The organism is Pseudoalteromonas sp. BSi20495, assembly GCF_000241185.1.
Taxonomy (GTDB): Bacteria; Pseudomonadota; Gammaproteobacteria; order Enterobacterales; family Alteromonadaceae; genus Pseudoalteromonas; species Pseudoalteromonas fuliginea.
This window is the reverse complement of the sequence record NZ_BADY01000135.1, coordinates 1-50,916: the sequence shown is the minus strand read 5'-3', so window position 1 is coordinate 50,916 and position 50,916 is coordinate 1. Positions and strand designations below refer to the sequence as shown.

The 50,916-nt window shown below is 43.3% G+C and carries 10 protein-coding genes and 1 pseudogene; 1 reads left to right on the top strand and 10 read right to left on the bottom strand.

Annotated features, from left to right (window positions below; genetic code table 11):
• Window positions 1–230 precede the first annotated feature (230 nt).
• Window positions 231–403: pseudogene (locus tag P20495_RS21700) on the top strand (transposase); the annotation flags it as partial.
• A 482-nt stretch (window positions 404–885) separates the two neighbouring features.
• Here P20495_RS21700 and P20495_RS04615 read toward each other — a convergent pair.
• The 10 genes from P20495_RS04615 to P20495_RS20905 form a co-directional block, all read right to left on the bottom strand.
• Entirely contained in the window at window positions 886–2,469 is a 1,584-nt protein-coding gene (locus P20495_RS04615) for an MBL fold metallo-hydrolase (protein WP_008138118.1), read from the bottom strand.
• Between the two features lie 119 nt (window positions 2,470–2,588).
• Entirely contained in the window at window positions 2,589–14,768 is a 12,180-nt protein-coding gene (locus P20495_RS04620) for a non-ribosomal peptide synthetase (RefSeq protein ID WP_008138116.1), read from the bottom strand.
• Between the two features lie 2 nt (window positions 14,769–14,770).
• Entirely contained in the window at window positions 14,771–42,448 is a 27,678-nt protein-coding gene (locus tag P20495_RS04625) for a non-ribosomal peptide synthase/polyketide synthase (RefSeq protein ID WP_008138114.1), read from the bottom strand.
• Window positions 42,449–42,540: 92 nt separating this feature from the next.
• Complete coding sequence (locus P20495_RS04630) at window positions 42,541–44,232, bottom strand: cyclic peptide export ABC transporter (protein WP_008138112.1); 1,692 nt, start codon at window positions 44,230–44,232, stop codon at window positions 42,541–42,543.
• Window positions 44,233–44,244: 12 nt separating this feature from the next.
• Window positions 44,245–46,713 (bottom strand): penicillin acylase family protein, encoded by a 2,469-nt coding sequence (locus tag P20495_RS04635; RefSeq protein WP_008138110.1) that lies wholly within the window; start codon window positions 46,711–46,713, stop codon window positions 44,245–44,247.
• A gap of 170 nt (window positions 46,714–46,883) precedes the next feature.
• Entirely contained in the window at window positions 46,884–47,798 is a 915-nt protein-coding gene (locus tag P20495_RS04640; protein WP_008138108.1) for a chlorinating enzyme, read from the bottom strand.
• Between the two features lie 59 nt (window positions 47,799–47,857).
• A complete protein-coding gene (locus P20495_RS04645) occupies window positions 47,858–48,097 on the bottom strand; it encodes an acyl carrier protein (RefSeq protein ID WP_008138106.1) in 240 nt (79 codons plus the stop codon).
• A 27-nt stretch (window positions 48,098–48,124) separates the two neighbouring features.
• Window positions 48,125–49,654, bottom strand: a complete 1,530-nt coding sequence (locus tag P20495_RS04650) for an amino acid adenylation domain-containing protein (RefSeq protein ID WP_008138104.1) — start codon at window positions 49,652–49,654, stop codon at window positions 48,125–48,127.
• On the bottom strand, window positions 49,644–50,483 hold the full coding sequence (locus P20495_RS04655; protein WP_008138103.1) for an alpha/beta fold hydrolase: 840 nt from the start codon (window positions 50,481–50,483) through the stop codon (window positions 49,644–49,646). The genes P20495_RS04650 and P20495_RS04655 overlap by 11 nt, the downstream gene beginning before the upstream one ends.
• A gap of 210 nt (window positions 50,484–50,693) precedes the next feature.
• Window positions 50,694–50,916, bottom strand: a 223-nt coding sequence (locus P20495_RS20905; RefSeq protein ID WP_033016216.1) for an integrase core domain-containing protein, incomplete at its 5' end; no start/stop codon positions are given.

Genomic DNA, 50,916 nt, shown 5'->3' with positions numbered 1-50,916 from the left:
TATGCTTAGTTAGCATAGCATTTCTTTCTTAATGGGTGGCCAAAATCACTGTACCACTACACAATGATATTAGTGAGTTACAAGATAAAGCAACCGATTGGTTATGGACTTATAATAATGAACGCCCTAATATGCGCATAGGTGGCATAACACCCATACAAAAACTGGAAAAGTTAAACAACGGAAATTCTACAGATAGCCTCCATTAAAAATGGGGGGATTACCAAGCAATGTCTGTATTTGATAGGGCTATGTTATCAAAGAGATACATTATTAAGATGATAAATGATCATCTCAAAAACATTTCACAAATAGAACATAGTCGACATCGTAGTGAGGCCGTTTTATGTTGAATGTCATTTCAGGCATAGTGGCTTATTGCTTAAAAACAAAAGCCATGTAATGAATTACCGCACGCCAAGGCTTTTCGCTTTGGCTCAAATTCGCTACACGAAGAGAGGTATCTTATAACGTTAAGTTCAAAAAACTTTACGCCGCAAGCGGCGGGGAATTAAACCCGCTCAGATTAAATTATCACCGAGTGAGTTTGAATTAATGTCGATCTAGAAAAAGAGTCTTCTTAAGCAGATCTCAGGTTAATTAACCTGGTGGGATGTTCTCCTCCTAATAGCAATATAAAAACGCCATTTCAAAAGAGAATCACACCAAGATATACGGTGACTATTGGGTTTCAAATGGTGGCACCAATAAAGCAAAGGTAAAACTTAACAAATATTGAAAAACCAAGCGTGTTAAAAATTGAAGAAACGATTGTCGCTTTTTTAACATGTATGCAAAAAATGGATCGCTTCAACTTACGACAAGAAGCCCTAGAATGAAGAAACGTCCACTTTTATTGGCCAAAAATTAACTCCGAAATTTGAGTTATAAATTTATAGTCTTCCTACCAAACATTTTTTCACATTTTATATCAGTATCATGACATAACTGAAGCATCTTATTTGACTGAATAATTTGTTCGGAGTCGTCATTATAATCAAGCCCCATAAAGTAGTTAAACCAAGGTTCAAGACCCAGCGCATAAATATAAACTTCTTTTGGTTTGAAGATTTCAACCATGCCGAAACCAAGCTTAGAGTCACAACCATTCAGGCGACGTGAGTTTTTAATTTGCTTGCTGACCTTTTTTGTATGTAATGCGCCATACATCCAGGTATAAGGTGCACCAACACATTCCATGCCAATGGCAAGTATATCAACATCGCCGACCGCTTTTTGAATATGACGATACATGTTTGGATCAAGGTTGGCTGAATCTGCACCCAAAAAAAACTTCTTACCGTACAGCTCAATAAACCAAGCGGCTTTTGATCTAATGTTCAAATCACCATGTTCGCCTAAAAATGGCAAAGCTATAATTTTTCCACTTGGTAAGGCTATTTCTTCCATATCTTCAACTTCCATCACTTTGAAGTTCAGCTGCTGCAACATCAACTTCAGCGAAGGATCAGCTAACATTCCACCATTATTTTTTGGAACGATCAGAGTGTCTGTCTTATGGCGTAATTGTAATAAGGTTTCTAAATTTACATGATCTTGATGTGAATGAGTCAAACATATGTAATCTATTTTATCCGGCAGCTGATTGAAACTAAACACATCTCCAATATAAGATTCGTGAACTGAGGCTATTACAGGGTCAATCAGGATACTAATATCTTTAGTTTCAATTAAGAATCCGGCGTGGCCCGTATATTCTAATCGAATACCATCGGTGACTGGCTTGTATTGATTTTTCGGTGACTCAGTAGTAAATAAATCTTCTTTGGTCAACCCCCCTCGACATTTGCACTGAGCAAATAATTCATCCAATTCTTGCGCACTTAATGGATGCTGACGAGCTTTTGATATTCTATCGAGTATCGGCGAAGTGAAATTGAGATCAATATGAATATGAGCATCATCTACCAAGCGTGGTGTACTAAATACAAATGGCCGTTGGTTGGTATCTGATACCAAACCAAAAGCTACCGTTTGTAGCTGTGGCTTATAGTAATCACTCTTGTACAGCAATCCTTCAAGCAATCGATAAGACGGATTGTGTTCCATATCAAAAAACAGTTCTATATAGCCTTTTAGGGCGTCCGGAAGTTGTTCATATAGATATTCAATAGACTCACCAGTCTTGTGCGCCCGGATCAATTCGTCAAGCTCGCTAACTGCCGCAGACAATGCAACCAAATCAGAACATTCGTTTTTAGAGAATTCGATCAACGCTCTAATATCTTCTATTTGGTCTTCGCTACAGGCCAAGAAATCAGAACCCGACATGCCTGGTTCCTGATTGGCCATAATGTGCAAATGTGCATTATTAACAAACGATTTCATAATTCGAGTATGCGTATGCACTAAATGTCTTGCGCCCTGTACAGGCGGCAACAAGTATGGCCATGCATACCAGTTGTTAAATAAAGGTTCGAAATAGACCTGCTCTTTTAAATAATACATTGCTTTTACCTTTTTTATTATATTTTAATTGTTAAATTAGATAGTTATACCAATCGCACTAAATAAGTGTTCATCCTCATTGCATATTGATCACTTATTTAATGCGAATGGTATTAAATTTATAACGATTCGATGTACAGGGGCTCAATCTGCGTTAATGTTCTGTGTTCAATAATTTTATATGCTACATCGGTGACACACGGTGCTTGCAAAATACTTTGATGCCCGCCTTCTAACATATGATGATTAACAGTATCAGCTACGTATTTCTGCCATTGATTCCCAAGATGAATATCACAATCGGCAGATTGAAGTACCAACAAATCATCAAGCTGATACGAATCGCTGTGGTATGACCATTTACTCTGTGCTTTTATCACAGCTTCCATACCCTCGGTCCAGCTAGAATCTCCGAAATCTTCCTCCAACGAGTCATCCAGTACCGATATGTTCTGCTCGTCTATACTTTTGTATTCGGCATAACCATCTAAGACAATAAGCTGTGCTGGTTGAAGGAATTTAGTTTGCAACAATTTAACCATTTCAAAGGCAACAGCGGCCCCCATTGAATAGCCCAGCAATACATAAGGCCCTTCATTTTGATGTTGCAATAGTCGCTCAACGTAATGTTCTGCCGCCGCTTCAACGCTACAGTGAACCTCACTTTTTCCGTCAAGACCTGACGGGTTAAAAGCATAAACACTTTGCTGCTTACCAAGATTGCTTGCCAGTTCTGAGAAGATATGACTGTATCCTGCAAAGCCCGGCACCATATACATTGGTACATTGTTACTATCCGTATCACCGCACTGAATTTCGACAAGCAAATCAAATACCTTACCCTCCCCACCGCGAAAAATAAGTTCCGCCTGACTGCGAATGGTTTGGGCATGCATTAACTCAAACAAGGCAATCTCGACACTAAACTCAACTTTAATTTTTGCTACTAGTTTCATTGCCAGCAACGAATGACCGCCAATCATGAAGAATTGATCTTCAACACTGATAACCTTTTTATCCAGCGTTTCCTGCCAAATTTTAGTCAACTTATGCTCTGTTTCGTTTTCCGGTGCCACATAAGTATTTTCCAACGTCTGTGCCAATTCAGGAGCAGGCAAAGCTTTGTAGTTAATTTTGCAACTTAAAGTCAGTGGCATTGAATCCAGCCAGACAAACACAGAGGGCATCATAAACAGTGGCAGTTCGACTTGCAGTTTACTGCGACATTGTGCCAACAGCAGTGCTTTTTCCTCATCGCTACCGTTTTTTTCATGTACAAGATAGGCTACTAGTTGTTTGTCAATCCCTTCATTACGAGCTACAACAACGGCATCTTTAATGCCATTACACTGGTGCAATTGATGTTCAATCTCACCTAGTTCTATACGTAAACCGCGCAATTTTACCTGGGTATCAATACGGCCGACAAATTCCAGGTTACCGTCAGGCAACCAGCGCACCATGTCGCCTGTTTTGTATAAGCGGGTCGAATGCTCATCGGTAAACGGGTTATTAACAAACTTCTCTTGCGTCAATTCAGCTCGGTTCAAGTAACCCCTAGCTAAACCAACACCACCGATAAGCAGTTCACCAACTACACCCTCTGGTAACAATTGCACCCCCTGATTAACTACATACATTTGAACATTGTCTATTGGTTTACCCAAATGCAGGTTCGTTTGACCAGTTTCAAAGGTGCCAATACTAGCCATTATCGTGCATTCTGTAGGGCCATATGCATTGTAAAATCTACGATTCTGACTCCATAACTGAGCTGTTTCTCGCGAACAAGCTTCGCCGCCAACCATCAGATGTGTCACCGAGGTAAACTGGTTAATATTGAGCTGCGGCAATAATGCTGGAGTTAAAATCATATGGGTCAATATATTATTTTGAACCATTGCGCCCAAATCATCGAGCGATTTGGTCGTTTGAGCCGATGGCAAATACAACTGGCCACCGCCACATAACGCCATGGTCCACTCATAAATAGAAGCATCAAACGCAATTGAAGCAAACTGCAATACACGACTTTGGGTATTGATATCAAATTCATTGACTAATCTGGTAGCAAAATTGCACAGCCCCTGATGCTCAATCATTACACCTTTTGGCAATCCTGTTGAACCTGAGGTGTATATCACATACGCCAATTGATTCGATAATTCTAACAAATCAATATTGTCACTTGGGCAAGCAGCTAATTCCTGTTGCACTTGCTCACTGTCCATACAGACGTTTTGTACACTTGTGTTCAATTTATTAGCAAGTGAATTTTGAGTCAATATCCAGTTAACATTACTGTCTTCAAGTAAATAGTTGATACGTTCCTGTGGTGAATCCATGTCTATAGGCACATAGGCACAACCTGCTTTAAGTATACCCAATATGCCAATGAACATATCTAAAGAACGAGTCATACACAATGCAATCAAGGTGTTTGGTTTTATGCCTAGTTCCTGTAAGTAATACGCAACTTGGTTAGCTTTTTGGTTAAGCTCACCATAGCTCAACGTATACTGTTCAAACACTAACGCTGTTGTATTCGGATGATTTTTCACCTGATCTTCAAACAACTGATGGATACCACAATCACTAGGATACTGCTTTTTAGTATCGTTATATTGACATAACAACTTACTGCTTTGATTATGAATCAACATATCACAACGATTATGTGACTGTTCTATATCAGCCAACATTGCGTTGAATGCATTAACATAATATTCGCCTATCTGTTCAATCAGAGCGCTGTCATACATATTTTCATCAAAGGTGATGGTCAATTTAAGTTTGTCCAGACCAATGGCTCGCGAGAAGTTAATCGTAAAGTCAAAGTTGGTTTGACCAAAGCCCTGACCATCGCTGAACTCCATATCAGACTGATCTGCCAAATCTTCATACGCGTGGAAATGAGTGTAGTTAAACACAACCTCAGCAAATGAACGACCGGTATCACGCTGTATCGCAGATGACGGATAATGACGATAGGCCATAGTGTCTGTCATTCGGTTTGCTACCGATTGAATCAGATCAGCCCAGCTTCCCTCGGCCAATTCAAAGCAAACTGGAATTGAGTTCAAAAACAAACCGATGCCTTTATCACCACCTTCATACTCAGGACGTCCGTTGACAACCATGGATGTCAGTGCATGTGACTCGCCGCTAAGCATAGACAATACTTTACTGTGCGTCGCCAGCAATACTGATTGTACCGGTACACCCTGATCTTTAGCCAGTTGCAACACCAAGCCTGACAACTCAAAAAATGCATCTACACCGTATTCCTTTTTCACTCGGCTGCGATGTTGCTCAACAACAGATTTGCACGGGATCTGCTGCATCGGCGCTTCTTCAAGCATCGATTGCCAGTAAATTTTAGCTTTCGGGTTTTTCAGGATTTGTATTTCCTGGGCAACAAAGTCACGAAACACAAATTCCTGCACAGCTTCAGGCAATGTATTGCCAGCCAGAAGCGTCTGATAATGAATAAACAACTGGCTGACAAACATTGAATCACTCCAGCCATCAATCACGCCGTGGTGGAATTTAAGTCCAAATTCGATACTTTGCTCAGAGCGTTTGTGAACAAACACCTTGAACAATGGTCCTGTCCAATTAAAGCTAATAGTTTTTTCAAGCTCTACCCAGTCAACAATATGTTGATTTTGTTCGGTTTCGCTCATGTCACTAATATCTTTGAACGTCAGCGGTAAATCTACGGCTTTATAGATTCTTTGCAACGGTCTTTCACCGTCTAAATAAAAGCCAGTGCGCAGTGCCGGGTGACAGGCGAATAAATAAGACATGGCTTTGACAAAACAGTCGTGATCCCATCTAGTTTTAACCTGTATGCTAAAGATATTATGATAATCTTCACTGTCGCTTTGCAATTGCGAATGGAAGACCATACCCGTTTGCAATTCAGACATCGGATAAACATCTTCATAAAGCACCTTGTCATCACCCAGAGCTTCGCGCTCTTGTTTGCTCAGCATTGAGAATGGTTCAACTTGGATATTTGATATTTCGTTATCACCACCAGTTTCAATATAGGTAGCCAACTTTTCTACCGTCTGATATTTGAAAATATCCTTAACGCTGATACTGCCATCACCGTTATGCAAATCGTTCACTTTAGATACAATACGAATCGACAAAATAGAGTCACCGCCTAAGTTAAAGAAGTTGTCATTGATGCCCACTTTTTCTATGGCCAAAACATCCTTCCATACGTCACACAAAACCTGTTCGATATCGTTTCGAGGCGCGACATAACTGGTCAGCTCCACTTCGCTTATCTTAGGTTCTGGTAAGGCTTTACGGTCAATTTTTCCATTAGTGGTCAAAGGCATGCTTTCAAGCACAACAAATACTGACGGCACCATGTGCTCAGGCAGTTTTGCATGCAAGTGGTTACGCAACCTTTCTATCAATGATTTTTTGCCTTCATCATCTTGTGCTAAATCTGTACCAGCCACATACCCTGCCAATTGCTTGGTCGGTGATGCACCGTCATTGCTTTGCTCATGCACAATGACTACAGATTCTTTAACATCTGGAAAGCTGGTAAGCTGATGCTCAATCTCACCCAGTTCTATACGGAATCCGCGTACTTTAACCTGATGGTCAACACGGCCTACAAATTCAAGCTCTCCTGTCGGTAACCAGCGTACCTGATCACCGGTTCTGTACAGAGTTCCTGTCTGCTCAGCAAACGGGTTAGCAATAAAACGCTCATCCGTCAGTTCGGCCTGATTCAAGTAACCACGGGAAACACCACGCCCACCAATGTACAGCTCACCAACCGCACCCATCGCTGACAATTGACCATACTCATCAAGCACGTAGGTTTGAACGTTTGACAGCGGTCCACCGATTGGGATCAAACGGCCATCTGCTTTGTAATTACCGGTAAGCTCTGCATAAGTTGCGAAGGTTGTAGTTTCTGTTGGGCCATATACATGGAGCAATTTATTCGGTTTACCATTATCTAAAATGCGCTGTACAGCCTCGAAGTTAACCTGCTCACCACCAAACAATAAACAGCTTAAATGTCTGAGCAAGGCAGGGCGCTCATAAGCCACCTGATTCACAAGTGCTGTGGTCAGAAACATTACTGACACAGAATCATCTATCAGTTTTTGCTCCAGCGCCTCGGGGTTAAGTAGCGTATCTTTGTCAATATACGCCACACTTGCACCATTACACAAAGCCCCCCAAATCTCAAAGGTCGCCGCATCAAAAGCCGGCGTAGCAGCATGGGCAACCACGTCTTGTACGCCAATCTCAACATAATGCTGATCACGCACTAAGCCCACCACGTTATGGTGATTAACCATTACGCCTTTAGGCTGACCGGTTGAACCTGATGTGTAAATTACATACGCTAATTCATTAGCACAGGACGCATTGTCAAAACAATCCGGATTTTCGATACTGTATTTGCCGCGAACACGCTGCCAAATTTTGGCATCAAGTGCCAAAACACGTAAATCTTCAAACGGCATATCTTCAATTAGCTCGTCCTGAGCCAATACCCAGCTGATTGCCGCATCTTCGATAAGGTAATCAATTCGTTCTTCAGGTAAATTCGGAGCAATCGGCACATAAGCACCACCCGCTTTAAGTATCGCTAGCATAGCCACCACTAGATCAATGGATGATTCCATGCAAAGACCAATCAAAGTCCCCGGCTTCACACCTTGTTCAATAAGGTAATGGGCGACCTGATTAGCCTGTTCATTCAGCGTTTGATAGCTAAGAGTTTCACCCTCAAAAATTAACGCTGTGCTTTGCGGATTGACGGCGACCTGCTGCTCAACCAATTGATGGATACCACTGTCGTAAGGATAATCCCTCTGGGTGTCATTCCAATCAGTCAACAGAGTTTTACGCAGTGACTGGTCGAGGATAGGCAGCGCCTGAACCTTCTGTGTTGGCATATCAACGATAGCTTTGACCAATTCTTTAAGACCATCGGCAAAGCGCTGCAAAGTTTCCGGCAGGAATACTGAGTTGTTGCAAGTCCATTCAAGCATCAATTCATCAGCAAGCTCGGTCACATGCAGACCCAATTCGTAATCAACGCTTATATCTGCATCTTCTGTTTGATAAGGCTTAAACGTCAACCCTGACAAGTCAAGTTCACCCTGTTCAAAATTTTGCAGCGCAAAGACAATTTGATATAAGGCGTTGTGGTTGAAGTTACGTTCAGGATTAAGTTCATCAACCAGCATTTCAAACGGAATATACTGATGGCTGTATGCATCAATAATGCTTTGCTTGTTACTGGCCAGCAGTTGTTCAAAATCAGGGTTACCGTGGAGGTTACAGCGCAATACCAGGTTGTTAAGGAAAAAACCGATTAAAGGTTCGACTTCCTGCTGGGCACGACCAGCAATTGGTGTGCCCATAACTACATCGGTGTCGTTGCTGTAACGCGCAATCAATACCGAGAATGCAGTTTGCAGGAACATGAACATGGTCACATCGTTATCTTTGCAAATTGCCCTGACCTGTTCGGTTAATACCGGATCAAAGTGACTAACGCAGGTAACACCAACGAAGGACTGAACCTCAGGACGTGCTTTGTCCAGCGGCAAACTGTGCACTGGCTGGATACCACCAAGGTGCGTACGCCAGTAATCAAGCTGGCTTTGCTGCATCTCACCTTGCAACCAGTTGCGTTGCCACTGGGCAAAATCGGCGTACTGGATGGCTGGCATTGTCAATGGGTTGTCTTGACCTGCAAGATAAGCACTGTACAAAGCATTAAGCTCCCGGGTGAAAACACCCATCGACCAGCCATCAAAGGCAATATGATGGGTTGTGATCAACAACAGATGATGTTGCTCATCCAGTGTCAACAGTTGTGCCCGCAGCATCAGATCATTTCCTAAGTCAAACGCATGCTCTGACTCATGACGCACCAAACGATTTACTTCAAGCTGTTGTTCATCCGCCGATAAATAGATCAATGAAGTCTGTTCAAGGATAAAATCCTGTGCCTCTCGTATCCGTTGAAAAGCCTGCCCGTCTTGTTCAACAAAATTGGTACGCAATACTTCATGACGGGCCACAATGGTGCCCAGCGCCCGTTCGAAGCTAAGATGATCCACTCCCCCTTCAAACGACAACAGGGTTGGCATATTGTAATGACTGCTGCTCTGCAATTTTTCAACAAACCACAAGCGCTGCTGGGCAAATGATAATTGCAAATTCTGGTCGCGAGAAACCACCGAGATGTTATTTTTCTCTACCGTTTCAGCGGTTGCTATCACTTTAGCCTGCATTATAATAGTCTGATTGTCGAAAATCTGACGAACACTTAACTCCACTGACAAGGCGTGCTTGATGGCACTGACCAAACGGGTTACCAGCAAAGAGTGACCACCGAGTTCAAAAAACGATACGTTGGTTGATATGTTTTCAATTGATAACAACTCACTCCAGATAACCGTCAGTTGTTGTTCAATTTCGTTAGCAGGTGCAACGTAGCCGATTCTTGCAATAACCGCCAATGGCAATGCTTTACGGTTTACTTTACCGTTAACAGTCAATGGGAAGGTATCAAGCACTATATAAGAAGTAGGCTGCATATATTCTGGGATACGATTGGCCAGCCATTGACGCATGTCGCTGATCAAGACTTGTTCATCTTCGACTTTTTTGTATGCAACCAGATAGGCAATCAATTGTTTGTCTGAACCTTCGCCGCTGACAGCGACCAAAGACTCGCTGATGTTTTCATGCAAAGTTAATACGTTGGAGATCTCACCCGGTTCAATCCTGAACCCCCTGATCTTGATTTGTTCATCGACTCTGCCAATAAATACCAAATTGCCGTCTGCACCTATACGAACCAAATCGCCCGTTCGATAACAGCGGATAGACGGGTTTGTTCCATAAGGATCAGCGATAAAGCACGATCCCATCATTTCAGGCTGGTTAATATAACCACGCGCAACACTTATGCCTGCAACATACAATTCCCCTACAACACCTTTTGGTACCGGACGTTGTTTTTTGTCAAGTACATACAAACGGGTATTACTGATTGCCTTTCCAATGGTCAGTGGTGCATTAACAACAACCGGTGCAATACTGGCACAAACTGTAGTTTCAGTAGGGCCATAGGCGTTAAACATTGGATAGTGTGAGCCCCACAATTGAGCAAGTTGCTCATCACAGGCTTCACCGGCAACCACCAGACTTTTCAAGCTGTATGGCTTAGTAACATCCATATGCTGCAACAATGCTGGTGGTAGGGTAGCGTGAGTGATTTTTGACTCAACCATGTAGTCTTGCAATAACACAGGTGTTTGCTTTTGCAAGTCTGTACAGATATGCAACTCGGCACCGTTAAGCAATGCCATCAACCATTCCCAGGTTGCCGCGTCGAAACTCATAGAAGCGAACTGGATCACACGACTGTTACTGTCAACACCAAATCTTGCCCGTTGATCGCAAGACAGACTAACCGCGCCCTGATGTTCAACCATAACGCCTTTGGGCAATCCGGTAGATCCCGAAGTGTAAATCACATAAGCCAGATTGGACGGTTTAACCATAGTCTCAGCCACATCCGGTGATGTTGTCGGATACAGGCCCAAGATACTGGTATTGCCAATAAATACTGAGATATCAGCGTCAATAGACGTACGTTTCAACACTTCAGGCTGAGTCAATACCATGGTTGCACCACTGTCACTGAGCATATGTTCAATGCGAGCCACAGGATAATTCGGGTCAAGTGGCACATAAGCACCACCAGCTTTCAAGATGCCCAATACACCAACCATAGTGTCAAGTGAGCGATCAGCACAAATACCTACAGGCATATCTGGTTTGATACCATTTTCGATCAAATAATGAGCTACCTGATTGGCTCGCTCGTTTAACTGACGATATGTCAATGAGTGACCGGAAAAAACCACCGCCTTATTGTAAGGCGTTGCTTGAGCTTGACGCTCAAACATCTGATGAATACACAGATCCGTAGGATAATCACTAATGGTACCATTGCCGCTTGCCAACAACTGTTGTTGCTCGACATCAGATTGCAACGGCAGGTCAATGATTTTACTGTGAGGCGCAGCGATAATGCCTTCAAGCAACAGAGCAAAACTTTGCGCCATGCGTTCAATGGTAACTGCTTCAAACAAGTCGGTATTGTATTCCCAGCTTGCCGTCAAACCCTGCTCAGATTCCTGCATGCTTAAGCTTAAATCAAACTTGGCAACACTGTGTTGCTGTTCAACTGGTTTGAGGTTCAAACCCGACAGGGTCAATTCTTCCATTTGGTTGTTCTGCAAGATAAATACCAGCTGGAATAATGGACTGTGGCAGAGGTTACGTACTTGTTGGTGTTTCTCAACAAGCATTTCAAAAGGTACGTGTTGATGATCAAACGCTTCAAGAGTGGCCGTTTTTGAACGCTGCAAACACTCAACAAAACTCGGATCCCCCGATAAGTCATTGCGTAATACCAAGGTGTTAACAAAAAAGCCAATCAGCGATGAAACCTCAGTCTGGGTGCGGTTTGCCACTGGGGTGCCCATCACGATATCGGTTTCATTTGAATAACGCGATACCAAAAGTGCAAAAGCTAACTGCAAGGTCATAAATAAAGTTGAGTCGTTATCAAGACTCAACTGATTGAGCTGGTCATTGAGATTTTTGTCCAGCTGCTGACAATGAACGGCACCAGCAAAGGTCTGCTGCTTAGGTCTGGTTTTATCCAATGGTACACTGTGTACCTGCGGCAAGTCTTCAAGTCGCTTTTGCCAAAAATCCATTTGCTGGGCAAGAAAATCTTTACCCTGCCACTCACGCTGCCAGCTGGCAAAATCGGCGTATTGAATTTCCATCGGTTGCAACATATTGTGTCTGCCATCAATGTGAGCATTATACATAGCACCCAATTCATAGATGAATACTCCTAGTGACCAGCCGTCTGTAGCAATGTGATGCATGGTAATCAGCAACGTATGCTCTTCATCCGCTTCTTTGAGCAGACAAGCCCTGATCATTAAATCATTAGCCAAATCAAACGGCTTTTCTGCTTCTATCCTGGTATAGGCTTGAACTTGTTCCTGTGCCAAACCGGCTTCAACAGCACTAAAGTCCACTTCAACCAGTTCAAGACCATTATCTGCATCCAGCACTTGTTGATGCGCAACACCAGCTTCACTGGTCAGATAAACCGTACGCAAGACTTCGTGACGTACAATGATGTCATTAAGTGATTTTTTAAGTGCATCGACATTTAATTGCCCTGACAGCTTTAGGCCAAGCGGCATATTATATTGGTTGCCCGCGCCTTCAAACTGGTCAATAAACCATAGCCTTTGCTGGGCAAACGACAACGGTAAAGGTTTACCATCACGCGCCACAGGCACTATCTGGGGAATTTCGTTTTTCTTTTCACCAGTTTCAATCAACTTAACCTGTGAGACGATATCTGCCGCTTCAAACAGCTCCATAATGGTCACTTTGACATTGAAATGCACCATTATTTCAACTTCAAGACGTATTGCGGTCAGCGAGTTGCCGCCGAGGCTAAAAAAATTATCATTCAAACTAACCTTTTCAACACTCAACAGCTCTTGCCATATGGTGGCTAGTTTGATCTCAAGCTCGGTCGTCGGCGGCACAAATTCGCACTCGTCAAACCAAATAGGCTCTGGCAAGCTTGAGTGATTGACATCATCGTTTTCATTGAGCGGCAATGCGGACATTATTTTGTATCCCACAGGTACCATAGCTTTTTCAATGCGACCGCTTAACCAGCGGTTTAATTCGTTGATGAAATCTTGTTCAACTTCAGGCATTTGTTCGGCAACCACATAAGCTGCCATTTTTGATTCATCACCTGTGACCACAACTCGGGCATCGGTCAACTGTGGATGTTCTATCAAGGCATCGGCCACTTCAGCAAGGTTAAAGGTCAACCCGTCAACCTTGATTTGATTGGCCAGTTTACCGACGAAAACCAAGCTAGCATCCGCCATTCGACGTACCAAATCACCTGTTTTGAACAACTGTTGTCCGGCAGTTTTGGCAAACGGATTGTTGATAAAACGCTCATCAGTCAGCGTCTGGTTCTGCCAGTAACCACGACCTACAATAGGGCCACCGATATGCAACTCACCAACCACACCTGTCGGTGATTGGGCACCGTACTCATCAAGTACATAAATTTTAACACCCGCAAGTCCATCACCAAGATTTTTGCCGATATCACTTGTAAGTTTAACAAACGTAGATATACCACACGTTTCCGACGAGCCATAAATACCAAGCAGATTTTGCGGTTTGCCATTGGCATTAACCTGTGCCAGTGCTTGCGCTTTTGGCTCGCCGCTAACCAGCAAATAACGCAAAGTGGCAAACGCATCAGCTTGCTCATCGGCGATACGGTTAAACATCGCTGCGCTAACAGCAAGCAGTGATACGGACTCAGTTTTAAGTTGTTTTGCCAATGCGCAGATATTGCTCTGAATAGCAACCAGTTTGGCACCACTGCAAAGGGCAGCCAAAATTTCAAAGGTGGCCAATGACAATGCCGGATTGATCAACTGTCCAACCACATCTTTTTGAGCAATACTGACAAACTGACTGTCGTTTAACAATGCGGCAATATTTCTATGGCTGGTCATTACTCCTTCAGTGGCGGTAGAGGCATCGGCATAACTGACATACGCCAGCTGCCCCGTAGTATGACCCAAAGTTTTGCTGTCAGGATTTTGCTCAGAATAACGACCCAACAGGCGTGTTCTAATATCGTTGTCCATCGGCAACATTTTGAGCATTTCAAACGACTCGTCTGACAACAACTCGCTTTGAGTCAATAACAAGTTAATGCCGCTGTGCTCAACGATATGGTCAATGCGATCTTCATCCCACTCAGGGTCAATCATCACCCATGCACCACCGGCCTTAAGCACCCCCAGCATGGCGATAACCCGATCACCAAGTGTGGCTGAAATATACTCAATACATATGCCCACTACAGTGTCAGATTTAACTCCTTGCTCCAGTAAATAATGAGCAACTTTATTGGCCTGTTCGTTAAGTTCAGCATAACTTAAACTGTCATCATCAAACACGACGGCTGTTTCTTGTCCGTGTTGTTGTGCCTTGGCTTCAACACGCTGATGAAGACAGAGAGACGCTTCACTTTTAGCAGTGTTGGCTGTAAGTTTTTTCTGTAGCAGTGCCCTTTGCTGCGGGTTAAGTTTTGCCAATTGCTGTTTAAACTGTTCGGCTTTGTTGGTGTTAATCTTGTCACTCATTATCATTCTTCCTTATTTGCCAGCGCAGATTCGATATCTGCCTCAGACATGTCTTCTAACTGTGCGAATAAATCGTTCATTGCTTCCTCATCTAGGTTATTAATATCCGGTTCAAGTAAAAGCGCATCAACCTCTTCGTCCTGTAGATGTTCCTGGGTAATTGGCAATACCATTATTTCCGTTTCCGGGGCTTGTATAATACCGTGTATCAAAGTTTGCAGACTATCGGCAAAGCGCAATAAGGTTTGTTGTTCAAATACGGCCGTGCTGCATGTCCAGACCAGTTCCAGCTCATTTTCCAGCTCGGTAACGTGCAGGCCCAACTCATAGTCCGGCGTCAACTGGTTGTCTTCATGCTGGAATGGTTTAATGGTCAAACCCGACAGTTCAAGTGGGGCTTGTTCAAAATTTTGTACTGCCAACACCACCTGATACAGCTCGTTGTGACTGAAACTGCGCTGAGGCCTGAGTTCATCAACCAGCATATCAAACGGAATATGCTGATGAGTAAAGGCATCCAGCAGGTTCTGCTTATTTTCAGCCAACAGCGAGGTGAAGGTAGGATTACCCGATAAGTTATTGCGCAACACCAAAGTATTGACAAAGAAACCAATCAATTCAGCGGTATCCTGTTGGGTACGACCTGCTATCGGTGTGCCCATAATAATATCGGTCTCATTACTGTAACGGGACAACAAAACCGAGAACGCCGTTTGCAAGAACATAAACAGGGTTACGTCATGGCGTTGACAAAAATCATTGATCTGCTCTGTCAATTCGCCATTCAGACGGCAACGATGCTCTGCGCCGACATAGGTCTGTTTTTGTGGTCTTGGATTATCCAGCGGTAAACGGTGCACTGATGGTATGTTGTGAAGATAGTTGCGCCAGTAATCCAGATGCCCTTCCAACACGTCACCACTTAACCTGTTGCGCTGCCACTGTGCATAATCAGCATACTGCACCGGCAACGGTGCCAATGTGTTATCTTGCCCGGTAAGATAAGCGGCGTACAACACGCCCAGCTCACGGGTAAATATCGCGGTAGAAACCCCGTCAAAAGCAATATGGTGTGTGGTCAGCAACATAATGCGCTCAACCTCACCACCATTTTGATTGTCTGACAATGTCAGAATACGGGCACGCAGCATCAAATCAGTGCTTAAATTAAATGGCCTTCTGGCTTCAACGGCCGCAAGAGTTTTAACCTGGGCATAACAGCCTTCGCGGGTTTCATCTTTAATCAGTTGTTGTTCAAGTACAAACGGTACCGCTGGATAAATCACCTGACGGGCCTGACCTTCGTGCTCTTCAAAACGAGTAGACAATACCTCATGGCGTTCAATCAGTGTGGTCAATGCCCGTTCGAAACAGCCATGGTCAAAATGACCACCAACTACCATCACGTTTTGCAGGTTGTAATGGGCACTGCCTTCGAGTTGGTCAACAAACCACATACGTTGCTGGGCAAACGACAGCGGCAGGTTTTGCTCTCTAGATACAATGTCAATATTGACCTGTTCGACCTTGTCCGCCTCATCTATCACCTTAGCGAGCATAACAATGGTCTGATTTTCGAAGATATCACGCAACTCCAGTCTTACCGAGAACACATTGGTAATAACAGAGGTCAACTTGGTGATCATCAACGAGTGACCGCCCATTTCAAAAAACGATACATCGGTGCTTACCTTTCTCAGTGACAAGAGTTCAGTCCATATTTCACACAATTTCCGTTCAGTCTCGGTTTCTGGCTCTACACAATCAGACGCTACAACATCATCAAACTCAGGTAACGGCAGTGACTTGCGGTCAATTTTTCCGTTTACTGTCAGTGGCATCACATCTAGCACCACAAATGCCGATGGAATCATGTGCTCTGGTAGTTTAGTCTGTAAATGACTACGGTAATGCGTGACCAATCCACTGCCTTCTCCCTGTTGTTCAAATGCTTCAGGCACCACATAAGCCACCAGACGTTTATTCAGAGACTCAATATCTGCCAAATCTTCCAATGCCAGAACCAACGCTTCTTTAACACCGTTGATACTGGTTAATTGATGCTCAATTTCACCTGGTTCAATCCGAAAACCACGTACTTTGACCTGATGGTCAACCCGACCAATAAAGTCTAATGTACCGTCCGGCATCCAGCGTACCAGATCACCTGTTTTGTACAGTCGCTCAGCCGGATCGTCGTTAAACGGATTAATGATAAACTTCTCGTCTGTCAAGTCTTGACGGCTGAAATAACCTCTGGCAACACCACGACCACCTATTAACAACTCCCCCACTGCGCCTGCTGGCAACAATGTTGCGTGCTGGTCCATCACATAAACCTGTACATTAGCCAGAGGAGCACCGATGGTAATTTGTCGACTGCCTTCAGTGTAATTGCCGCTTAACTCAGCAAACGTAGAGAAAGTTGTCGCTTCAGTTGGACCGTAAACGTGTAACAGTTTTTTCGGTTTACCATGGTCAATGATAAGCTGTACTGCACTATAGTTAACCTGTTCACCACCGAACAACAAGCAACTCAATTTGCTGAACAATGTCGGACGCTGAAAAGCGGCCTGATTAAGCAATGCTGTAGTAACAAACATCACTGAAACAGATTCACGTTGTAGTGCCTCGTCCAGTTTGTCGACCTGCAACAACGTATCTTTGTCAATGTAAGCGACTTTTGCGCCATTACATAAAGCCCCCCATATCTCAAACGTAGCCGCATCAAAAGAAGTACTGGCTGCCTGTGCTACCACATCACCCAAAGCGATAGACACATAGTTCTGATCGCTGATCAAACCAACAATATTTTGATGATTGACCATAACCCCTTTAGGCTGACCTGTTGACCCGGAGGTATAAATTACATAAGCCAGTTGTTTTTCGCTAAACGTATCGTTAGCCACATTATGGCTATGATAGTTAACCAATTCATTCAATTTTGCATCGTCTAAACACAGTATGGACAAATCGGTTACCGAAGTCTCAAACTTTGACACCGCATCGGTAAGTACCAACTGTATCGAGGAGTCTTCAACTATGTAGTCAATCCGTTCCTGTGGCAATTCCGGGTCAATCGGTACGTATGCTGCGCCAGCTTTAAGCACCGCCAACATACCAATCACAATTTGCTGCGAACGTGCCATACAAAGACCAACCAAGGTATCAGTATCAACCCCCTCTGCCTTAAGGCAATGGGCAAGCTGATTAGCTTGTTCATTCAATTCACTATAGGTTAACTGATACTCACCAAAAGCAAGCGCTGGTGCGTTGGGATTAAGCACTACGTGCTGTTCAAACAACTGTTGCACACTACTTTGTTGCGGGTAATCGACCTGTGTATCGTTCCAATCGTTAACCAGTGTCTGACGTTCTGCTTCACCAAGCAAATAGCAAGGATTGTGCTGCTGGTCAACATCCGCCAGCAACGCTTTGAATACATTGATGTAATAGCCACCCATGCGTTTGATCAAAGCTTCGTCGTAACGATTCATGTCAAAGTTGATATACAATGACAAATTATCTGAGCCCATAGCAGTTCTTGAAAAGTTAACCACAAAATCGTAGTTGGTTTGTTCAAAGCCCTGCGAGTCCAGCACCTGCTCATCCAAATCAACTTCAATATCACTAAAGGCGTGGAAGTGGGTGTAGTTGAATATCACCTCAGAGAATGTACGTCCGGTATCCCTTTGGATAGCCGATGATGGATAATGACGATGAGCCATTGATGTACTCATGCGCTCGGCAACCGAAGCCACCAACTCTGACCAGCTGCTGTCCGGAGCCAAATCAAAACATACTGGCATTGCGTTCAAAAATAGTCCCAGACCGCGATCACCACCTTCATATTCAGGTCGACCGTTAACTACTACCGACGACAACGCCTGTGAATGACCACTCATGCTGGTCAATACCTTAGCATGTGCGCTAAGCAATACCGACTGTAAAGGTTCGCCAAGTTTCTTGGCTACGGTATACAGTTGTTGAGACAAATCCGAAAACCCTGGAACATTATATAATTTGTCAATGCGGTCTTCATGCTGGTTGTTACTTTTAAGTTTGTTCGGAATTTGCTTCAACGGCGCATCTTCGAGTACCGACAACCAGTAGTTTTTCGCATCAGGATCGGCCAATGCAGTCAGTTCCAATGCAACAAAATCACGAAACACATATTCTGTCTGCGGTGCAGGTAATGCTTTGCCTGCCATTGAGTTCTGATAATGAATAAATAACTGGCTGATAAAACTTGAGTTACTCCAGCCATCATAAACCGCATGGTGGAAGCTCAGGCAGAATTCAAAGCTGTCTTCAGTGCGACGGTAAACAAACAACTTAAAAAGCGACCCATCCCAGTCAAACTCTACACTTCTTTCCTGAATCAGCCAGTCGGAAACAAACTGATCCTGTTCATTTTCAGACAAATGACGTATATCACCACAGACAAGTGGTAATTGTTCAAGTTTGTTTACACGCTGCAATGGACGATCGCCATCCATGTAGTAAGCGGTACGCAATACAGGATGCTGTTCGAACATCAGACGCACTGCCCGTTCGAAGGTATTCTGATCCCAGGGCATCTTGATGTGATAACTGAAGATGTCATGGTACACCTCGCCGCTGTTTTGCAATTGCGTGTGAAATACCATGCCCAGCTGCAATTCAGACATCGGGTAAACATCATCATAAAGCGCTAATTGGGCTTCTCCAATTTCTTCACGCTCAGCATCGTTAAGCAATGAGAACGGTGCAACTTTAAGCACAGGCTTGTCATCTGTTGCATTGTCGACCATGTACTGAGCCAATGCTTTAGCCGTTTGGTGTACAAAAATGTCTTTAACAGTCAAGTTCGCATGATCACTGCTTTCAAATGCCTGATTGACTTTGGAAACCACCCGTATAGACATAATAGAGTCGCCACCAAGGGTAAAAAAGTTATCTCCTATGCCAACCTGGCTGATGCCAATAATTTGCTCGAAGGCTTCACATATTACCGCTTCTACCTCATAAGAAGGCGCGACGTATTCAATCTGTTCAACATCAAAATCTTGTGGTTTAGGCAAGGCTTTACGGTCAATTTTACCATTTACCGTCAACGGCATAACAGGTATCACTACAAACACCGACGGCACCATATGCTCCGGCAGTTTACCATCCAGATAGGTACGATAGGCGGCAATCAAGTCACGATATTCAATCTCGTCATCATTGCTCTCAGGGTTAACGTAAGCAACCAAACGTTTGATTTCTGTACCTTCATCCTGACACACCATAACAACGGCATCTTTAACACCAGCACAGGTCACCAACTGGTGCTCAATCTCGCCCAGTTCAATACGGAATCCTCTCAGTTTCACCTGATGGTCAACTCGGTCAATATATTCCAACAGCCCCTCTGGCAACCAGCGCACTAAGTCGCCTGTTTTATACATACGCCCAGTTGGGTCAGCAGAATATGGGTCAGCTACAAACTTGTCTTCTGTCATGCCCGGTTGATTCAGGTAACCTCGAGCTACAGCGGCACCACCTATATACAATTGGCCAACCGCACCGATCGGCATTTCTTTTAAGTCATCTGAAAGTACATACACTAAAGTGTCGCCAATGGCGCGACCGATAGACAACGACTGTCTGTGGTCAAAATCACGTGCTATAACATGGCAACAAGCAAAAGTTACACATTCTGTAGGACCATAACCGTTAACTACCCTGATATCAGGATTAGCGTCATACAAGTTTTTCACTGACTTACTGGAGACCACATCACCACCGGTAATAATGGTTTCAAGTGATGTATTGGCGCTTTGAGGGCTGTCTACCCAGAGGTCAAACAAACGTGCAGTCAACCATGCCAGATTGACTTTATTCTCAGCAATCGTTTGATTAACCAGATCAATATCCACTTTTTCGTGTGAATAACATACCGCAGTACCACCACTTAGCAATGGCACCCAAATTTCAAAAGTCGCAGCGTCAAATGATATAGGCGCAGCTACCAAAACTTTAAGGGGCTCATTTATACCCACATAATCACCGCTGCCATGAACCAGTCGGACCACGTTTTGGTGAGTGACCATAACGCCTTTTGGCTGTCCGGTTGAACCTGAGGTATAAATCACATAAGCTAGTTGCGACGATTTATGTGCGACTTCAACATTATCGGTTTTGTATCTGCCTAACAAACTAGTTCTGATGTTCTCGTCGAGCGGCAAAATTTTAAAATCATCAAAATCAAGCTCGCTCATCAAGTCGCTCTGGGTCAAAATAAGTTCAACCTTGGAGTCTTCAAGCATAAAATCAATACGATCTGCCGGAAGATTTGGATCTATCGGCACGTATGCCCCCCCGGCTTTGAGTATACCCAGTATACCCACCAGCATATCCAGTGAACGGTCCAGACATAGTCCAACCAAGGTGTCAGGTTTAACCTGTTGGTCCAGCAGATAATAGGCAACCTGATTAGCTTGCTCATTAAGCACTCCATATGTCAGCTCTTCATCTTCATAAACCGCTGCAATGGCATTTGGATTACTTAAAGCCTGGGCTTCAAACAAGTGATGAATACAGGCATTTTCATCAAAGCCTCTTTTAGTCTCGTTCCACTGGTTATATCGCTGATGTTCTGCGTTGGTCAGCATCGGCAAATCAGTAATTTTACCGTCTGTTCCTGCCAAAATACCATCAAGGATAACTTCCATATGGCCAAGCAAACGCATAATGGTTTCTTCGGAAAAATCTGCTCCCTTATAATCCACTGAAAATTCAAGTTCAGGCCCTACCGCGACACTGAAGGACAAACCATAGTTGGTCTGTTCGTCATCGGCAAAATCATCAAACGCCAGCCCGTTGTAACCAGTGCCGTCATCCACAAGCTCTTCGATTGGGAAGTGGTTAAATGCAAATAGGGAGTTAAACAGTGAGACATTTTTTTCTACGCCACTGAGGCGCTGAATGTCAAGCAACGGCAGATAGCTAAACGACTCTCTTTCTACCCCTTGTTTGTGCAACTGCTGCAACCATGTATTGATATCGGTTTCTGTATCAAAGTCCATGCGTACTGGCAAGGTGTTGATAAACAAACCAGCTATCTGCCCGACATCAGCCAACTTGGCAGGTCTTCCTGCGGTAGTCTCACCAAAGACCACAGTTTTCTCACCACTGTAACGGTGCAGCAAGTAACCCCAGGCACCCTGAATGATGGTGTTAAGGGTAGTTTTAGTGGATTTTGCCAGCTGCTGTAATGCTGCGGTTTTATCTTCAGGTAAATAAACTGCGGTATAACCTGAGCCAGTATCCTGTGACTCAACTTTTAACTGATCAATACCAATTTCAGTCGGTGATTCAAAATCACCTAGCATCTGCTGCCAGTAAACACGTGCTGCCGGTTTGTCCTGATCGTTCAACCACTGAACGTAGCCACGATATGGGACCAACGTCGGCAATTGCTCAGTGCGACCCGCCTTAATGGCTTCATAACACAGTATTACGTTTTTAAGCACAATCGCCTGAGACCACGCATCCATTACAGCATGGTGATAAGACAATAATAAACGTACAGTTTTGTCATCCAGCTGAAACATTGATAGTCTCATCAAAGGTAGCTGGGTAATATCAAAGCCCTGCTTTTTGTCAGCCCGTCGGTAGTTTTCAAAGGATTTTCGCTGTTGTGTTACATCCATATCACGCAGGTCTTTAACCGTGACATCTAATGAGCCGTTGGCAACCACCAATTGATGCATCTGCTCGCCGACAAACACAGTACGGAACACATCGTAATGATTCACAACCTGCTGCCAAGCCCGACTGAATGCGTCAATATCCAGATCACCGATAACGTTCAGGAATAGCTGGGTTATATAAGCTGATTTATCCATCAGGCTGTGGAACAACAAACCCTGCTGCATCGGTGTAGAGACATAAACATCTTCAAGGGTAGGGTGATCAACCTGCCATTGTTGCAACTCTTGTGCATTTATCTGTGCCAGTGGGAAATCACTTGGGGTATAACAACCCGCTTCATCGCTCTGGCAATGTTCGACAATCTGCTCAAGGCCTGACTTAATGCCCTCAACCAGATCCGTCATCATCTGATGATCGTATTGCTTTGAGTTATAACCGATAGCGATAGTCAATTGACCTTCAAGCACACTGCCGACAATGCTCAGCTGATGCTCACGCTGGCGTTTAACGCTGATGATATTACCGGCGCTCTCATCTGCAATACTAAAGATACTGTCGGTGCCCATGGCTTGGTCAACCTGACCAATATAGTTAAAAATAATCGGCGATTCGTTGCCGTGGCATTGATTGTTGATCCCTTCGTCACGGACAAGGAACTTAAGCAAACCAAATCCGATGCCTTTGTTGGGCACCTGACGGGTTTGCTCTTTAACAGCCATAATTCTTTGTGCAATATCAACACCTTTCTCACTGTGCAATGTCAATGGATAAATGCTGGTAAACCAACCCAGGGTATCACTATGATCAATAATTTCATTAAGCGCTTCACGGCCATGCCCTTCCATATCAACCCGAGCGGCAGATTCACCACTCCAGTCATTAATGCCTGACAGCAATGCCGTCAGCAGTAAGTCGTTGATCTCGGTACGATATGGTTTATTGCTGTCAGTCAACAGCGATGTGGTTTTCTCAGCATCAAGGGTGAATGAAACTTGCCCGGTTGTTGCAACAGTATTGTCTACCACTTCACCATGACCTACAGGCAATGGTGCTACTGCAATTGACAGTTGCTCCAACCAGTAATCACGCTCTTGCTGCACCGCATCGGTGGCAGCATGTTCAAGCAGAAATTTGCCCCATTGTTGTAAGGACGATGTTTTCGCAGTCAGTTTAACGGGTTTTCCGCTAGTAAGTTGTTCATAACCAAGCTTTAAATCAGTCAGTAATATACGCCATGAAATACCGTCGACCACCAAATGATGCAATACCAGCAACAGGCGTTGCTCACCCTGCATTGAGGTGAACAATACCGCTTTAAACAGAGGCCCGTCTGTGATGGACAAACTTGCCTGAATCGCTTCACCACGAGTTTCAAGCGCTTGGGTTTGTTGTTCGGCACTTAGGCCGTCAAGATCTTCAACAACCACTGAGGCTGCAACCATGGCGTTGTCAAATATCTGGTAATTGGCTTGCCATTGGTCCTGTTCTTGAGTAAAGCGCAATCTCAACGCATCATGACGCTGATACAAAGCCGTAACCAATTGCTTTAACAGCGCCTTATTAAATTTTTTCGGAGCTTTAAGCAACAAAGCATGATTATAGTGCGAACGGTCAACCGCATCGCCACTTTCAAGATACCAAAGTTGTACAGGTAATAGTGCCTGTCCTGCTTCGCTTGGTGTTTGCGGTGCTACAATGGAAATATTGCTGCCTACCACCTGCAATGCCAATTCGCGAATGGTTTGGTGTTCAAACAATTGGCGTGTCGCCAAACCAAGACTATTGCGATTACACGAAGCTATCATTCTTATGGACAGAATTGAGTCACCACCAATAGAAAAGAAGTTGTCAGTTACACCAACCTGCTCAATACCCAACTCGGTTTGCCATATTTCACACAACTGACGTTCAATGTCAGTTACTGGTGCTACATAAGTCGATTCGCTCAATATTTGGCTGTCAGGCTCCGGCAACGCATTACGGTTGATTTTTCCATTTGGCGTCAATGGCAACCCATCGAGCTGGACAAAAGATGCCGGGATCATATATTCCGGTAAAGAGGTTTTAATGTGCTCGCGCAGCAAATCTTCATCGATATTAACACCTGACTCAGTAACCACATAGGCTAACAAACGTTTGGGTTCACCCCATGCAATTACAACAGCTTCTGTGACTTTTTTATAACTCAGCAATGCAGATTCTATCTCGCCAAGTTCTATTCGGAAACCGCGTACTTTAACCTGTTCATCGATACGACCAAAGTATTGCAGGCCACCGTCAGGCAACCAGCGTACCAGATCACCGGTTTTGTATATCCGACCTATTACATCGTCATGTGCAGTGAACGGGTTATTGATAAACTTGTCAGCAGTCAGCTCTTCGCGCTGGTAATAACCACGCGTTACGCCGTCACCGCCGATAAACAATTCTCCCACAGTACCTCTTGGCACTAATTGCTGATATTGATCCACTACATAGAATTGAGTGTTAGCAATGGGTGCGCCAAGATCAACACTTGTCAGCGTAACATCTGAAATGGCCGACCACACCGTAGTTTCAGTAGGGCCGTACATATTAAACACCTGACCTTGCATATGGCTTAGTACTTGTGAGGCAAGCTCTGGGGATAATGCTTCACCACCAATACACAAGTGTTTAAGTTGACCAAGTGCCGATTGACCATCAGTTTCCATTACCATTTCATGGGCAAATGTAGGTGTACACTGCATATGGGTGATCTGATGTTCAGTCATCAGTTGCGCAGGTGACCAGTGGTTCTCAAGACGCCTGGCCAGCAATTGCTGTTGTCCTGCCAACTGCCTGACATTTTGCTGCAATTGATGTAACTGCGGCAAATGATCTATGCTCAGTTGATGATCAACGCCAAAGTCAATCAAACAGGCAAGCTCTGTCACACCAATTTCCTGTAGCTCTTGAATCTGGCTCATACAGCTCTGAGGCGTGCCCATCAGGCCGCTGGTTTGGAAATGACGTTCAAAACCCATGTCCAACAGGGCATCTACGTCGTTGTACAGGTCAAGACCCGCTTGCTCTGCCAGAGGTCTAAGCAGATTAATAGACTGACGCAGGTAGTTTTTGAAAGGTTTTTCAACAATCGCTTTAACCTCGTCAATGTTCTCGCCGACAAAGGTATGGAGCATCACGGCAACCTTGAAGTCCTCGACGCGGTAACCGGCTTCTACTAAGGCGTCCTGATAAACCTTGATGTTTTTTCCAAGGGTTTCTTTGCCCTGGCTCAACAAATGGGTCAACAAGTGCGCACCAGTCAATCCTGCATTTCGGAAAGTCTCGGGATTGCCACCGGCAGTGATCCAGGTCGGCAATGTTTTTTGCACCGGTTGTGGGTGCAGATAAATCTCTACTTCTTTTCCTATACCATTGGTGCGCAGCATTGGCGCACCTTTCCAGAACTCTTTGAGCACTTCGGTATTGGTTTGTAACTTCTGATGACGGGTATGATAATCATCAGGGGCTAAAACAAAATCATTTGGATGCCAACCGGAAGCCAGGGATAATTCAACGCGACCATTGGAGATGTTATCTACCATCGACCATTCTTCGGCGACACGTATTGGGTCGTGCAGTGGCAATACCACACTACCCGAACGAATAGCAATATTATTAGTAATAGCAGCAACCGCAGCAGCAGCTACAGATGGGTTCGGGAACGGATCACCAAAGCTTGCAAAGTGACGTTCAGGGACCCAAATCGCTGCCATGTCGTGAGTATCAGCAAATTTGGCCCCTTCAAACAACAAATGGTATTTATTAACCGACTGATTACTTTCTTCAGCGGCAAAATAGAACAAACTGAAGTCAAGTGCCTTGGTGTTTTCAACCGGCACCGGACGGTCTGGTTGAACCACCACTTTGTGGCCGTTACCAAGGGTCCAGAACAATTCCAGCACCGAGATATCAAAACTGATACTGGTCACAGCAAGCCAGTGGTCCTGACCTTGTGATGTTCCAAACTGCTTATCCAAACCGGTAAACAAATTAAGCACGTTATGATGTTCAATCATAACTCCTTTGGGTTTACCTGAAGAACCAGAGGTGTAAATCATGTACGCCAAATCAGATGAAGTCAGACCAATGTCGTCTTTATCCATATTGGTTATTGCTTCATTAGTCCATTCACTGCGGTCATCGATGTAAACTTTCTGCATAGTTTCAGCAAAAGATGACTGGGTAAAGCTGTTACGTTGGGTCAGCAACAACTGTGCGTTGGAATCGCTGAGCATATGGTTAAGGCGATCAACTGGATAACTAGGATCAAGTGGCACATATGCTCCACCCGCTTTAAGGATTGCCAACAGACCAATCACCATATCCAGTGAACGCTCAATACACAGCCCGACCAAATGACCAGATTTAACCCCTAACACCTTGAGATAGTGAGCCAACTGGTTGGCTTGAAGGTTAAGTTGCTCATAGCTTAAGCTGTTGTTTTCATACACCACGGCTATAGCCTGTGGATTCAGTACAACCTGCGCTTCAAACACTTCGTGAATACATAACTCTTTAGGGTATTCAACTGCGGTATCATTCAACTCATCAATCAGCGTATTGCGCTCTTGCTCGCTAAGTACTGGCAACGACTGAATGTTAGTGTCTGGGTTAGCTACAATACCCTGCAACAGAATTTCCATACTGTTACCGAAGCGTTCAAGGGTTTGCTCATTAAACACAGCCGTATTGCAAGACCAATCAAAGATCAGATTGTCGCCATCAAAGTTAACATGCAGACCCAGTTCAAAATCAGGACTAAGCTGCTTGTCATCGTTTTCGTAAGCACGGGTTGTCACGCCAGACATGTCCAGCTCGCCATGTTCAAAGTTTTGTACCGCAAACACAATCTGGTTAAGCGGACCATAACTCATACTACGCTCAGGTTTTAGCTCTTCTACCAACATTTCAAACGGAATGTACTGATAGGTGTAGGCATCAAGTAAACGGGTTTTGTTTTCCGCCAGCAATTCAGTGAAGGAAGGATTACCTTCAAGATCGCTGCGCAGCACCAAAGTATTAACAAAGAATCCAATCATCTGCTCAAGATCCTGATGTTCACGTCCGGCAGTCGGCGTACCAATCACGATATCTGTTTCATTGGAATAACGCCCGATCAACACTGAAAATGCACTTTGCAGCAACATGAACAGCGTAACGTCTTTGCTCTGGCACAAAGCCTGAATCGAACGACCCAGCTCAGGATTCAATGGACGCTTTTGAGTGATACCAACAAAAGATTGCTGTTTGGGCCGTGGATAATCCAGCGGCAAACTGTGCACCGGTGGCATACCTGCCAAATGTTGTGACCAGTACCCCAGACCTTTGACCAGTTCATCACCTACTAACCGCTTTCGCTGCCAGTTAGCGTAATCAACATATTGCAGCTCAAGTGCTGGCAATGGGTTTGCTTTGCCGTTAACAAAAGCACTATACAAACGGTTAAGTTCGTCAGTAAAAACCCCCATTGACCAACCATCAAACGCGATGTGATGCAGCATCAGCAACAATACATGTTCGATATCACCTTCAGCGTTGTTAACGGTTACGATGCTCGCTCGCAACATTAAATCGGCGCTCAAATCGAACACTCGTGCCGTTTCGGCCTGTACTCTTTGTTCAAGCTCTTGTTGCTGCTGTTCAAATGGTAAGTAAGTCAAAGACGTCTGTTCAAGTTTAAACTCGGAATTACTTTGAATGGTTTGACAAGGCTGTCCGTCAATCTCTACGTAAATAGTTCGCAGAATTTCATGACGTTCCATAATGGTTCCAAGCGCATGCTCAAGGATGGAAATATCAAGTTCGGCGCAGAATACCAGCGGGCTTGGCATATTATAATGACTGCTACCCTCTAACTGGTCGATAAACCACAAGCGCTGCTGGGCAAAAGATAACGGCAATACACTGTCGCGAGCTACGTTGCTAATGCTGACATGTTCAACCGTTGCAGCACTATCGATCACTACAGAAAGTGCAATAACTGTACTATGTTCAAACACATCACGCAGCGCCACGGTAACAGAGAACACTTCATTGATGGCTGTGGTCAAACTCATTGCTAGCAATGAGTTACCACCAAAATCGAAAAACGGCACGTCGGCTGAAATGGTCTCTACCGGCAACAATTCAGACCAGATTTGACACAAACGCTGTTCGGTTTCGGTTGTTGGTGCGACATATTGTACCTGCATCATCTGATTTAAATCAGGCTTAGGCAAACGTTTTCGATCTACTTTACCATTGGTGGTCAGCGGCATTTTGTCTATGCTCATAAAGATCGACGGTACCATGTGCTCTGGCAATCTGAGCTGTAGTTGCGTACGCAATTGCGCCGTTTTTATATCTTCATTGCCTGTCTCAGACAGGACATAACCCACCAGATAACTATCCTGATGATAAGTAACTACCGCATCTTTAACATCGGTGCAACTGCGTAGGTGTTGTTCGATTTCGCCAAGCTCAATCCTGAAACCACGCAGTTTGATCTGATGATCAACACGGCCAACATATTCAACCACACCCTGTGGTAACCAGCGAACCAAATCACCAGTTTTGTAAAGTCGCGAAGCCGCATCATCACTAAAGGGGTTGGCAATGAATTTTTCTTCTGTCAATGCCGCCTGATTCAAATAACCACGGGATACTCCATCACCACCGATGTACAGTTCACCAACAGCACCTATCGGCACAGGCTGACCCTGATCAGAGAAAACATAAACCAAAGTATCGGCAATGGCTCGCCCGATAGGAAGTGATTGGACTGATTCGATATCACGGTCGACAACATGACAACAAGCAAAGGTGACACATTCTGTCGGGCCATAACCGTTAACTACCCTGATGTTCGGATTCATATCATACAAGCATGCTACTGACTTGGCAGATACCACATCACCACCGGTCACTATCGTGCGCAATGGTGTATGTGCGGTATCTTTTGCGTCAACCCACACGTCAAACAGCCCTGCCGTCAACCACGCCAGATTGATCTTATTTTCGACTATGGTGCGGTTGATTTGGTTAACATCAATTTTGTCTTGCGGGTAACAACACACAGTGCCGCCATTTAACAGCGGCACCCAAATTTCAAAGGTTGCCGCGTCAAAAGAGATTGGTGCGGCGTGCAACACTCTAAGCGGCTCATCGATACCTATGTACTGAGCTGCTCCACAAGTTAAGCGAACCACATTTTTGTGGCTGGCCATAACACCTTTTGGCTGTCCTGTTGAACCAGAGGTATAGATCACATACGCTAGATGATCCGAATGTTGCTCCACACTATCAAGGTTGTTTGTGCTGTATTTGGTCAATATGCGTGAACGGATGCTTTCATCCAGCGGCAATACTTTCAAGTCATCAAAATCAAGCTCTGACATCAATTCGCTACTAGTCAATACCAATTCAATACCGGCATCTTCGATCATAAAGTCGATGCGGTCTTCCGGCAGGTTCGGGTCAATCGGCAAATAGGCACCACCGGCTTTAACAATGCCCAGCATACCAATAAACATATCCAGAGAGCGATCAACACACAGCGCGACCAAAGAATCCGCTTTAACCTGATTTTCAACCAGAAATCCGGCGACCTGATTAGCCTGCTCATTCAGTTCTTGATAAGTCAGTGACTTATCTTCAAAAATCGCTGCTACATTATTGGGGGTCGCTGCTACCTGCGCTTCAAACATCTGACCGATACAGGCTTTGCTGTCAAAATCGGTGGCGGTGTTATTCCAGTCAATCAGGATTGACTGTTGCTGCGCAGTATCAAGTAGCGGCAATGCCTGAATGCTGGTGTCTGGGGCGGCAACAATGCCTCTAAGCAATACTTGCATGGTTTGGGAAAAACGTTCAAGGGTCTCAACTTCAAATACTGCGGTATTGCATGACCAGTAAAGTTCCAGTTCACCGTCTTTTTCAGTAACGTGCAGACCCAGTTCATAGTCTGGACTCAATTGAATGTCATCGCTTTCAAACGGTTCAAGACTTAGATCGCCAAACTCAAGATTACCGTGATCAAAGTTCTGCACAGCAAACACCACTTGATATAAGGCGTGATGAGCCAAACTGCGCTGGGGCCTAAGTTCGTCTACTAATACCTCAAACGGCATATGCTGATGGTCAAAGGCTTTAAGCAACTGTGTTTTTTGTACGGCCAGCAAATCACTAAAGCTTGGATTACCCTCAAGATTACAGCGAAGTACCAGTGTGTTGACAAAGAAACCAACCATCGAAGCCACTTCAGCCTGAGTTCTGCCCGCAACCGGGCTACCAATCACAATATCGGTTTCATTTGAGTAACGAGCCAACATGACTGAGAAAGTCGTTTGCAAAAACATAAACAGGGTTGAGTTGTGGTCTTGACATAAAGATTTGATTTGTGCGGTCAAATCACTATCGATAACAGTGGCATGGCCGACTCCGACAAAGGTTTGTTTTGCCGGACGCGGTTTGTCCAGTGGCAAGCTATGTACCGTTGGGATATCGGCTAGATACTGAGCCCAGAAGTCGAGCTGTCCCTGAAGTTCTTCGCCCTGCAACCAGTTACGCTGCCAATGAGAAAAATCGGCATACTGAATTGGCATCGGTGCTAATTCGGGAAGTTGACCTGTGATATATCCTTGATACAAAGCGCCCAATTCGCGAGTGAATGCACCGAGGGAAACACCATCAAAAGCAATGTGATGAATGGTTAACAGAAGGAATCTTTCAGACGTTTCAAGCTCGATGATCTGCGCACGTAACATCAAATCACAGCTCAAATCAAACGACTGACTTGCCTGATCCATAGCGTATTGTTTAACTTGCTTATATTGGTCAGCCGAGTTCAGCGTTACTTGCTCAAGCACAAACCTGGGCATAGGTTGAATTACCTGACAAGTTTGGCCGTCACGCTCAACATAACAGGTGCGCAACACTTCATGACGTTCAATAAGGCTGGATAATGCTTGTTCAAAAGCACCGTAATTAAAATCACCTTTAAGGCGCAACTTGTTTTGCACATTGTAATGGCTACTGCCTTCAAGTTGATCAACCAGCCACAATCGTTGCTGGGCAAAAGACAACGGCAAAACACTATCGCGCGAGACCTTGCTGATGTTGACATGTTTAACCGTTACCACACTGTCAATCAATGCACCGAGTGCATGAATGGTGTTGTGTTCAAACACATCACGCAACGCCACAATCACAGAGAACGTTTCATTAATGGCGGCGGTCAGGGTCATGACAAGCAGCGAGTTTCCCCCCAAAACAAAAAACGGCAGGTCGGCTGAAATGGTTTCTACTGACAACAAATCTGACCAAATTTGACACAGTTGCACTTCGGTAGCGGTAGATGGTGCGACATATTGTGTCTGTGTCATCTGGTTCAAATCAGGCTCAGGCAGCCTTTTACGATCCACTTTACCATTGCTAGTCAACGGCATTTTGTCCATGTTCATAAAGACCGACGGTACCATGTACTCAGGCAGCCTAGCCTGTAGTTGCGCACGCAATTGTGATGCTTGTACACCTTCGTTGCTTGCCTCAGTCAATACATAACCCACCAGATAACTGTCTTGATGGGAATTACCCTGATGGTAAGTGACTACCGCATCTTTGACATCAGTGCAGCTACTTAAGTGTTGTTCGATTTCACCCAGCTCAATTCTGAAACCACGTAGTTTTATTTGGCTATCTATACGGCCGATATATTCAATCACGCCTTGTGGCAGCCAACGAACCAAATCGCCGGTTTTGTACAGTCGCGCAGCCGCATCGTCATTGAATGGGTTAGCAATGAACTTCTCCCGAGTCAAAGCAGCCTGATTCAAGTAACCACGGGACACGGCATCACCACCGATATGCAGCTCACCAACGGCTCCTACTGGCACAGGCTGGCCCTGCTCCGACAATACATATACCAAAGTGTCGGCAATGGGGCGACCGATAGGCAATGACTGCGCAGGGTCAATATCCCGGTTGATAACATGACAACAGGCAAAAGTGACACATTCTGTCGGCCCGTAACCATTCACAACCCGAATATTCGGATTCATATCATACAAACGGGTAACTGACTTGGCAGATACCACATCACCACCGGTCACTATGGTAAGCAGCTGTGTTTGGGCGGTATCTTTACCGTCAACCCACACGTCAAACAGTCCGGCGGTCAACCATGCCAGATTGATCCCGTTTTGTTCGATGGTGCAGTTAATTTGGTCAACATCAATTTGCTCATGTGGGTAACAGCAAACAGTGCCACCACTGAGCAGCGGTAGCCAAATTTCAAAGGTGGCAGCGTCAAAAGAGATTGGCGCTGCCTGCAACACTTTAAGCGGCTGGTCAATACCTATGTATTGATCAGCGCCACTGGTTAAACGAACCACGTTTTTGTGGCTGGCCATTACACCTTTTGGCTGTCCTGTTGAACCGGAGGTATATATCACGTAGGCCAATTGTTCAGAACTTTGACCGCTGATATCAAGGTTTTTGGTACTGTACCCGGTCAATGCGCCTGCCCGGAGCCTTTCATCCAGTGACAATACTTTGAAGTTGTCAAAATCATGCTTTGACATCACTTTGCTGCTGGTCAGTATCAGTTCAACACTGCCATCAGCGATCATAAAGTCGATGCGCTCTTTGGTCAAGTTAGGGTCAATCGGCAAATAAGCACCACCGGCTTTGACAATGCCCACCATGCCAATGAACATATCCAGTGAGCGATCAATACACAGTGCTACCAAGGTATCCGCCTTGACCTGATTTTCTACCAGAAATCTTGCGACTTGATTGGCCTGCTCATTCAGTGCTTGATAAGTCAATGACTCACCTTCAAAAACCGCGGCAATATTGTTGGGATTCGCAGCCACCTGCGCTTCAAATAGCTGGCCGATACAGGCATTGCTGTCAAAATCGCTGGCGGTGTTATTCCATTCGGTCAGGATTGACTGTTGCTGCGCTGTATCGAGTAACGGCAATGACTGAATATTCTGCTCCGGCATATCAACGATGGCACTCAGCATGATCTCAAAGCTTTCTGCCAGTCGTTTGGCTGTCTGTTCAGTAAACACACTAGTATTGAAATCCCATACCAAACTCAAGCCGTCGTCCATATCGGTGACATGCAGACCCAGCTCATAGTCAGGGCTGTGCTGTTTGGTTTGGGTTTCAAACGGTTTAAGGGTCAAACCCGCAAAATCAAACACCGCCGGCTGATAATTTTCGACGGTAAAGATCACTTGATACAGTGAGTTATGATCGGATCTGCGATGTGAAATTAATTCATCCACCAACAGGTCAAACGGCAGATGCTGATGGGTAAAGGCATCCAGCACCATTTGTTTGTTGTCACCGAGCAAGTCGGTAAAACGGGGATCACCCTCCAGTTTCGAGCGCAATACTAGGGTATTGACGAAAAAGCCTATCAGTGGCTCGGCATCTTCATGGCTGCGACTGGCAATGGGTGTACCCATCACAATATCGGTCTCATTGGCATAACGACCCAGCAATACCGAGAATGCAGTTTGCAGCAACATAAACAAGGTCACGTTGTGGCTTTGGGCCAATGATTTGACCTGTTCTGTCAAGCGGTGGTTTAAGCGACAGCTGTATTCTGAGCCAACAAAAGTCTGCTTTGGTGGGCGTTTTTTATCAAGGGGCAAGCGGTGCACCAGCGGCAGCTCGGTAAGTTGCTCACGCCAGTAATCAAGCTGCTGAGACTGTACCTCCCCCTGGAACCAATTACGTTGCCAGCAAGCGAAATCGGCATATTGTACTGTTAACGGCGGCAACGGATTGGCTTTATTGTTAACAAATGCCGTATACAACTCGCTTAACTCGCGAGTGAATATGCTTAAACTTACACCGTCAAAGGCGATATGCGGTACAGTTAGGATCAATACGTGATCGTCCTGCCCCTGCACCACAACATTGGCACGCAACATCAGTTCACAGGTCAAATCAAACGGTTTTAGCACCTGCTCACGAGCAAGTTTTTCAATCTCTGTTACTTTTTCATTGACGGGCAAGTCAACCACACTAGCCTGTTCAAGAATAATGCTGACTGCACTTTGGATTAATTGATAAGCCTGACCACCACGATCGGTAAAGGTAGTTCTAAGTACTTCATGACGTTCAACCAAAGCGCTTAATGCACGCTCAAAACAAGTGTGGTCAAACTGTCCGCTTAACTGAAAAATGCTTTGCAAATTGTAATGACTGCCACCTTCAAGCTGGTCGATAAACCAAAAGCGTTGCTGGGTAAATGATGCAGGAAGCTCTTGCTCTCTGGAGACCACCGGTAATTTAACCACAACCGTTGCATGGCTGTTTTCAATCACTTTAGCCAGTTCTCCAACGGTATTGTTATCAAACACCTGTCGCAAGCTCAAACTCACTGAGAACGCGCTGTTAACAGCACTGGTTAAATGAGTCACCAAAAGTGAATGACCACCCAATTCGAAGAACGATGCATTGGTACTGACTTTTTCAAGCTTTAACAATCGCGCCCATACAGCACATAATTTTTGCTCGGTGTCAGTCACCGGAGCGACAAATTCAGTCTGCATCCATTGACTCATGTCCGGCGCTGGTAAGGCTTTGCGATCGACTTTACCTGTTTGGCTTAACGGTAGTTTATCAAGAGCAATAAAAGTGGCTGGTTGCATATATTCAGGCAAACGGCCTTTAAGCCACTGGCACACTTCATTGATAAATTCAGCATTGGCAGTTACAGATGCACTGGGCACCAGATAGGCAATCAGTTGTTTGTCTGAGCCTGAACCGCTGACCAAAATGAACGACTCGTCAACGCCTTCGTTTAAATTCAAGGTTCGGACAATTTCACCCGGCTCGATTCTGAAACCGCGAATTTTCACCTGATCGTCTACACGACCAACAAAGACCAATTCGCCGTCTTCACGTAAACGCACCAAATCACCGGTACGATATAACTTCTGGCCCGGGTATTGCGCGTGCTCGATAAAAGTATCAGCGTTCAGTTTTGACTGGTTAAGATAACCCATGGCGATACCGTCACCACCCAATACCAACTCTCCGACAATGCCGATAGGCAAGAGGTTTTGCAACGGATCCATGACCATAGCAAAGCCGCCATCTATGGCTTGACCTATAGGGTAATCGGTGTTTTGTGACAGTTCTTTAATGTTGTAACTAGTACTGAAAGTGGTGTTTTCAGTAGGGCCGTAAACGTGTAATAGGTTAGTCGGCTTACCTGCTGTGAATATACGCGAGACAGCATCGTTGTCGACTAACTCACCACCAAACAGTACGTTTTTAAGCGTGCTGAAACCAGCGGGGTTGATCAACGACATTTGATTGAAAAGCGCGGTGGTCAAGAACAGGGTTGTGATCTTTTTATCTACCAGTGTTTCACTCAACAACTTAGCGTCAAGCAACACTTCTTTGCTAACAAATTGCAGTTGGGCACCGTTTAACAATGCCCCCCAAATTTCAAAGGTCGCGGCATCAAAAGAACAGTTAGACGCCTGTGCAATTACGTCTTTTTCGTTCAATTCTACATAGCGGGTATTTTTAACCAAACGCACTACGTTCAACTGATTGACAACAACCCCTTTAGGCTTACCGGTGGAGCCTGATGTATAGATGACATAAGCTAACTGTTTTGCAGGGTCGGTTGGTATTATTGTTAGATTATCTACACCCAATTGCTCTAAAGTCCCGGCCTGAAATAATACATCTACCGCAATTGGTGCAATTGAATGAGATGAAAACACAGACATACATTCGCTGTGGGTCAACACCACTTTAAGATCTGCGTCTTTAAGCATGTAGTCGACACGCTCGCCTGGATAATCCGGATCGATTGGCACATAAGCAGCACCCGCTTTTAAAATGGCCAGCATGGCGACAATCATGTCTGCGCCCCGATGCATACAAAGACCAACAAAACTGCCCTGGATTACGCCCTGCTCTATCAGATAATTGGCCAGTTGATTGGCCTGTTGGTTAAGCGTTGCATAGTTGATGTTTTCATCATCTGACAACATGGCAACATTGTCAGCATGTTGCTCTACCTGTTGTTCAAATAGCTCGACGATGGTACTCGCTTTTGGATATTCACCATGGATTTGCATCAATTGCTGCTGTTGCGCTTTATCGCTGCTCGATACCAGAGATAGCTGTTTAACATCAGTAATATCATTAGCAAAGCCGACAAGAATTTCCTGCATCGCAGACAAAATGCGGGTGATGGTAACATCTGTAAATTGCTCCGCGTTATACTTGAGCAACAATTCCAATCGCTCGCCCGGCATAACCTGTAAGGTCAAAGCGAAGTTGCTTTGCTCGTCATTTTTAAGTGAATCAAGGTCAAAAACAGATTGCGGATTTTTAATAGCTTCGTCTATCGGGTAGTTTTCAAAAACCACCAATGAATCAAACAAAGCAACATCATGGCCTAACGGGCTTGTCGCCTGAATCGCAGGCAAAGACAAATAACCATGCTCTTTACGGGTAATACTGGACTGATACAGATCCTGTAACCATGATTCAAGTGGTTGATCTTGTGAAAAATCAACGCACACAGGTAATGTATTAAGAAACAAACCAACCATTTGCTCAACACCGTTCAATTCTTCAGGTCGACCAGCAACGGTTTCACCGAACACCACCTGCTCTTCACCGCTGTAACGATGCAGCAAGTAAGCCCATGCGCCCTGAATAACGGTATTTAAGGTTGAATTACTGCGTCGCGCCAGTTGTTGCAGTTGTTCTGTCTGAGATGCTTCCAGCAACAAGCGCATCACTGGGGCGGCAGTAGTATTTTCGCCAACCACTGGCTTTTCAACACCCAGACGGGTTGTGACCTCAACGTCTTTTAATGTTTCCTGCCAGTAATTTTCGGCAACACCACTATCTTTTTGTTGCAACCATTTAATGTAGTTCGCATAAGCAGGTACTGCTCTCGATTGAATCTGCTCACCCGTGTTTAAGCTGTGATAAGTCTGGAATATTTCGGCAAAAAGATTAGCCACTGACCAACCATCAAGCAAGGCGTGGTGACTAGTCCACAGAAAACGAAATTTATCATTCGATTGACGGATCAGGGCAAAGCGCATCAAAGGCCCAAACTCGATATCAAAACCTTTGAGCTTATCGGCCTGACAATACTCGTCAAATTTGCTTTCAAATGATCCTGAGCCAGTTGACCAGTCATCTTCAAACCATGGTAATACCGATGCTGACAACACCAGTTGGTCCATTTGTTTGCCAACAAAAACAGTGCGCAATACAGGATATTGCTGTTGCATTTTCTGCCAGGCGCTCTTAAAGGCATCTACGTTTAAATCTTGCCCCAAATCCATCGATAACTGGGTCAAATAAGAAGACTGTTCCAACGCACTGTGGAACAACATGCCTTGTTGCATCGGTGTTGAGGCATAAAGGTTTTCAAATTTCGGATATTGCTGCTGCCATTGATCCAGCTGTGACTGACTTACGGTAGCCAGCGGAAAATCACTCGGGGTAAAGCTGCTGACACTAGCATTTTGACAGTGATTGATGATGTCTTTTAACGCAGTTTCAAACGCATCAGCCAGTGTTTGCATGGTTTCACAGTCAAAGCTCAAACCGTTATAGTCCAGCTCAAAGGCCAAGTTAGCACTGGTTACCATGCCGTTGAAGCCAATCGCATACTCTCTTTGACGATTTTTACTGATGGCGTCTCCGGCAAACCCTTCAGCCATAGTGAACAAGGTATCACTGTCGGCGTGGTGGTCAAACTGACCCAGGTAGTTAAATACAATCGAAGAAGGCGCAGCTAACCTTGCGGCTTTTAAATCTTCGTCGGCTGCTAAATCGTGTAACAAACCAAAACCAATGCCATGGTTTGGCACATTGCGCAATTGCTCTTTGGCCGCTTTGATCACTTGTGTGATTGAATCAGGCTCGGTGACGTTTAACGTTACCGGATAAACACTGGTGAACCAGCCGATGGTTTGACTGAGATCCAACTTGTTACTTAACGCTTCGCGGCCATGGCCTTCCAAATCAACGCGAACTTTATCCTGACCTGTCCAGCGACTCATTGCGATGAACAAAGCCGATAACAATAGGTCATTAATTTCTGTGTGATAAGCCTGATGACAACCGGTTAACAACGCCTGTGTATGGCTTTGGTCAAGTTTGACGGTTATTTTTTGTGTAGTACTGTGACGGTTATCTTCAACCTGATGATCAACCAACAATGCCGGCACTTCAATATTAAGCTGAGCCAACCAATCTGCTCGCTCAGCTACAAGCTGTTCAGTTTGGGCATAATCGACTAAAAACTCTCCCCATTGCTGCAATGAATTAGTTTTGGCCGCTAGCTTAACAGCATTGCCCGCGACAAGTTGCTGATAACCCAGAGTCAAATCTTGTAACAAAACACGCCAGGAAACACCATCAACAATCATGTGATGCATTACCAGTAATACTCGACTGTCATTGCCATCGGCTTCTAAGTAAACGGCTTTAAACAACACGCCTTCACCCAATATAAAACTGCTTTGTGCCTGCTGGCCAATTTCGGCCAGACGGGTTTGATAATCTGAATGCGACAAACCACGTAAATCCTGATAGCTGATCGCATCGTCAATCATCATTGGCGTAACTGTGGTGTAGTTGGCCAACCATTGGTTGTCTTGTTTTGAAAAGACCAGTCGAAGTGCGTCATGACGCTGACACAAGGCATTCATCAAGGGATTTAGCTGCTCGGCAGTAAATTCTACTGGCACCTGTAACAATAGCGACTGATTGAAGTGATGCTGGTCTGTAGGGTCCACATTTAACCACTGCTGCATGATTGGCAGCAAAATTTGCTTGCCCAGGCTGTCGCCTTGAAAGACTATTTCAGTTTTTTTCGTAATTGCCTGCATCGCCAGTTCAGCAATCGTATTAAATTCAAATACCTGTCTGGCAGTAATTTGGACCCCCTGCGCACGGGCACTGGAAATCACCTGCAATGTCATGATGGAGTCACCGCCGATACTGAAGAAGTTATCGTTAATACCAACCTGCTGAAGACCCAGTACGTCTTGCCAGATTTGGCATAAGGTTTTTTCCATATTGGATTGTGGTGCAAGATAACGACCAAATTGGTCAGCTTTATCTGGCTGCGGTAATGCTTTGCGATCAACCTTACCGGCTGTTGTCAACGGCATGGCATCCAATACAACATAAACAGACGGGATCATATAACCTGGCAGCTTCTGCGCAAGTTGTTGTTGCAACTGTACCGTTAATTCTGCCGTATTCTGAGCAACGACATAGGCAACTAATTGTTTTGGTTCGTCGTGCAGTAAAACAAGGCATTCACTGACCTGTTCACAAGCCAAAATAGCAGCTTCAATTTCAGGGAGTTCGATACGGAACCCACGCAGCTTAATCTGGTAGTCAACACGGCCAACAAATTCAAGGTTGCCATCTGGCAACCAACGTACCATATCGCCAGTTTGGTAAAGCCTATCACCGGCGTCAGTAGTAATGAATTTCTCATCGGTCATATCGGCGAGATTATGATAACCTTCTGCCAGTCTTTGACCTCCGATATACAGCTCCCCAACGTGACCTATTGCCACTTCACCACGATTGTCATCTAGGACAAAAAGCTGTGAACCACTGGCAGGCCGTCCAATAGGCACTTGTTGGTTCTGACCTTTATAGTCTGCCGTATCAAATACACTGGCAACAACGGTTGCTTCTGTTGGACCATAGGTGTTTAGAAGTCGAACTTTGCGGTCAACAACCTGTTTCCATTTCTGCAACGCTTTGAAAGACATAGCTTCGCCACCGAGGATCACAAGTCGCAAATCGCTGTTGTTAAGCTTTTCAAGCTCGGCTTTGTCAGCACACAAACCATGCCAAAAGGCAGTGGGTAAAGTGATCACGCTCAAGCGGCTTTCGATAAGCTGGCCAACAAATTGTTCGCGCCCGGCCATGATCCCCTCACTGCTGACAACCAACGCTGCCCCCACGGCCAATGAAGCGCAAACTTCTTCGATAAAAATATCAAATGACAAAGAAGAAAACTGTAATACGCGATCATCTTTATTAACCTGATAATCATTTTTAATTACATCACAATAATTGGCCATGGCGCGGTGTGATACCACAACGCCCTTTGGCTGACCAGTAGATCCTGAGGTATAGATTATGTATGCGGGGTCAGAATCTACCGTTTTCAATTCTGTATTTGCGCTGGAGTATTGCTCAATATCTTCCATAATATTTTCAATACAAATAATTTTTCTCGGATCGAAAGCTAGGCTATCGACCAGCTTAGCTTCGCTTATCAACAATGCAGGTGCACTGTCTTTGAGCATAAAGCTCAAGCGTTGTTCCGGATAATCAGGGTCCAGTGGCACAAAACAACCACCCGCTTTAACTGTCGCCAGCAATGCCAGCACGCCATACCATGAACGGTTAATGCAAACGCCAACACGGTCACCTGCTGTTAAGCCCTGCTCTTTAATATAGGCGGCCAACTGATTGGCACTTTGATTCAATTCTCTGTAGCTAATTTGCCTGTCCTGAGCCACAATAGCAATGCTGTCAGGTCTGTAGGCAACCGCCTGTTCAAACTGATGATAAAATTGTTGGTTTTGACTGCTGTCAACTTGTTTGTCATTAACACTGTAGTCTAATAATTGCTTTTGCTCGGACTCTGGCAAAAGTTGAATTTGATGGATAGGTGTTTCGGCATTGCTGAGCAACGTATCAATTAAATGGTTGGTACGGGCTTTAATCAACGCAATGTCGGCACTGTCAAAATAGGCAAAGTTGTAATCAAATTGAATTTCAGCGGTATTATTAGTTTCAGATGCCCACACCGTTATGCTGATTGGGGTCGTATCATGGTTATTGCTCAAATAGGCCAACTGGGTCTGACGACCTTCGATCACCAAATCATTTTCAAGCTGGAGGTAGTTAAATGCAACATCGTAGACTGAATCAGACCCCGGTGGCAATTTCAAATCATTGTTCAAATGACCGATTGAGTAATGTTGATGACGATAGTTTTTCTTTTGCTGACTGAAGATTTCCCTGCTGATGTCGACAAATGAGCGTTGATCATCAACATCCAGCAGCAATGGGCTGACACTGGTGAATACCCCGATCATCTCCTTTTGGCTATGGCCTTTACGGTTATGTACCGGCACCCCGAAAACTAGTTTACGGCTTTTGTAAAATTGACTGAAATAAATAACAAAAATGTTCAAATAAACTTGATTAACACCAATGCCATACTGCTTGGCAAACCCGGCAACTGCTGCAATTTGGTAGGTAGTAAGATCAAGTACCTCACGTGCGCTGGGCACCTTTTTAGGATTTTTAATCTTGTAAATATGCTGAGCTTGCAACAAGCTATCAGGTAATTCTCGACAGTACTCCGCCCAATAACTTTTGTCTTTTTGAAACTTTTTGCTGTCCAAATAACGCAGGTCTTCATCGATAATCGTCTCCCACGGGATCTGTTCGGTAATAACTGTATCATCGTCGTTGTATAAACCACCGAGCTGTTTGATCCAGTTGGCAAATCCCCACCCATCCATACAGAGATGATGACCGAAACAAATATAACGATATTCGTCATCGGCAATTTTTAACACAAACGCTTTGAATAACTCTTTATTTTCTATTTCCAGTGGCGCTTCAAACAACTCGGTTAACCATTGTTCGGCACTTTCTAAGGGATTAGGCAGGGTTGAAAAATCATGTACCGATAAAGTTAGCGTACGCTCATTGCTAATGGTCTGACGGATGCCTTCATCGTCGGCAATAATACGGATGCCGAATGCGTCATGACGCATAACAAGTATCTGATGAGCTTTAGTTAGTTTATCTACATCAACCCTACCAAAGCGAACATAACCACCGATATTGTACAATGGGTTATCAGGATAATGCAGCTGGTCAAAATAAATATCTTGCTGCGTTTGCGACAAAGGGAAGTGTTTAGTTGTCATTGCTGAAGATTTCCTCATGGAATAAAATTTATTATTATTATTTCCGGACCATCAGAAAATTCTGAGGGTCCTTATTTGGCTATCGTTATGTATTAAGCCTTGCGGGCTGCATCTGTGCTAGATGGAACGTCAGATATTCTCTGTCCTCGTTCCATAATGATCATGTGGTCTGCAACATCAAAGAATCGGTCATCATGACTGACTACAACAACCGCTTTTCCCTTGCTTTTAAGCTCAGGCAATATCTCGTAATAGAAGATTTTTTTAAATTCAGGATCCTGATCGGCAGCCCATTCATCAAAGACGTAAATTTGCTTATCTTCAAGGAAAGAGACTAGCAAAGCCAACCGCTTTCTTTGCCCATCAGACAAACTAATGGTAGAAAAACAGCCATCTGAAAAACTCACAACATGATCAAGTTTCAGTGTCTTTAAATACTTTTCAACCTCTTCAGGAGCAGCATTTTTAGTGGTACCCAATAGGCGATCAAACAGATAAAAGTCAGTATAGATAGCTGTCACTTCATTTCGAAAGCTGCTTACCCAATCTCCGTCAACCAGCTGATTACCCATGAAAATTTCACCGGAATCAGCTAGGTAGTGTGAAGAAATCAATTTAGCTAACGTTGATTTACCCGACCCGTTGCCACCAACAACAAAAGTTATTTCACCTTTATTAATCTCAAAATCCAAGGGTCCAATGGAGAAGTTTTTGGTTTCGTTTCCTTCTTTTGCAGTGTACTGGTAGGTAATTGCATTGAAGCGCAATGTCTGCCAACTAGGCAACGGTTTTACTTCAGGGGAAATATTTTCAAGTGGCATTTCATCGAACAGTTTTTCAGCTTTGGTCAAAGACACGTTTGCCGTATTTAATTCAGGTATTGCCATCATGACAACGCTGATAGGACCAGTAATATACAAAAGTACCATTATAGAAGCGAATACTTCAGCTTGACTCACTGAATTAAAATTGAGGAATATAAACGCCATAAACCCGATGATAAAGAAACTCATCATGTCACCGTAATTAGTTGCACAGCGAACAAAGGTAACCACAACTTTATTTAACCCGCGGTATTCTTTTTCTACCTTTATCAATGTGTTTTCAAAGTAATCTTCACGTTTAGCATGACATAACTTGAGTTCTTTCACCCCATGGGTATTACCACGAATTCCCTCAAGCAACTCGTCAACTTTATCGCGAGTTCTAACTATAAATTTAATACCAAGTAAAATAGGGATCATAAAAGTTATGCTGCCGAATAGAATTGCGCCGCAAATAAACACGAAAATCTCTGTATTGACATACAATAGATAGCCCATCATACCAATGATGGTAACGATACTAATTAATAGCTCAGGCAGCATCATTGAACCCGCTACAATGGCTTTAACGTCAGAAGTAAACGAAGCCAACAAACGTGAAGAACCCACATTTTCAAGGTTGGATAAACGAGACTTAAAAATAACATTATAGTACTTCAGACGTAGTGCTGATGCAGTATCAATAGCAACATGTAACAAAGTTAATTGTGATAAAGTACGGGTGGCTAGTATTACCAAACAGGACACTAAAAACACCAGGCCAAATTTGGCATTACTCAATTCAAATCCCATAAAGTAGCTTGGTGTTTGCTGTGCTACCTCAAAACCTGTGTTATCCGTAAAACTGTTCAGTACAACAGGGATCAGGAATGCGTATCCAATTCCGGCCAAAGTACCTAACAGCAAAGAACAAAAGACCTTAAACGGTGCCGTGGCAATTAATATTCTAAAAATTTTCATTCTTATTTACCCCTAATCAGCCGTTTTGGGAACAACTAAATTCAACGTTTTCACTACTTCATTTTGTCCTGTAACCAGCAAGTGATAATCACCGTTGGCAAAAGTTTCTATAGAATCATCGTAATGGTCGCTTACTAAATTGCCTGACTGCCCAGTAGAGTTTTGATAGAAATAGTCTTGCTTATTGTCAGAAAACTGGATGATTTGTCTATAACTTGAACCGACCATTTGGTAATAGCCCTTGCCTTGTTTGAAACTAAATTCCGACATATTGATGCTATTTGGTGATCCTCCCTTAGCTATTTCACGCTCAAATATAATATCCAAACCTTTGATTGAACTAAATGGACGATGAACAAAAAGCACATGGTGCACCGCCCCCCATGTCCAATCTGATATATCATCACCAAGCAGACCTTCTAGCTCTTCATAAGTTTCTTGCATTGCCTCAATTTGAATGTTTTCGCAACTTTCTTTTTCATTAGAACTTAAGCGGTCACACCAATTAACAGTTTCACTGTTTAGCAAATCGTTGATTTGCGTGATACTCATGTCATTAATAAAAGCCTGCTGAATTGATTTTAGGTTCTGCCTCCCCCAGTAATCTTCAAACTCATCGTTCAATAAAAGAGGTCGCAAATGACGCATCAAGGTAAAAAACACCGTAGTGCCAATACTTTCAGGCCCAGTACTACCATCCCAGTCACGCAAGATATTAAGCATTTGATTAACATGTTCATCTGAGGTTTTAAGGTTTATTAAGGTAGGTAATATAACCAGAACTTCTTCGTCAAACATATCCATTTGCATTGACTGTTGATCGGCAAGAGAAATCTTTTCTGATTTATCCAACTTAGCTTTAATCAAATTTTCAATTCTATTTGCCCGATGAGGACCAGCCCAATCACGGGATATAAAATGATCACCTCCATTAGACACAACTTTATTGTTTGCTGAGATGAGGTACCCTTGCGGTGGGTTAAAACTTTGTGGCATCTGATCGATTGGAATATAGCCTTGCCACGCATATTCCAGATCCCAACCTGGTACAGGAATACTACCCTGTCCTTTACCCCTAATTGGCACTCTTCCAGCGCCTAATTGACCAATATTTTGTTGAGCATCAACATAAAACATATTTACTACGGGCGTAATAAGCAAGTTCATAGCCTTATTGAAAGACACCCAATCATGCGCATAATTAAGTGCAAAAAAGGCTTCATATGAAGTGTCTTTTTCTTCGTTACCAGCCCAGCGCAATGATACTGGCTGTTTAAAAACATCAACCACATCAGAAATTATAGGGCCATATTCAGTTGACCTTACTTTAATTTTTAAAGGCTTCAGTGGTTCACGTAATATGGAAGGAAAATCAGCTTTAACGTTAATCGTTTCGATAGAAGTCTCAAAATCAATCCAGCTATCACCACGTCGATATTGATTATTATTTGCAAGGTTAATTTCTTCATAATACAAGTCCATGGTATCAGCCATCATGTTTGTACTACTCCAACCTATATTTGCATTTTTACCTTGCATGATTATAGGAAGACCTACCAAGCTTGCGCCAGTTACATCAAGTTTTTCGCCTTTTAGTGAAACCGTATACCAATACGATGGCAACTGTATAGCCAAATGAGGATCACTCGCTAAAGTAGCAAGGTCATTCTTGGTATGCTTACCTGAAAGTACCCATGCGTTGCTGCCAACATTCTTTCCACCAATGCCCCACTCATTTTGAAGCTGGGAGTTCAACGTATTTAATGCAGTCAGGCTATCTGTAGCTAATTTTGATGCATTAACTGTGGACTTAGTTTCTTGAACCTCCTCGTTAGTCATTAATAACTGTGCTTTTTCAGCACTAAGTAATTTGGAAATAACAAGGCGTTGAATATCTTTTTGAAAGTTACCAGCCAGTCCTAAACCGAACATTTTATACCAGGCTAGTGAATGAGATGGATGCCAGCGTTGAGGTTGAATACCCATTATAGAAAACTCAACAGGCAAGCTTTGAGCACTGTCTAACCAACTGTTGATCCCCGCAGAATATGCCTCCAAAGAATTTTGAGCCGGCCTTCCTAGTGAGTCCCAAGCCTCATTTGTATTTTTAGAAATACCCACGGTACGCATATAAATATCAAGATTAACCGCATCTTTACCAAAAATTTCACTAAGCGTTCCTGTAGCCATTCGACGCTGTAATTCCAATTGCCATAATCTGTCCTGAGCATGAATAACACCCATCGCAAAGAATGCATCATTATCATATTGAGCAATAATGTGTTTAACACCTTGAGCATCTGTCTCAATTTGAACAGGAGCCTGTATACCAGCAACTGATATATTTCCAGATATTGTAGGCTTTGTGTTTAATAAGTAAGAATATCCATTACCTAGTATAAAAATCACAGGGACAACAATCAGGCCGATGAATAAAAAAAGTATCGGTGAATTTTTATAAGCAAGTTTAAAAACTTCCATAGTATCAAACCCTTAAATGTTATTTAAAATAGTTTAACTATCGTTTTGACAAACCAGAACTATCAAAATTACACCTTGATACCAGTCTGGTATTTTTATTATTTTGCCCACCCTTTCCCTAACGACTTTAAATAAAAGAGATTGGCAACAACAGCTTTTAGCTATCAACCTTATGCTGTAAAGGGATTACCTTTAAGGTTTTGCGATACAACTCGGTTGCTTTGCTCTTTGTTTTCTCCTGCTACAAGAACAACACCATATTTGTCGAGAGAAACCTTGCTGCCGTATTCATCAATAGAATCGGAATCTGGGTAAATTTTCACTGATGAAGGCACATAGCGGGCAGTAACCGCTAAGCGAGTTTGATTTTTAGTAATATTAGGCAAAGATGAGTGCATCAGCGTTGACCAAAATATGACAAATTGTCCTGCTTTCATTTCTAAAGAAACAGCTTTTGACTCATCAGGAATAAAGGCCTTGTCTTTTTGCAGATTGCGATAATCGTAACCAAAAAAACCTCGCTTAACACCATCCTTTTCCATACTATTAACTGTTTCTGGTGAATACTTCATTTCAAGTGTTTCATCGTATACCATTTCTTCATGTGTACCCGGTATGAAACGTAGGCAACCATTTTCTTCTGTAACATCTGTTAACGCAGTCCACACAGTAACTGCGCCACCAAAGTCACCTTCCATCGGCCAAACGACTTGTGGTTTTCCCGAGGCATGAGCAAAAGTGTCGGCCTGATGCCAATCAGTTCCTTCATCTCCAGGATATTTTGGAAACATTTCACTGCGCCAGCAAATTAAATCTGGACCTAGAATACTTGCTATTTTATCTGTAATTTCTGGACGAACTACATGTTGACTAAGCTCATCAACATCGAGGTGACGATCATAACCAGAAATAACACTAGTATTATCAAGATCATAAGCTGCATTTGTACGATCGAATAACGCAGCCCGTATTTTTTTATATTTAGTAAGAATTTCTTCCCTTTCATACAAATCAAAAGGACCTGCAAAACCCTTATCTCTGAATGACTTAAGTTCTTCAGAGGTTAAACTATACGAATTATTCATAATTATTATTTCAATCCATATTATTATTAGTTGAATATTAACTTACGTTATTGATAAAATTAGGCACTAGCCGAAGCTGATAAATATGAAGCTACCCATCCTTTTAACGTTGGGTTCTCCATTAATTTAGACGTTGGCACTTCAATATTTAGTGCATCTTCAATTTGAATTTGTAAATCAACAACTGTCAAAGAAGATGCTCCTATATCGAAGAAATCTTGCTCCTGTGAAATACCATCAAAAATTGGTTTTTCTTTAAAAATGCCTTTTATAACTTCATTTATTTTTATTTCACCCATTATTATTTCTCCTTATTACTGGTTTAATTACATTCTTATAGATTTATTGTGAAAAGCTTTTTTATCAATTTTTCCATTTTTACTGATGGGTAAATTTGAACTAAAATTAATTACATCGGGGATCATATAATTGGCTAATTTAGTAGAAAGAGAACTTTTCACTCCTCTAACAGTCCATTCAGTATCTTCACCCACTTGCAAATATGCAGTTAATAGTTGTTCACCAACACCATGTTCTTCTAATAAAACTATCGCATCATTGACATGTTCCAAAGTTAAAATACTACTTTGAATTATTTCTAATGAAACTCGATAACCTCGTATTTTTATTTGATTATCTTTTCTACCTACAAATTCAAATTCTTCGTCCAAGTTTTTTCGTACTAAATCTCCGGTACGATAAAGTAAGCCTTTATCAATACTTGGTTCTTTGAAAAAATTTATACTTTTAGAATTTAAATAACCTATTGCAATACCAAGGCCAGACGTAACTAACTCACCGACTTCACCATCAGCAACTTTTTCTAAATTACCGTCAAGTAAATAGACTTGGGTTCCAGTAATAGCCCTACCGATTGGCACAACATCATTCGGTCTATTTAAAACAGTCATACGGTGGCAACACGTAAAAGTGGTATTTTCAGTAGGCCCATACCCATTTATTACAGTAATTTCTGGATATGCATCTAAAACCGTATTAATAAGTTTTGAAGAAAGAACATCTCCTCCTGCTAATAACGTTTTAATTGGAGAAAGAGCAGAGATATAACGGCTTGCAATAAGATGAAATAACGCAGCTGTCAGCCAGAGAATAGTGACGTTATTGTCTTTTATTTCACGGGAAAATAGCTTAGGGTCAAGAATTGAGCCTGAATAGAGTACTAAAGTTGCTCCTGTACATAGCGCCCCCCATATTTCAAAGGTTGAAGCATCAAAGGACAATGGTGCAAATTGAAAAATGTTATCTGTTGACTTAATTTCAATATAATTTGTATTTTTCACAAGACGAACAACGGCTCGATGAGGAATAACAACACCTTTTGGTTCACCTGTAGAGCCTGAAGTGAACATGACATAACATTTGTCATCCAATGCATTTTCACTCAAACAAGTTGACGTTAAATCAATGCCGTCGGATTGAGATAAGTCATCCATTAGAGTAATATCATTCAAATAGATAGCAGTCCGCTTATTATCAAGTAACTCACTACATTCGCCATTTGAAATAACTAACTTTACATTGGCTGTGTCTAAGTTTTTAATACTAGTGGATATAGGGGTATTATGATCAACAGGTAGATATGATGCACCACATTTTAAAATAGCCAGCATTGCTACAATCACTTCCAACGATCGAGTCATTGACAAGCCAATAACATCTCCTTGCTGCGCCCCACAAGACAATATATGTTTAGCAAAAAAATTTGCCTTTATATTGAGTTGATCATAGCTTAGCTGTTTTTTTTCAAACTTAACCGCGGTATTATTTGGACTTATCTTTGATTGTTTTTCTACAAGTTCATGTACTAATAAAGCATCTTCACTTTTATACAACATTTGATAATTCCATACTTAAATAACTAGAAATATATTCTAAAGTTGTTGAGTTTTGGCGAATTAACCCATAATGGTCCCCTAAAGGATCTATATATAACTGTGAACCTTTGATTACTTTATGAATTTTAATGGCACTACTCTCATTGGTTTGCTGATCTTTTTCTCCACCAATAATCAATGTTTTCGTATTTATTGAACTCGCTAGTTTCTCAAAGTTGGTATCACGATATGATAAGTAATTAATTGCGTACCGATTAAAAAAATGTGGTTGTGAAAAGGGTAAATTTACGCCAGAAGGTATTTCTGACCTTGTAGGATTTTTTTTAGGCTGGAGCCGATTAAGAATAAATTCGGCTTTACTTCTATCAATCGCAGCAATTGGTAGTAAGTTATCAATATCTATTCCGTACTGAGTAACACAATCACGATCATTTAATAGGACAAATTCTCCATTAACGAGAATTAAATAACTGAACCTATTTGGATTTTGATTTGCAGCGGCTAGTGCAATCCCAGCGCCAGAACAATAACCAACTAATATAGTATCCTCAATATTTTTGTGATTTAGTACAACCATTAAGTCTTTAACATGATTTTCGACAGTGAGTTCACCGTCTATTACCTGTAGGGAAGAAGAATCGAGTATCAACCGACTTTCATAAGTAATAATATTAAATTGGTTATGAAAATAATCAAAGAATGAGTTAGCTACATCTAATTTAAGTCCAAATGGTAATATCAGACAAATCCAAGGAACATCCTCAGAATAAAAAGATATACGATAATCAAGAGAAATTTTATTATTTTTAACAGAAGAATATTTTGACAACTTAAATCCCTATAAGTATTAGATGAAGTTCTTATCCGTGAAGCCTTGGTTTATTACATTTTCTTAACACCTTATTTATATTATTCATTCATAAAAGAATGTCAACCAATAAAATATCTTAGAGTTTTATTTCTCATCACTTGCAGCGTAAATAGATGAATGAGCGAATTTATACATAAAAGTCACATTGACGTGGTAATCCCCCCATTTTTAATGGAGGCTATTTGTAGAATTTCCGTTGTTTAACTTTTCCAGTTTTTGTATGGGTGTTATGCCACCTATGCCCATGTTAGGGCGTTCATTATTATAAGTCCATAACCAATCGGTTGCTTTATCTTGTAACTCACTAATATCACTGTAAATATAATGACTTAGCCAGTCATACCTAACAGTGCGATTAAACCGCTCTACATAAGCATTTTGTTGCGGGTTA

Coding starts and splice junctions, on each gene's coding strand:
- P20495_RS04645 (WP_008138106.1), bottom strand. CDS start 48,097: ATGGGTGAAATAAAAATAAATGAAGTTATAAAAGGCATTTTTAAAGAA.
- P20495_RS04630 (WP_008138112.1), bottom strand. CDS start 44,232: ATGAAAATTTTTAGAATATTAATTGCCACGGCACCGTTTAAGGTCTTT.
- P20495_RS04640 (WP_008138108.1), bottom strand. CDS start 47,798: ATGAATAATTCGTATAGTTTAACCTCTGAAGAACTTAAGTCATTCAGA.
- P20495_RS04650 (WP_008138104.1), bottom strand. CDS start 49,654: ATGTTGTATAAAAGTGAAGATGCTTTATTAGTACATGAACTTGTAGAA.
- P20495_RS04615 (WP_008138118.1), bottom strand. CDS start 2,469: ATGTATTATTTAAAAGAGCAGGTCTATTTCGAACCTTTATTTAACAAC.
- P20495_RS04620 (WP_008138116.1), bottom strand. CDS start 14,768: ATGAGTGACAAGATTAACACCAACAAAGCCGAACAGTTTAAACAGCAA.
- P20495_RS04625 (WP_008138114.1), bottom strand. CDS start 42,448: ATGACAACTAAACACTTCCCTTTGTCGCAAACGCAGCAAGATATTTAT.
- P20495_RS04635 (WP_008138110.1), bottom strand. CDS start 46,713: ATGGAAGTTTTTAAACTTGCTTATAAAAATTCACCGATACTTTTTTTA.